Source organism: Stenotrophomonas sp. 21LCFQ19 (genome assembly GCF_056861425.1).
Genome location: NZ_JBSPUF010000018.1, coordinates 1 through 55,587 on the forward strand (window position 1 = coordinate 1; position 55,587 = coordinate 55,587).

53 protein-coding genes and 5 tRNA genes (1 of these 58 only partly in view) are annotated in these 55,587 nt (G+C 62.7%); 29 read left to right on the top strand and 29 right to left on the bottom strand.

Annotated elements, in window-relative coordinates; translation table 11 throughout:
- Positions 1–96: 96 nt before the first annotated feature.
- From AC13FW_RS17435 to AC13FW_RS17445, 3 genes are all read left to right on the top strand, one after another.
- Positions 97–1,614 carry a fumarate hydratase gene (locus AC13FW_RS17435; protein ID WP_282271569.1) on the top strand — a complete coding sequence of 506 codons (1,518 nt, stop codon included), beginning with the start codon at positions 97–99 and terminating at the stop codon, positions 1,612–1,614.
- A gap of 74 nt (positions 1,615–1,688) precedes the next feature.
- Positions 1,689–2,006 carry a hypothetical protein gene (locus AC13FW_RS17440; RefSeq protein WP_482989900.1) on the top strand — a complete coding sequence of 106 codons (318 nt, stop codon included), beginning with the start codon at positions 1,689–1,691 and terminating at the stop codon, positions 2,004–2,006.
- A gap of 290 nt (positions 2,007–2,296) precedes the next feature.
- Positions 2,297–2,932: a glutathione S-transferase family protein gene (locus AC13FW_RS17445; protein WP_482989901.1), complete on the top strand. Its 636-nt coding sequence runs from the start codon at positions 2,297–2,299 to the stop codon at positions 2,930–2,932.
- 87 nt (positions 2,933–3,019) lie between these two features.
- Here AC13FW_RS17445 and AC13FW_RS17450 read toward each other — a convergent pair whose 3' ends face one another.
- On the bottom strand, positions 3,020–4,129 hold the full coding sequence (locus tag AC13FW_RS17450) for a sterol desaturase family protein (RefSeq protein WP_296246561.1): 1,110 nt from the start codon (positions 4,127–4,129) through the stop codon (positions 3,020–3,022).
- A 187-nt stretch (positions 4,130–4,316) separates the two neighbouring features.
- Here AC13FW_RS17450 and AC13FW_RS17455 point away from each other — a divergent pair, with 187 nt between their 5' ends.
- Complete coding sequence (locus AC13FW_RS17455) at positions 4,317–4,850, top strand: DsbA family protein (protein ID WP_482989902.1); 534 nt, start codon at positions 4,317–4,319, stop codon at positions 4,848–4,850.
- 55 nt (positions 4,851–4,905) lie between these two features.
- On the opposite strand, the gene arsC is transcribed toward AC13FW_RS17455, so the two are convergent.
- The 3 genes from arsC to AC13FW_RS17470 all read right to left on the bottom strand — a co-directional run bounded on the left by arsC (position 4,906) and on the right by AC13FW_RS17470 (position 7,008).
- Positions 4,906–5,256: an arsenate reductase (glutaredoxin) gene (gene arsC / locus AC13FW_RS17460; RefSeq protein ID WP_296246558.1), complete on the bottom strand. Its 351-nt coding sequence runs from the start codon at positions 5,254–5,256 to the stop codon at positions 4,906–4,908.
- 3 nt (positions 5,257–5,259) lie between these two features.
- Positions 5,260–6,399: a phospholipase A gene (locus AC13FW_RS17465; RefSeq protein ID WP_482989903.1), complete on the bottom strand. Its 1,140-nt coding sequence runs from the start codon at positions 6,397–6,399 to the stop codon at positions 5,260–5,262.
- 123 nt (positions 6,400–6,522) lie between these two features.
- On the bottom strand, positions 6,523–7,008 hold the full coding sequence (locus AC13FW_RS17470; protein ID WP_282271581.1) for a DUF456 domain-containing protein: 486 nt from the start codon (positions 7,006–7,008) through the stop codon (positions 6,523–6,525).
- A 233-nt stretch (positions 7,009–7,241) separates the two neighbouring features.
- Between AC13FW_RS17470 and AC13FW_RS17475 the strand changes: the two genes are divergently transcribed.
- Entirely contained in the window at positions 7,242–7,451 is a 210-nt protein-coding gene (locus tag AC13FW_RS17475; protein ID WP_282271583.1) for a cold-shock protein, read from the top strand.
- Between the two features lie 72 nt (positions 7,452–7,523).
- On the opposite strand, the gene AC13FW_RS17480 is transcribed toward AC13FW_RS17475, so the two are convergent.
- Positions 7,524–8,021 (bottom strand): glycine zipper 2TM domain-containing protein, encoded by a 498-nt coding sequence (locus AC13FW_RS17480; protein ID WP_282271585.1) that lies wholly within the window; start codon positions 8,019–8,021, stop codon positions 7,524–7,526.
- 111 nt (positions 8,022–8,132) lie between these two features.
- A complete protein-coding gene (locus AC13FW_RS17485) occupies positions 8,133–8,570 on the bottom strand; it encodes a cytochrome c (protein ID WP_296246553.1) in 438 nt (145 codons plus the stop codon).
- A gap of 130 nt (positions 8,571–8,700) precedes the next feature.
- Between AC13FW_RS17485 and AC13FW_RS17490 the strand changes: the two genes are divergently transcribed.
- Entirely contained in the window at positions 8,701–9,492 is a 792-nt protein-coding gene (locus AC13FW_RS17490) for a tRNA threonylcarbamoyladenosine dehydratase (RefSeq protein ID WP_296246551.1), read from the top strand.
- A gap of 128 nt (positions 9,493–9,620) precedes the next feature.
- Here the strand turns inward: AC13FW_RS17490 and AC13FW_RS17495 are convergent, their stop codons facing one another.
- Both AC13FW_RS17495 and AC13FW_RS17500 read right to left on the bottom strand, forming a co-directional pair.
- Positions 9,621–10,382, bottom strand: coding sequence for a TatD family hydrolase (locus AC13FW_RS17495; protein WP_482989904.1), 762 nt, complete (start codon positions 10,380–10,382; stop codon positions 9,621–9,623).
- Between the two features lie 3 nt (positions 10,383–10,385).
- Positions 10,386–10,607, bottom strand: a complete 222-nt coding sequence (locus tag AC13FW_RS17500; protein ID WP_062166057.1) for a DUF6116 family protein — start codon at positions 10,605–10,607, stop codon at positions 10,386–10,388.
- Between the two features lie 175 nt (positions 10,608–10,782).
- On the opposite strand from AC13FW_RS17500, the gene AC13FW_RS17505 reads away from it, so the two are divergent.
- The 4 genes from AC13FW_RS17505 (at position 10,783) to AC13FW_RS17520 (ending at position 15,496) form a co-directional block, all read left to right on the top strand.
- Positions 10,783–11,616 carry a glycine zipper 2TM domain-containing protein gene (locus tag AC13FW_RS17505; RefSeq protein ID WP_482989905.1) on the top strand — a complete coding sequence of 278 codons (834 nt, stop codon included), beginning with the start codon at positions 10,783–10,785 and terminating at the stop codon, positions 11,614–11,616.
- A 281-nt stretch (positions 11,617–11,897) separates the two neighbouring features.
- Positions 11,898–12,434: a GNAT family N-acetyltransferase gene (locus AC13FW_RS17510; protein ID WP_482989906.1), complete on the top strand. Its 537-nt coding sequence runs from the start codon at positions 11,898–11,900 to the stop codon at positions 12,432–12,434.
- 108 nt (positions 12,435–12,542) lie between these two features.
- On the top strand, positions 12,543–13,166 hold the full coding sequence (locus AC13FW_RS17515; RefSeq protein ID WP_482989907.1) for a glutathione S-transferase family protein: 624 nt from the start codon (positions 12,543–12,545) through the stop codon (positions 13,164–13,166).
- A 59-nt stretch (positions 13,167–13,225) separates the two neighbouring features.
- Positions 13,226–15,496, top strand: a complete 2,271-nt coding sequence (locus AC13FW_RS17520) for a thiamine pyrophosphate-dependent enzyme (protein WP_482989908.1) — start codon at positions 13,226–13,228, stop codon at positions 15,494–15,496.
- A gap of 387 nt (positions 15,497–15,883) precedes the next feature.
- Here AC13FW_RS17520 and ppsA read toward each other — a convergent pair whose 3' ends face one another.
- Entirely contained in the window at positions 15,884–18,259 is a 2,376-nt protein-coding gene (gene ppsA, locus AC13FW_RS17525) for a phosphoenolpyruvate synthase (protein WP_482989909.1), read from the bottom strand.
- 197 nt (positions 18,260–18,456) lie between these two features.
- On the opposite strand from ppsA, the gene ppsR reads away from it, so the two are divergent.
- The 10 genes from ppsR to AC13FW_RS17575 all read left to right on the top strand — a co-directional run bounded on the left by ppsR (position 18,457) and on the right by AC13FW_RS17575 (position 27,391).
- On the top strand, positions 18,457–19,278 hold the full coding sequence (ppsR, locus tag AC13FW_RS17530; RefSeq protein WP_482989910.1) for a posphoenolpyruvate synthetase regulatory kinase/phosphorylase PpsR: 822 nt from the start codon (positions 18,457–18,459) through the stop codon (positions 19,276–19,278).
- 283 nt (positions 19,279–19,561) lie between these two features.
- Positions 19,562–20,068, top strand: a complete 507-nt coding sequence (locus tag AC13FW_RS17535; RefSeq protein WP_482989911.1) for a DUF1249 domain-containing protein — start codon at positions 19,562–19,564, stop codon at positions 20,066–20,068.
- Positions 20,069–20,122: 54 nt separating this feature from the next.
- Entirely contained in the window at positions 20,123–20,611 is a 489-nt protein-coding gene (locus AC13FW_RS17540; protein ID WP_282266280.1) for an NUDIX hydrolase, read from the top strand.
- Positions 20,612–20,808: 197 nt separating this feature from the next.
- Positions 20,809–21,423 carry a CDP-alcohol phosphatidyltransferase family protein gene (locus AC13FW_RS17545; RefSeq protein ID WP_296246528.1) on the top strand — a complete coding sequence of 205 codons (615 nt, stop codon included), beginning with the start codon at positions 20,809–20,811 and terminating at the stop codon, positions 21,421–21,423.
- A gap of 54 nt (positions 21,424–21,477) precedes the next feature.
- Positions 21,478–22,635 (top strand): class III poly(R)-hydroxyalkanoic acid synthase subunit PhaE, encoded by a 1,158-nt coding sequence (phaE, locus tag AC13FW_RS17550; RefSeq protein ID WP_482989912.1) that lies wholly within the window; start codon positions 21,478–21,480, stop codon positions 22,633–22,635.
- Entirely contained in the window at positions 22,632–23,699 is a 1,068-nt protein-coding gene (locus AC13FW_RS17555) for a class III poly(R)-hydroxyalkanoic acid synthase subunit PhaC (protein ID WP_482989913.1), read from the top strand. The genes phaE and AC13FW_RS17555 overlap by 4 nt, the downstream gene beginning before the upstream one ends.
- Entirely contained in the window at positions 23,696–24,070 is a 375-nt protein-coding gene (locus AC13FW_RS17560) for a YfeK family protein (protein WP_296246521.1), read from the top strand. Before AC13FW_RS17555 ends, AC13FW_RS17560 begins: the two co-directional genes overlap by 4 nt.
- Positions 24,071–24,113: 43 nt before the next feature.
- Entirely contained in the window at positions 24,114–24,560 is a 447-nt protein-coding gene (locus AC13FW_RS17565; protein ID WP_296246520.1) for a hypothetical protein, read from the top strand.
- Between the two features lie 125 nt (positions 24,561–24,685).
- Complete coding sequence (locus tag AC13FW_RS17570; RefSeq protein WP_282266272.1) at positions 24,686–24,901, top strand: hypothetical protein; 216 nt, start codon at positions 24,686–24,688, stop codon at positions 24,899–24,901.
- Between the two features lie 114 nt (positions 24,902–25,015).
- On the top strand, positions 25,016–27,391 hold the full coding sequence (locus AC13FW_RS17575; RefSeq protein ID WP_482989952.1) for a Tex family protein: 2,376 nt from the start codon (positions 25,016–25,018) through the stop codon (positions 27,389–27,391).
- 138 nt (positions 27,392–27,529) lie between these two features.
- Here AC13FW_RS17575 and AC13FW_RS17580 read toward each other — a convergent pair whose 3' ends face one another.
- Positions 27,530–27,898 carry a response regulator gene (locus AC13FW_RS17580; protein ID WP_296246517.1) on the bottom strand — a complete coding sequence of 123 codons (369 nt, stop codon included), beginning with the start codon at positions 27,896–27,898 and terminating at the stop codon, positions 27,530–27,532.
- A 122-nt stretch (positions 27,899–28,020) separates the two neighbouring features.
- Here AC13FW_RS17580 and AC13FW_RS17585 point away from each other — a divergent pair.
- Positions 28,021–28,107 (top strand) — tRNA-Leu (locus AC13FW_RS17585).
- Between the two features lie 297 nt (positions 28,108–28,404).
- Here AC13FW_RS17585 and AC13FW_RS17590 read toward each other — a convergent pair.
- The 6 genes from AC13FW_RS17590 to AC13FW_RS17615 all read right to left on the bottom strand — a co-directional run bounded on the left by AC13FW_RS17590 (position 28,405) and on the right by AC13FW_RS17615 (position 33,122).
- Entirely contained in the window at positions 28,405–28,680 is a 276-nt protein-coding gene (locus AC13FW_RS17590; RefSeq protein ID WP_296246516.1) for a hypothetical protein, read from the bottom strand.
- A gap of 178 nt (positions 28,681–28,858) precedes the next feature.
- A tRNA-Glu gene (locus AC13FW_RS17595) sits at positions 28,859–28,934 on the bottom strand.
- A gap of 51 nt (positions 28,935–28,985) precedes the next feature.
- Positions 28,986–29,061 (bottom strand) — tRNA-Ala (locus AC13FW_RS17600).
- A gap of 134 nt (positions 29,062–29,195) precedes the next feature.
- Positions 29,196–29,271: transfer RNA gene (locus AC13FW_RS17605), tRNA-Glu, on the bottom strand.
- A 51-nt stretch (positions 29,272–29,322) separates the two neighbouring features.
- Positions 29,323–29,398: transfer RNA gene (locus tag AC13FW_RS17610), tRNA-Ala, on the bottom strand.
- 733 nt (positions 29,399–30,131) lie between these two features.
- Positions 30,132–33,122 (bottom strand): hybrid sensor histidine kinase/response regulator, encoded by a 2,991-nt coding sequence (locus AC13FW_RS17615; RefSeq protein WP_482989914.1) that lies wholly within the window; start codon positions 33,120–33,122, stop codon positions 30,132–30,134.
- A 303-nt stretch (positions 33,123–33,425) separates the two neighbouring features.
- On the opposite strand from AC13FW_RS17615, the gene AC13FW_RS17620 reads away from it, so the two are divergent.
- Together AC13FW_RS17620 and AC13FW_RS17625 are read left to right on the top strand one after the other, a co-directional pair.
- Positions 33,426–34,670, top strand: a complete 1,245-nt coding sequence (locus AC13FW_RS17620) for an EAL domain-containing protein (RefSeq protein WP_482989915.1) — start codon at positions 33,426–33,428, stop codon at positions 34,668–34,670.
- A 560-nt stretch (positions 34,671–35,230) separates the two neighbouring features.
- Positions 35,231–35,911: a response regulator gene (locus AC13FW_RS17625; RefSeq protein WP_296246511.1), complete on the top strand. Its 681-nt coding sequence runs from the start codon at positions 35,231–35,233 to the stop codon at positions 35,909–35,911.
- Between the two features lie 65 nt (positions 35,912–35,976).
- Here AC13FW_RS17625 and AC13FW_RS17630 read toward each other — a convergent pair whose 3' ends face one another.
- A complete protein-coding gene (locus tag AC13FW_RS17630; protein ID WP_296246509.1) occupies positions 35,977–36,153 on the bottom strand; it encodes a hypothetical protein in 177 nt (58 codons plus the stop codon).
- Between the two features lie 272 nt (positions 36,154–36,425).
- Here AC13FW_RS17630 and AC13FW_RS17635 point away from each other — a divergent pair, with 272 nt between their 5' ends.
- Complete coding sequence (locus tag AC13FW_RS17635; protein WP_296246507.1) at positions 36,426–36,731, top strand: hypothetical protein; 306 nt, start codon at positions 36,426–36,428, stop codon at positions 36,729–36,731.
- A 130-nt stretch (positions 36,732–36,861) separates the two neighbouring features.
- On the opposite strand, the gene AC13FW_RS17640 is transcribed toward AC13FW_RS17635, so the two are convergent.
- Complete coding sequence (locus AC13FW_RS17640) at positions 36,862–37,749, bottom strand: LysR family transcriptional regulator (RefSeq protein ID WP_296246505.1); 888 nt, start codon at positions 37,747–37,749, stop codon at positions 36,862–36,864.
- 124 nt (positions 37,750–37,873) lie between these two features.
- Between AC13FW_RS17640 and AC13FW_RS17645 the strand changes: the two genes are divergently transcribed.
- The 3 genes from AC13FW_RS17645 to AC13FW_RS17655 all read left to right on the top strand — a co-directional run bounded on the left by AC13FW_RS17645 (position 37,874) and on the right by AC13FW_RS17655 (position 41,119).
- Positions 37,874–38,923 (top strand): NAD(P)-dependent alcohol dehydrogenase, encoded by a 1,050-nt coding sequence (locus AC13FW_RS17645; protein WP_296246503.1) that lies wholly within the window; start codon positions 37,874–37,876, stop codon positions 38,921–38,923.
- 259 nt (positions 38,924–39,182) lie between these two features.
- Positions 39,183–39,677 carry a (R)-mandelonitrile lyase gene (locus AC13FW_RS17650; protein ID WP_482989916.1) on the top strand — a complete coding sequence of 165 codons (495 nt, stop codon included), beginning with the start codon at positions 39,183–39,185 and terminating at the stop codon, positions 39,675–39,677.
- Positions 39,678–39,907: 230 nt separating this feature from the next.
- Positions 39,908–41,119, top strand: a complete 1,212-nt coding sequence (locus tag AC13FW_RS17655) for an MFS transporter (RefSeq protein ID WP_482989917.1) — start codon at positions 39,908–39,910, stop codon at positions 41,117–41,119.
- A gap of 93 nt (positions 41,120–41,212) precedes the next feature.
- Here AC13FW_RS17655 and AC13FW_RS17660 read toward each other — a convergent pair whose 3' ends face one another.
- Both AC13FW_RS17660 and AC13FW_RS17665 read right to left on the bottom strand, forming a co-directional pair.
- A complete protein-coding gene (locus AC13FW_RS17660; protein WP_482989918.1) occupies positions 41,213–42,280 on the bottom strand; it encodes an LLM class oxidoreductase in 1,068 nt (355 codons plus the stop codon).
- Complete coding sequence (locus AC13FW_RS17665) at positions 42,277–42,912, bottom strand: glutathione S-transferase family protein (protein WP_482989919.1); 636 nt, start codon at positions 42,910–42,912, stop codon at positions 42,277–42,279. The genes AC13FW_RS17660 and AC13FW_RS17665 overlap by 4 nt, the downstream gene beginning before the upstream one ends.
- A 593-nt stretch (positions 42,913–43,505) precedes the next feature.
- Here AC13FW_RS17665 and AC13FW_RS17670 point away from each other — a divergent pair.
- Positions 43,506–44,483: a LysR substrate-binding domain-containing protein gene (locus AC13FW_RS17670; protein WP_482989920.1), complete on the top strand. Its 978-nt coding sequence runs from the start codon at positions 43,506–43,508 to the stop codon at positions 44,481–44,483.
- A gap of 55 nt (positions 44,484–44,538) precedes the next feature.
- Here AC13FW_RS17670 and AC13FW_RS17675 read toward each other — a convergent pair whose 3' ends face one another.
- The 8 genes from AC13FW_RS17675 to AC13FW_RS17710 all read right to left on the bottom strand — a co-directional run bounded on the left by AC13FW_RS17675 (position 44,539) and on the right by AC13FW_RS17710 (position 53,281).
- Positions 44,539–45,147, bottom strand: a complete 609-nt coding sequence (locus tag AC13FW_RS17675) for a DNA-3-methyladenine glycosylase (RefSeq protein ID WP_482989921.1) — start codon at positions 45,145–45,147, stop codon at positions 44,539–44,541.
- Positions 45,148–45,283: 136 nt separating this feature from the next.
- Positions 45,284–46,855: an SDR family NAD(P)-dependent oxidoreductase gene (locus AC13FW_RS17680; protein WP_482989922.1), complete on the bottom strand. Its 1,572-nt coding sequence runs from the start codon at positions 46,853–46,855 to the stop codon at positions 45,284–45,286.
- Between the two features lie 269 nt (positions 46,856–47,124).
- Positions 47,125–47,931 (bottom strand): class I SAM-dependent methyltransferase, encoded by an 807-nt coding sequence (locus AC13FW_RS17685; protein WP_482989923.1) that lies wholly within the window; start codon positions 47,929–47,931, stop codon positions 47,125–47,127.
- Entirely contained in the window at positions 47,931–48,701 is a 771-nt protein-coding gene (locus AC13FW_RS17690; RefSeq protein WP_482989924.1) for an ABC transporter ATP-binding protein, read from the bottom strand. Before AC13FW_RS17690 ends, AC13FW_RS17685 begins: the two co-directional genes overlap by 1 nt.
- 2 nt (positions 48,702–48,703) lie before the next feature.
- On the bottom strand, positions 48,704–49,723 hold the full coding sequence (locus AC13FW_RS17695) for a FecCD family ABC transporter permease (protein WP_482989925.1): 1,020 nt from the start codon (positions 49,721–49,723) through the stop codon (positions 48,704–48,706).
- Positions 49,720–50,757, bottom strand: a complete 1,038-nt coding sequence (locus tag AC13FW_RS17700; RefSeq protein WP_482989926.1) for an ABC transporter substrate-binding protein — start codon at positions 50,755–50,757, stop codon at positions 49,720–49,722. The genes AC13FW_RS17695 and AC13FW_RS17700 overlap by 4 nt, the downstream gene beginning before the upstream one ends.
- The gene (locus AC13FW_RS17705; protein ID WP_482989927.1) at positions 50,754–51,293 is read right to left on the bottom strand and encodes a DUF2478 domain-containing protein; all 540 of its coding nucleotides are present in this window, start codon (positions 51,291–51,293) and stop codon (positions 50,754–50,756) included. Before AC13FW_RS17705 ends, AC13FW_RS17700 begins: the two co-directional genes overlap by 4 nt.
- Positions 51,294–51,295: 2 nt before the next feature.
- Positions 51,296–53,281, bottom strand: coding sequence for a TonB-dependent receptor plug domain-containing protein (locus AC13FW_RS17710; RefSeq protein WP_482989928.1), 1,986 nt, complete (start codon positions 53,279–53,281; stop codon positions 51,296–51,298).
- 180 nt (positions 53,282–53,461) lie between these two features.
- On the opposite strand from AC13FW_RS17710, the gene AC13FW_RS17715 reads away from it, so the two are divergent.
- Entirely contained in the window at positions 53,462–54,268 is an 807-nt protein-coding gene (locus AC13FW_RS17715; protein ID WP_482989929.1) for a TOBE domain-containing protein, read from the top strand.
- 127 nt (positions 54,269–54,395) lie between these two features.
- On the opposite strand, the gene AC13FW_RS17720 is transcribed toward AC13FW_RS17715, so the two are convergent.
- Positions 54,396–55,587 carry the 3' portion of an FdhF/YdeP family oxidoreductase gene (locus AC13FW_RS17720; protein ID WP_482989930.1) on the bottom strand. It continues 1,085 nt past the right edge of the window, so 1,192 of the gene's 2,277 nt are visible here — the last part of the coding sequence; its start codon lies beyond the right edge, outside the window; the stop codon is at positions 54,396–54,398.

Consider the following 55,587-nt stretch of genomic DNA (forward strand, 5'->3'; position numbering starts at 1 on the left):
CCGCTCCCACACGCCCAAAGTCGGGCAGCACTGCGCCGCGGCAAGGCGTAAAATGGTGGGCTGAACCCCCGCCAGCCTTCAGCAAGCGAGCAAGCCGTGACATCGATCAAGCAGGAAGACCTCATCCAGTCCGTCGCCGACGCACTGCAGTACATCTCGTACTACCACCCGGTCGACTACATCAAGAACCTCTCCGCTGCCTATGAGCGCGAAGAGTCGCCGGCGGCCAAAGAGGCCATTGCCCAGATCCTGATCAACTCGCGCATGTGCGCCGAAGGCCATCGGCCGATCTGCCAGGACACCGGCATCGTCACCGTGTTCCTGGAAATCGGCATGAACGTGCGCTGGGACGATGCCACCATGGGTGTCGAGGACATGGCCAACGAGGGCATCCGCCGCGCCTACGCCTACCCGGACAACAAGCTGCGCGCCTCGGTGCTGGCTGACCCGGCCGGCAAGCGCACCAATACCAAGGACAACACCCCGGGCGTGGTCAACGTCAAGGTCGTGCCGGGTAATACGGTCGATGTGATCGTCGCCGCCAAGGGTGGCGGTTCGGAGGCCAAGAGCAAGTTCGCCATGCTCAACCCGTCCGATTCCATCGTTGACTGGGTGCTCAAGACCGTGCCGACCATGGGCGCTGGCTGGTGCCCGCCGGGCATGCTCGGCATCGGCATCGGCGGTACTGCCGAAAAGGCGATGCTGCTGGCCAAGGAATCGCTGATGGAGCCGATCGACATCACCGACCTGCAGGCCCGCGGCGCCTCCAATCGTGCCGAAGAGCTGCGCCTGGAGCTGTACGAGAAGGTCAATGCACTGGGCATCGGCGCGCAGGGCCTGGGTGGCCTGACCACGGTGCTCGACATCAAGGTCAAGGATTTCCCGACCCACGCCGCCAACCTGCCCATCGCGATGATCCCGAACTGCGCCGCTACCCGCCACGCGCATTTCACCCTGGATGGCAGTGGCCCGGTGATGCTGGACCCGCCGTCGCTGGAAGACTGGCCCAAGCTGACCTACGACGCGTCCAAGGGCACCCGCGTCGATCTGGACAACATCACCCCGGAAGAAGTGGCTGCATGGAAGCCGGGCCAGACCCTGCTGCTCAACGGCAAGCTGCTGACCGGCCGCGACGCCGCGCACAAGCGCATGGTCGAAATGCTCAACAAGGGTGAGCAGCTGCCGGTGGACCTGAAGGGCCGCTTCATCTATTACGTCGGCCCGGTCGATCCGGTGCGTGACGAAGTGGTGGGTCCGGCCGGCCCGACCACCGCCACCCGCATGGACAAGTTCACCCGCCAGATCCTGGAACAGACCGGCCTGCTGGGCATGGTCGGCAAGGCCGAGCGCGGCCCGGCGGCGATCGAGGCGATCCGCGACAACAAGTCGGCCTACCTGATGGCGGTTGGTGGCTCGGCCTATCTGGTGTCCAAGGCGATCAAGGCCTCCAAGGTCGTCGGCTTCGCCGACCTTGGCATGGAAGCCATCTATGAGTTCACCGTGCAGGACATGCCGGTGACCGTGGCGGTCGACTCCACCGGCGAGTCGGTGCACAAGACCGGTCCGCGCGAATGGCAGGCCCGCATTGGCAAGATTCCGGTGATCGTCGAGTAATCGATCGCTGTCACTGGTGATGCCACGACGGCCCGGGCTATGCTCGGGCCGTCGTCGTTTCCAGGGATTGTCCGATGCGCAGGTTCACATGGGTGCTTGTTCCGATGGTGTTGTTGCTTGCCGCCTGTGCGAGCGGCGGCGGTTGGGAGGGTGCGCCGCGCAACGATCCCGCAGCCTGCGTGACGTATTGCCAGAACGCCTATCAGCGCTGCAATGCCAACCCGCGCAGTTACGGCGACTGCGGTGAAGCGAACCGCAACAATCAGTGTGACAAGATCGCCAATCCGGAGCTGCGCGGTGCCTGCCAGACTTCACAGGCGTTCTGCCAGAACAGGTCTGCCGCGTCGGTGTGTGGCGAACGCTTGAACAGTTGCATGAACAGCTGCAACTGAACCAGCCGATAGCTGCGACGCACCTGTAGTGCCGAGCCATGCTCGGCAGAGGCTTTCCCGGGAAGCCATCAAATCATCAGCTCCGCAGCCTACGCCGCTGCCACGAAAGCACGGCGGCGCGGCGTCTGCTACCTCCCTTTGCCGCAGGCAAGGGGAGGGTTGGAGAGGGGTGCTTTTGATCTTTGCTGTTGCTGCAGCGGTTGCTTCATCAGCTTCGCGGCTTACGCCGCTCCTACAAGTGCGGTGTCTGGCCTGGTTAGAATGTGTTTTTCCAGCCGGGAACCCAGCGCATGTCGGTTGTTCTGTACGGATCGCAAAGCACTGCTTCGTTGGTGGTGCATTGGCTGCTGATCGAGCTTGGTATCGTGCATGAGTTGCGCCAACTGGATTTTGAGCGTGGCGAACAGAAGTCAGCGGAGTTCCTGGCGATCAATCCTGCCGGCCGCGTGCCTGCGCTGATCTTGGATGGACAGGTACTGACCGAGTCCGCTGCCATTGCCATGCATCTCGCCGATCTGCACCCGCAGGCAGGGCTGGCACCCGCGCCGGGCAGTGCCGCGCGCGGTGACTATTACCGTTGGATGTGTTTCTGCGTGTACACCTTGATGCCAGCCTATCGCGCCTGGTTCTATCCGCAGGAGCCGGCTGGTGAGTTGCATGCGGAGGAAGTGAAGCAGCGGGCCCGGCTGCAGTTGGAGGCAGCCTGGCAGCAGATGGCTGATCATCTGGAAGCACATGGCCCCCATGTTCTGGGCGACCAGCTGAGCGTCGTCGATTTCATGTTGACCATGCTGATGCGCTGGAGCCGCAACATGCCGCGCCCTACCGACAGCTGGCCGGTGCTGGCTGCGCACGCGGCGCGGATGAAGGCGCGGCCGGCGTTTACCGAGGTCTATCGGCTTGAGGGGATCAGTGATTGGTTGTGAGCGTGGTGCTGCGGTGACATTGGTGGCTTCGCGGCTTATGGCCCGAGGCCACCCAGCGCCGCTCGTACAACAGCCGGTGCGGATCGCTCAATCGACGTGGTCCTCGAACTTGCGCCCGCCCTGGAACGGCATCAGGTGCTGTTTGATGATGCCGTTCGGCACCGTCTCCAGCTTCATCACGCCATATTCCTGTGGCCATTGGGCTTGATCGCGCGGTAGCTTGAAGGTGCCCATCAGCATGTCCACCAGTGGCAGGTGGATGGCGTAGTTGACGTCGACGTAGTCCTGCTGCCGGGCGTGGTGCCAGTGATGGTAGCGCGGCAGTACCAGCAGGTATTCCAGCCAGCCGAAGCGGATGCCGAGATTGGCGTGTGCGAGAACCGCCTGCAGGCCGACCAGGATCACGTAGGCATTCACCGCCGGGGTGGAGAAGCCAAGGACCAGCAGCGGCAACAACACCGCACTGCGGGTCAACACGATCTCGACAAAGTGCACGCGTGAGCCGGCCAGCCAGTCCATGTGCCGGCTGGAGTGGTGCACGGCGTGGAAGCGCCAGAGCCAGGGGATGTTGTGATAAGCGCGGTGCAGCAGCGCCTGCGCCATGTCGGCGACAAAGACTGCGATCAGGAATTGTGCCCACACCGGAAGTGACTGGATGGCTGCCTTCAACGAGGGGAAGGCTGCCAGCCCGGCGATGGTCGAGGTGGAAGCGGTCACCAGGATCAGGATGAACTGCACCAGCACGTGGCTCATGAAGAAGTAGGCCACATCGGTGCGCCAGCCGGGGCGCAGCGGCGACAGCTCGCGTTTGCCCAGATAGCGCTCCAGCGGCACGAACACCAGCGCCGAGAAGAACAGCGACAGCACGAACCAATCCAGGCCCAGGGAGTAAGGGGTCTTGCCGATGGCGTCGAACTGCACGTTGGTGCCGCCCAGCAGTACCGCCACGGTTGCCGTGCCCACGCCAAGGGTGGCTACCCGCTTGTTGCGATCACGCAGGATCGCGACAGTTCCCATGATGAATGCAGCGGCCAGCCCGACCAGCAGCATATGGCGGGCAAACTGTTCGTTGTAGACAGCGCGGAACTCGCGGCTGGTCAGCAGTTCGGGGAAGTGGAAGCAGGCGACTGCGAGCAGGCTCAGCACACCGAGCAGGGCGGAGCCGTAGGCAAAGAATGAGCGGCGGGCATGGGCCATTGCGGACTTCCTGTCGTTGGTGAGCGGATTCTGCCTGTGTCTGCTGAACGGCGGAAGTAGGGGGATGCGCTCGGCGGGCCGACTTCACGCCCGCTGCGCGCTTGGGCGAGTAGCGTGGCATGGACCAGACAGCAGTCAGGCCATGCGTTTGCCGGCTGGGCTGGCGGCAATTACCAGGAGTGAATGGATGAGTGGATTGACGGTTCCGGTGAGCACGACGGATCACATCCAGGGCAGCCTGGATGAGCCGGTCGTGCTGGTTGAATATGCCGACTTCCAATGCCCGTCCTGCGGTGAGGCTTTTTCGCTGGTCAAGCGCCTGCAGCAGCGCTTTGGCGAAGGCTTGTGCCTGGTATTTCGCCACTTCCCGCTGGTGCAGGCGCACCCGCAGGCGTTACCTGCGGCGATCACTGCCGAGTATGCCGCTGCCCATGGCAGGTTCTGGGATGCGCATGACGCACTGTTCCGCAACCAGCAGCAGCTGGGCGAGGTGGTCTATCGCGAGTTGATGCGTGAACTGGGCTTGCCGGAAGAAGGCTTGGCCGCAGCGATGGACGGCAGCAGCAATCTGCTGCGGATACAGCATGATATCGAGAGCGGCATGGGCAGCGGTGTCACTGGCACGCCCAGTTTCTTCATCAATGGCGAATTGTTCCAGCCCAGGCAGAGCTTCGAAGAGCTTTACGAAGCCATCGTCCAGGCCGGCGCCAAGCGCAGCTGAGGCTGCCTGGCGCACGCCACGGCGGCGCCACGGCAGGTGTTGCAGATATCGTGGCTCAGCTGATGAGGCTGAGCACAGTTTCTGGTGGGCGGCACAGGGCCGTGCCCTTGGCGGTCCGCACGATCGGGCGATTGATCAGCGTCGGGTGCTGACTCATCGCTTCGACCAGTGCCGCCTCGTCATCGAGTTTGGCGGCCAGCCCAAGCTCGGCGTAGGCGGTCTCCTTGCTGCGCAGCAAGTCGCGGGCAGGCATGCCCATGGCCTCCAGCAGCGTGCGCAGCTGGGCAGCCGTGGGCGGGTTGTCGAGGTAGTTGATGACCTCGACGTCGACACCGGCTTCCTGCAGCAGCGCCAGCGCGCCGCGTGAGTTGGAACAGCGGTTGTTGTGCCAGATGGTCGCTTTCATTGTTCAGAACCACTCCAGCAGGGACACGCCAAGGCCGATGTAGGTGGCGCGGTGGTTGTAGTCGATCATGCTCTCGCCGTAGCCATCGAATACCTGTACATGGCCGCGCAGCAGCTTGTTGATCGGGAAGCCGTAGTCCATCTGCAGCGAGCCATGCGAGCGATCACCGCTGCGCAATGAGTGGCGGCCGGTGATGGCCAGCTCATGGCCGTTGCGGTTGTAGACCAAGGTGGCGTCACCGCGGCCCATGTAGTCCTCGATGTCCGGATTGTTGTCGTCGCGTCGACCTTCCGGAATGCGGTACCAGGGGCGCAGCATGATCGCCCAGTTCTCACGGTCCAGGCCGACGTTCATCACCACCCGGTTCCAGCTGCGCGAAAGTGGATCGCTGCGGCCATTGGATTGATGGTTGAGGCTGAAGCCGGTCATGCGCCCGTTCCAGCCAAACAGCGAGTAGCCGTTGCGGAAGGTCAGCATCACCTCGGGTTCGTAGTTGGTTTCGCGGAACGGTCGCGACAGTTCACTGTTGTAGGCCTGCCAGCGCGAGCTCTGGGTATAGCCAACCCAGATATCGCCGTTGTCGCCGAACAGGTTCTCGGTGACCTTGGTCTTGAAGCTGAGCTGGAACTTCAGCTCGGTGCTGTCCAGCTCCTCGGCCTGGGTGACGGTGTTGTTGGGGTTGGGCGAGTGCGGCATCTCATTGGGCTTGCTGCTCCAGAAGGCCGGCAACAGATACACCGGTTTGTAGGCGCGCAGCTGGAACAGGCCCAGCTTGGAGTCCTTGGCCAGCTCCCAGCGGCTGTCCAGCAAGGAGCCGCGGCCGGCATTGGCGGCTGCCGAATCCAGTTCGTCATGCGCGAACAGCTCGTTGCGGCGTGGTAGTGGCTGGTCCAGTTCCTTGGCAGTAGCCTTGGCCTCCTTGCGCGCCTGCTGTGCAGCGGCGGCCGCGGCATCGGCTGCACGGGTGTCGGTGGGGGTGCGGCCGAGTGCGCTGTCGTAGCAGGCCAGGCGGGTGGCATCGGTCTCAAGCGCGAAGCAGGCCTGCGGCGAGGCGGGGGTTGGCATCGATTCCTGCGCGAGAGCCGAAGTGCTGGCACCGCTCAGGATGAGCAGCAGGGCATGGCGAAGAGCGTGTGTTTGCATGGGTTCCATCCGGTCGCTGTGGGGTGGCCGGGCCGGGGCAATCGGGGGAAATTGCACGCCGGCATCAGTGGCAAGTTGAGGATTGTCGGTGATTACCCTGTCCACGTGGAGTCAGGGTGGCGTTCAGAAGAACCAGGCAATGGCGAACACGCCGACCATGGCGACTGCCAGGCCCAGCTTGAGTGCGACCCCGAGGACGATGCCCAGCCAGGTGCCGAGCCCGACCTTGGTGGCCTGGCCGAGCTGGCGGCCGTGCAGGTACTCACCGCCGAGAGCGCCGAGGAACGGACCTACGAACAGACCGATCGGCATGAAGAACAGGCCGACCACCGTACCTATCGCCGAGCCGATCAGGGCCAGCTTGCTGGCGCCCACCTTCTTGGCGCCAGCGACGGTGCAGATCACATCCACGATGATCGAGATGACCGTCAATACGCCCAGTACCACCAGGGGCAGCCAGCCGACCCGGTTGAAGCCGTCGCCCCAGGCGGCCAGCAGCAAGCCGACGAACACCAGCGGCACCCCCGGCAGCGCGGGCAGGATGATGCCGGCGATGCCGACCAGGACCAGCAGGGCGCCAACCAGATAGAAGATGAATGAATAGTCCATGTGTGCTCTGAAGGGGGTCGTATAGGGGTTGACTTTAATGCATGTGCCGGTGTTGCAATTTATTTAGCCCCGAGTTAAGTTGCAGCCGCTGAGCTTGGCAAGGTCACCGTGAATCGTGGCCTGATGGGTAGATCCAAGGATTTGCTGCATCGCTGCACCTCGCTTCCTCCTTGCAACCAGCCGCCTCACCGGGCGTAACCATCAAACGAAAGAGCTACAGGGAGTAAGTCGAGATGTCTGATCGCGAAACCGGTACCGTCAAGTGGTTCAACGACGCCAAGGGCTTCGGCTTCATCAGCCGCGAAAATGGTGAGGACGTGTTCGTGCACTTCCGCGCCATCCAGACCGATGGCTTCAAAAGCCTGAAGGAAGGCCAGAAGGTCACCTTTACCGTTGTGCAGGGCCAGAAGGGCCTGCAGGCTGACGCCGTACAGCCGGCCTGATCCGGCGGTCGTGCAGTCAAAAGAAAGGCCCGCGCAAGCGGGCCTTTCTCCGTCAGCGGTGACGGGAACGGCTCAGCGGAGTACCACGCGGCCGTTGACCACGCGCACATAGGTGTTCTCGCGGATACCGCCCAGGTCCTTCTGGTTGACCACGATCACGCGGCCATCGTCCATGCGCACCTGGATGTCATAGGAGTTGCCGGTGACGTTCTGCTGGATCTTGTTACCGGCCATGGCGCCACCAACCGCGCCTGCGACGGCGGCGATGTTCTGGTTGCCCTTGCTGCCGCCGGTCTTGTCGGAGATCTCGTGGCCGGCGACTGCGCCGACGATGCCGCCCAGAATGGCGCCGGTTGCGCTGGGCGCGGTGCGGCCGGAGGCGACGGTATCGATGCGGGTGACGATGCCGCAGTCGGTGCAACGGTTCTGGTTGTAGCCGTTGTTGTTGCCGTAGTTACCACCATTGTTGTAGCCGCCGTTGTTGTAGCCACCACCGTAACCGGGGGAGGTAGCGCAACCGGCCAGCGCCAGACTGGCAATTGCGCCTGCAGCGATCAGTTGGATCTTCATGGTGTTTCTCCTTGCCAGATTGAAAGTGGGTACAACTGAGTGACCCGCGGCGAAGATCCTGCGGTTTTGCATGTGAATGGAGGGCCAATCACATGTGAAAACGCAGTTTGCTTACTTGAAGTCCTGATGGCACGACTTGCAGTCGCTGCCGATTTTTTGCACCGCAGCAGCCAACGCTGCGCAGTCTGCAGGCGGCTTGGCCAATGCATCGTTCAAGGTGGCGCGATAGCGGCTGGCGTGTTGCTGGAAGCGCTCGTCATCACGCAGACCCGGGAAGGCGGTCTCCAGGTCGTTGGCCAGTGCCCGCAGCGTCTGCAGGCGTGGTGTGCTGTCGGTGACGCTGCAGCGGTTCTGCTTCCGGCTCTCATCCAGCAACTGGGCCTGCTTGGCCATGACCGTCATCAGACTGTCCGGGAAGTGATCCTGGCGGGCCTGGATGGCGCGCATGCCCATCACGGTGGCGATCACGCCGATCAGCAGGCCGGCGAGCAGCACGAAGAGGTATCGCGAGGCTTTGGATGGGGGGCGGACGGGTGCAGGGTCGGACATTGCGTTGGCTCCAGGCTACGTGGCAAAGGGGTTCGACTGCCGGGCATTATGCAGCGGCACAAGCGAAGCCCGTGTCATCGTGCTGCTACCCGACTCGCCGCAGGTCCGGGGCAGGCCTTAAAATGGGCCGATGAAAGAAGAATTGCGTGAGCGCTTTGCCGGCATCGACCGGCTGTACGGGGCAGGCACCATCACCCATCTGAGCGGCTGCAAGGTCGCCGTGGTTGGCATGGGTGGGGTCGGCTCGTGGATCGTTGAAGCGCTGGTGCGCTCGGCGGTGGGTCACTTGAGCCTGATCGACGCCGACGATATCTGCGTGTCCAACACCAATCGCCAGCTGCCGGCGATGGCTGGGCAATACGGTCGCAACAAGTCTGTGGCGATGGCTGAACGCTGCCGTGCGATCAACCCGGATGTCCAGGTCGAGGCGGTGGAGTCGTTCCTGACCCCAGCCAACATGGCTGAGTTGCTGGACCGTGGGTTTGATCTGGTGATCGACGCCTGTGACAGCTTCCGGGTGAAGGTGGAGACCATCGCCTGGTGCCGCCGACGCAAGCTGCCGATGATCACCATTGGCGCGGCTGGCGGGCGTACCGATCCAACCCTGGTACGGGTGCGCGACGTATCGCGTACCGAGCATGACGCGATGATGGCGCTGATCCGCAAGAAGCTGCGCAGCGAGTTCAACTTCCCCAAGAGCGCAAAGCGCTACTTCGGCGTGCCGGCGGTGTATTCGCTGGAAAACGTGAAATACCCGCAGGCTGATGGCAGCGTCTGTGGCATCCGCCCGAACCTGGGCCCGGATGAGGCCTTGAAGCTGGATTGCGGTGGCGGCCTGGGCGCGGCAACGCACATCACCGGTGCGTTCGCATTCGTGGCGGTGGGCAAGGCGCTGGAGATGCTGCTGAAGAACCGCGTGTAAAAGTAGGCGGGCGGCTGTGGTTTGTGGGAGCGGCGTCAGCCGCGAAGCTGGCATTGCTGAAAATGCCAGGGTGTTCGTGATCTGGCTGACCTGTGGCTTCGCGGCTTACGCCGCTCCCACAATCACACCTATAACCCGAATAGCCGCTCTGCATTTGCCGTGGTCTGCGCGGCAATATCCGCCGCCGGTTGCTGGCGCAGTTCAGCAACGGTATCGAGAATCTGCCGCAGCCGCGAAGGCTCGTTGCGTTGGCCGCGGATGTCGGCATCCGGTTGATCCGGCGCATCGGTTTCCAGCAGCAGGAACTCCAGCGGCATCTGCGTCACCAGGCCGCGCAGACGGTTGGCGCGGGTGTAGGTGATGGGGCCGCCAAGGCCGATCATGAAGCCCAGGTCCCATAGCTGCCTGGCCTGCTCCGGACTGCCGGAGAAACTATGCACCACGCCGCTGAGTCCGCCAACGCGGCGGATGCGCAGGATCACTTCATCCAGGGCGCGGCGCGCATGCACGATCAGTGGCAGCTGGGCGTCCCGCGCCAATTCCAGTTGGCCCTGGAAATACAGGCGCTGTGCTTCCGGGTCGAGGTCATCGACGAAGAAATCCAGCCCGCATTCACCGATGGCACAGGGTGACTCGCGTTCCACCCAGCCGCGCAGCTGCTGCAGGTGTTCGGGACGGTGCTCAGGCAGGAACATCGGGTGCAGGCCGTAGGCCGGATGCAGGCCTGCATCAGCTGCGCACACCTCGCGCAGTTTGGGCCAACTGGCTGCGGTCACCGCCGGCACGATCTGCACACCCACGCCGCTTGCACGGGCGCGGGCGATCACCGCCTTGCGGTCAATGTCGAATTCAGCTGCATCCAGATGGCAGTGGCTGTCGATCAGCTGCACGGCTCAGCGCTTGCCCGGCAGTATCGGCGGCTCGGCCGGGTCCTTGCGTCGCTTCCAGTTGGCGAGCAGCAAGGTGCTCAGGCCAAACAGGATCTCATCGACAAACGGAATCGGGTCGGGCAGCAGCATGCTGATGACGAACAGCGCACCGGTCAGCTTGAACAGGGTGGGGTAGCGCAGTTTGCGTGCCCATTCCAGAAACGGCGACAACATCATGCTCGACATGGCGTATCCAGATGAAAAGGGTTCAGACTGTCCCGTAGATCAGGCCCAGCAGCCTGAATATTGCGATGAGTTGAATGATTTCGATAGGGAGCTGACAGAAATACTGGCCTCTGTTCAGCTTATCCATGCTGGAATCCTCCCAACACACACGCGGGCAGCCGCACGGAGACAGATCATGAAGAGCACAACCACGACCGTTTTGGTTGCCGCCGGCGCGTTGCTGGTAGGTGGCATCGCCACCGCCGCCTTCATGCAGGGCCGCGACAAGGCCAGCACCGCCCCGCTGGTCGAGGAAGCACGCCCGGTGCTGGACAACTCGCCTTTGGTGGACGATGCCGCCGTTACCGGCAAGGTAGAGACTCCGGCCGAGCCGCAGCTGCAGTACGCCGACGTGCTCAAGGTCGCTCCGGTGACCCAGAAGGAACGCGTCTACGGCACGGTCACCGGCAGCGACCCGATCCGCGAAACCTCCACCACCAGCACCCCGCACGAAGTCTGCGAGGACGTGGTGGTGCAGGAGCGCCTGCCCGAGCGTGACGGCAATGTTGGCGGTACGGTCGCCGGTGCGCTGATCGGCGGCCTGCTCGGCAACCAGGTTGGCGGCGGTAACGGCAAGAAGGCAGCTACCGCGGCAGGTGCCGTGGCGGGTGGCGTGATCGGCAACCAGGTCGACAAGCGCCACGTTGGTGGCCGTGTGGTCAACCGCACCGAGCGCCAGTGCCACACCGAACAGCGCACTGCCGAGTCCAGCCGTATCACCGGCTACAACGTCAGCTACCGCAAGCCCGATGGCAGCACCGGCACGATGCGCATGGACAGCCGTCCGGGTGAGCGTGTGTCGCTGGGCAACGCCAACCAGACCATCGGTTACGACGTGACCTATCGCTATGAGGGCGCGGAAAAGACCGTGCGCATGCAGGACAAGCCGGCCAGTGATCGCCTGCCGGTGATCGACGGTCAGCTGGTCACGCAGACCGCGGCGATGGCACCGACGGACAGCCGCCAGTAAGCGTCGCAAGCCGTAAACCTGCTTTCTTCAGCAGTTGAGTCAACCGGAATCCGATGCCAGACCTCTGGCATCGGATTTTTTATTGTTTTGTGGGAGCGGCGTAAGCCGCGAAGCCTGCACGCTATCGGGCGGCGCGAAAACCCCTTCACCGAGCGAACGGTGTCAGCTTCGCGGCTTACGCCGCTCCCACAAACGAGCGCCAGCAAGGCAGCGCCTGTTTGACCAGTTGGGGTGGCAGGCGCAAGCTCGGCGTCCTTGTTTACCTGCACACTGGAACCGCGATGAGTGTTTTCGACCTGCGACTGGAAACCGAGCGCCTGCTGCTGCGACCACCGGCCGCCGAAGACTTCGACGCCTTCTCTGCGTTCTGCGCCGATCCCCAGACCATGCTGCATCTTGGCGGCGTGCAGGTGCCTTCGGTGGCGTGGCGCAGCTTGGCGGCGCTGACTGGCAGCTGGCAGCTGCTCGGGTATTCGATGTTCTCGGTGATCGAAAAGAGCAGCGGACGCTGGATCGGGCGGGTCGGGCCTTGGCAGCCGCATGGCTGGCCGGGCACCGAAGTGGGCTGGGGCATCGCTTCGGAATTCTGGGGCCGTGGTTATGCGCCGGAAGCAGCGCGGGCGAGCATCGACTGGGCGTTCGATACGCTGGGTTGGCAGGAAGTGATCCATACCATCGTGCCGGCCAACACCAGTTCGGTGGTGGTGGCGCAAAAGCTGGGCGCGACCTTGCTGCGGCAGGCGCGCTTGCCGGCACCGGCCGATATCGCGGTGGATGTGTGGGGCCAATCCCGCCAGCAGTGGATGTCGCAACGCTGAGAGCACACGTTGAGAGCGCACTTTGCTGCGGTCGCAGCTTTACCGCGATGCCTGTGATCCGTTCAGATGGAGGCTGTCGTCTGCCATTCGGTAGCAGGGAGCGGATCAGTGAGTTTTTCGGGTGCTGGGTTGCGGGTGTATGGCATGTCCACGTCGGGCAACTGCCACAAGGTGCGGCTGCTGCTGGAGCAGATGGGGACGCGCTATGAATGGGTCGAGGTCAACAGCGCCGAAGGCCAGACCCGTACCCCGGAGTTCCTCGCCCTCAATCCCAACGGGAAGGTGCCGTTGGTGCAGCGCGCCGATGGGCGGGTGCTGACCGAATCCAATGCCATCCTGTTCTGGCTGGCCGAAGGCACGCCTTATCTGCCAAGTGATGGATGGCAGCGGGCGCAGGCCTTGTCGTGGATGTTCTTTGAGCAATACAGCCATGAGCCGTACATCGCCGTTGCGCGTTTCATCAGCATCTGGACGCCCACCGATTCGCCGCGCCGCGCTGAACTACCGCGCCTGCGCGAGCGCGGCCATGATGCGCTGGCAGTGATGGAGCGCCACCTGCAGGGCAATCCCTGGTTTACCGGCCCCGACTACGGCGTGGCCGATATCGCGCTGTTTGCGTATACCGCTGTCGCCGAGGATGGTGGCATTGGCCTGTCCTCGTATCCCGCGATCCAGCGCTGGTTGCAGGCGGTGCAGGCCCAGCCCGGCTTCATGCCGATACTGGCTGGCTGAGCGCTCCTTGTTGATGCTTGATTCCGTTGTCTCACCTGTTTGCTGTGGAGTCTGTCTGCATGTTTGCTCGTGTACCGAATCCCATCCCGGCCCGCATGAAGGGCTTGAACCGCGCTGAGATCTGCGACACCAATTTCATCGAATTCGTCGGCGCGCTGCCACCTGGTCCGCAACAAGGGCCGCAACCGGCCGCACCCATACTGCCAGGCAGCACGCTGGATGCGCAGAGCTTCCGTGAGCTGTTCGAGTCGCAGTTGATCAGTCGCCATCTGGACCTGATGGCACGCGTGCTGCGCGTGCAGAACAAGGTCTTCTACACGATTGGCTCCTCCGGCCACGAAGGCAATGCGATGGTGGCGCGCGCCGCCAGGCACACCGATCCGGCCTTCCTGCATTACCGTTCCGGCGGCTTCATGGCCGAGCGCTTTCGCAAGCTGCCGGGCATGGACCCGGTGATGGATTCGGCGCTGTCGTTTGCAGCCAGCAAGGACGACCCGGCCAGCGGTGGTCGGCACAAGGTGTGGGGCAGTAAACCCTTGTGGGTGCTGCCACAGACCTCGACCATCGCTTCGCACCTGCCCAAGGCATTGGGCACGGCAATGGCGATCGAAGCCGGCAAGCGACTGGGGCAAGGCCTGCCGATTCCCGATGACAGCATCACCATCTGTTCGTTCGGCGACGCCTCGGCCAATCACGCCACCGCCCAGACGGCGTTCAATGCAGCGGCGTGGAGCAGCTTCCAGAAGCTGCCAGCGCCGGTGCTGTTTGTCTGCGAAGACAATGGCATCGGCATCTCGGTGAAGACTCCGGAAGGCTGGATCGCCGAGGGCTTCCGCCATCGCCCGGGGCTGGATTACTTCCATGCCGATGGTCTGGATCTGGTCAACGGTTACGCCGACGTGGAGCGTGCGGTCGAGCACTGCCGGCGCACGCGGCGGCCAACTTTCCTGCACCTGCGCACCACCCGCCTTATGGGCCATGCCGGTACCGACTTCGAGATCGAGTGGCGGGCGCTGGAGGAGCTGTGTGCAGTTGAAGCGGGCGATCCGCTACTACGCTCGGCACAGGTTGCGGTGGAATCGGGGCTGATGGACAAGGCCGAAGTGCTGGCCTTGTACGAACACACCCGCCAGCGCTGTTTCGCTGCCGCCGAAGATGCCGACAAACGCCCACGCCTGACCGCGCTGCAGGATGTGATCGCGCCGCTGGCGCCGTATACGCCGGACAAGGTGCAGGCCGAGGCGACGCGCGCCGATTACAGCGAACGACGCCTGCAGGTGTTCGGCAGCGAGGCTGGCTTGCCGGAGAACCAGCCGGCCAAGCATCTGGCAGTGCAGATCAACCAGGCGCTGCACGATCTGTTCGCCAAGTACCCGGAGACTTTGCTGTTCGGCGAGGACGTGGCGCAGAAGGGCGGCGTCTATACCGTTACCAAGGGACTGCAGAAGGCATTCGGCCCGCGCCGGGTGTTCAATACCCTGCTCGACGAAACCATGATCCTGGGCATGGCCCAGGGCTTCGCCAACATGGGCATGCTGCCGCTGCCGGAAATCCAGTACCTGGCCTATCTGCACAACGCCGCCGACCAGGTGCGCGGTGAGGCCTGCTCGCTGCAGTTCTTCTCCAATGACCAGTACCGCAACCCGATGCTGATCCGCATCGCCGGGCTGGGCTATCAGAAAGGCTTTGGCGGGCACTTCCACAACGACAACTCGATCGCTGCCATCCGCGACATCCCGGGACTGGTGGTTGGTTGCCCATCGCGCGGCGATGACGCCGCGGCAATGCTGCGCACGCTTGCGGCCCTGGCCAAGGTCGACGGGCGGGTCTGCGTGTTCCTGGAGCCGATCGCGCTGTACATGACCAAGGATCTGCATGCCGCTGGCGATGGCCAATGGCTGTTCCCGTATCCGGCGCCGGATCAGGCACTGACGCTTGGCGAGGGCAGGGTTTACGGCGAAGGCAATGATGACCTGCTGATCATCAGCTACGGCAACGGCGTACCAATGGCATTGCGCGCTGCCAGGACCATCGAGCAGCAGCATGGCTGGAAGGTACGGGTGATCGATCTGCGTTGGTTGGTGCCGCTCAATGCCGGCTATATCGCCGGGCAGGCCAAAGGCGCGAAGCGCATCATCGTGCTCGACGAAGGTCGCCAGAGTGCCGGCGTCGGCGAGGGCGTGATCACCGCCCTGGTTGAAGCCGGCCATGGGCAGGTGCCGCTGCGCCGGGTGACCGGTGTGGATACCTATACACCGTTGGCTGGTGCGGCCTTGCTGGTGCTGCCCGGCGATGCCGATGTGGTGGCTGCGGCGGCGGAGTTGGTGTGAGCCGCTAGCAGCCCGTGTTTGTGGGAGTGGTGTAAACCGCGAAGCTGGCAATGCTGAAATTACCAACACACCTGCGACCCGACTGATCCGTGGCTTCGCGGCTGACGCCGCTCCTACAGCTCTGCTCCCTCCCTTTGGCGTAGCCAAGGGGAGGGTTGGGGAGGGGGGGGCTTTTGGGGGTGTCGGGAGCTGCGAGCCTCGCGGCTCTGCTCCCTCCCTTTGGCGTAGCCAAGGGGAGGGTTGGGGAGGGGTGGGCTTTTAGGGGTGTCGGGAGCTGCGAGCCTCGCGGCTTACATCGCTCCCACAACCATCTGAAGCTGTCGCCACTTCGCAGACAAACAAAACCCCGCCAAGGCGGGGCTTTGCTTTCATGCAGCAACAGCCAGATCAGCTATTGGCTTTCAGCTTGGCCAGGCGCAGCCAGGTGTCGACCACGGTATCCGGGTTCAACGACACCGACTCGATGCCTTCCTGCATCAGCCACTCGGCCAGATCCGGGTGATCGGACGGGCCCTGACCGCAGATGCCGACGTACTTGCCCTTGGCACGTGCGCTCTTGATCGCCATCGACAGCAGTTTCTTGACCGCGAGGTTACGCTCGTCGAACAGGTGCGCGACGATCGAGGAATCGCGGTCCAGGCCCAGGGTCAGCTGGGTCAGGTCGTTGGAACCGATCGAGAAGCCGTCGAAGATTTCCAGGAACTCGTCGGCCAACAGTGCGTTGGACGGTACTTCGCACATCATGATGATCTTCAGGCCGTTCTCGCCCTGCTTCAGGCCATTGGCGGCGAGCACTTCCACCACCTTGCGGCCTTCTTCCAGGGTGCGAACGAATGGGATCATCACCCACAGGTTCTCCAGGCCCATCTCGTTGCGCACGCGCAACACAGCCTGGCATTCCAGTGCGAAGGCCTTGGAGAAGCTCGGGTCGACGTAGCGGCTGGCGCCGCGGAAGCCGATCATCGGGTTCTCTTCGTGCGGTTCGTAGTTGTTGCCGCCGATCAGGTTGGCGTACTCGTTGGACTTGAAGTCCGACAGACGCACGATCACCGGGTTCGGTGCGACCGAGGCGGTCAGGGTGGCGATGCCCTCGGCCAGGCGGTCGACATAGAAGCTCACCGGATCCTTGTAGCCGGCAATCTTGTCGTCGATCTTCTTCTTGGTGGCAGCGTCCTGGCGGTCGTATTCCAGCAGCGCATTCGGGTGGATGCCGATGTGGCTGGCGATGATCATTTCCAGGCGGGCCAGGCCGATGCCGGCATTCGGCAGCTGGCCGAAGTCGAAGGCACGTTCCGGGTTGGCCACGTTCATCATGATCTTCAACGGTGCCGGCGGCATGTTGCCCAGATCGGTGGTGGTGCGGTCGAAGGCCAGCTTGCCGGCGTAGATGAAGCCGGTGTCGCCTTCGGCGCAGCTGACGGTCACTTCCTGGCCGTCCTGGATCAGCTGGGTCGCATTGCCCGAGCCAACCACGGCCGGCACGCCCAGCTCACGCGCGATGATCGCGGCGTGGCAGGTACGGCCACCACGGTTGGTGACGATGGCCGACGCGCGCTTCATCACCGGCTCCCAGTCGGGGTCGGTCATGTCGGCGATCAACACGTCGCCCGGCTGCACGCGGGCCATGTCGTCCAGCGACTTGACCACGCGGGCCACGCCAGCGCCGATCTTGGCGCCAACGGCGCGGCCTTCGGCAATGACTTCACCCTTTTCCTGCAGCGCATAGCGCTCGATCTGGGTGGCCTTGGCGCGCGACTTCACGGTTTCCGGGCGCGCCTGGACGATGAACAGCTTGCCGCTGACGCCGTCCTTGGCCCACTCGATATCCATCGGGCGGCCGTAATGCTTTTCGATGACCAGCGCCTGCTTGGACAGTTCCTGCACGTCCTCATCGCTGATCGAGAAGGTGTTGCGCACCTCGACCGGGGTGTCCTCGATCTTGACGCGCTCGCCCGGAACGTCCGAATAGACCATGCGGATCGCCTTGGAACCCAGCGAGCGGCGCAGGATCGCCGGCTTGCCGGCATGCAGGCTGGGCTTGTAGACGTAGAACTCGTCCGGGTTGACCGCGCCCTGCACGACCATTTCGCCCAGGCCAACCGAAGAGGTGACGAACACCACATCGCGGAAGCCGGACTCGGTGTCCAGGGTGAACAGCACGCCGGAGGAGCCGACGCCCGAGCGCACCATCAGTTGCACGCCCGCGGACAGGAACACGTCTTCGTGCTTGAAGCCGTGGTGGACGCGGTAGGCGATGGCGCGGTCGTTGTACAGCGAGGCGAACACTTCCTTGACCTTGTGCACGACGTCGTCGGCACCGGTCACGTTGAGGAAGGTTTCCTGCTGGCCGGCAAACGAAGCGTCCGGCAGATCTTCGGCGGTTGCCGAGGAGCGCACGGCAACGGCGATGTCACCGCCGCCATTTTCGGCGCTCAGCTTGGCGTAGGCGTCACGGATGTCCTTGTCCAGCTGCGGCTGCAGCGGGGCATCGATCACCCAGCCGCGGATTTCCTTGCCGGCAACGGTCAGGGCGGCGACATCTTCCACGTCCAGCGTGGCCAGCTTGTCGAAAATGCGCTTGGACAGGTCGTTGTGGGCAATGAAGTCCTTGAACGCTTCGGACGTGGTTGCGTAACCACCGGGGACGGAGACCCCCAGACCGGCCAGATTGCCGATCATCTCCCCAAGCGAGGAGTTTTTGCCACCTACGCGGGCCAGGTCGGCCAAGCGCAGCTCATGCAACCACAGGATATTCTCGTTCAAGCGCGATGCTCCGTTGAGGCCATCGCCCGTGGCGGGCTTGGGATGGCCACGTCCGTAGGAAGAAGCCAATATGATGCAGTGCACACCGAAGCCGCACAAGCTTGTGACAATACTTTGTCTTGTGCTTGTCTTTTTCGGGACAGGCCAGGCCATCACGCTTGACCCGAGGTCAGGATCACACTCTGAAGGGAGCTTTCATGACGGCAATCCGGCCGGTTTTCTATGTTTCCGATGGCACCGGCATTACTGCCGAGACCGTTGGCCACAGCCTGTTGACTCAGTTCAATGGCTTCAGTTTCGTTACTGATCGCATGTCGTTCGTCGACGATGCCGACAAGGCGCTCGAGGCGGCGGCGCGTATCCGGGCCGCCGGGGAGCGCTACCAGGTGCGCCCGATCGTGATCAGTTCCTGCGTGGATTCCAGCCTCGGCTTGATCCTGGAAGAGAGCGGGGCCCTGGTCCTGGATGTCTTCGCCCCATTCATCGGGCCGCTGGAGCAGGAGCTGAGCGCAGCCAGGCACTCCAAGGTGGGCCAGGCGCACGGCATGGTGGATTTCGATACCTACCATCGCCGCATCAACGCGATGAATTTTGCGCTGAGCCACGACGATGGCATCGCGGTGAATTACGACGAGGCCGACGTGGTGCTGGTCGCCGTATCGCGTGCCGGCAAGACCCCGACCTGCATCTACCTGGCTTTGCATTACGGTATTCGTGCGGCCAATTACCCCTTGACCGAGGAAGACCTGGAGCAGGATCGCCTGCCGCCACGCCTGCGTCCGTACCGCAACAAGCTGTTCGGGCTGACCATCGACCCCGAGCGACTGCAGCAGATCCGCCAGGAGCGCCGTCCCAATTCGCGCTATGCCAGCTTCGAGACCTGCAAGCGTGAAGTCACCGCAGCCGAGACCATGTTCCGCATGGAGCGGATCCCGACCCTGAGCACCACCCACACCTCGATCGAAGAGATCTCCAGCAAGGTACTGAGCACCCTGAGCCTGCAGCGCGTGATGTTCTAAGCCAAGGGCTGCTGGAAAAAACCACCGGTAGTGCCGAGCCATGCTCGGCAGAGGCTCTACCGGTAAACCTTGATTGACCTTGGTTTGTCTTGTGGGAGCGGCGTGAGCCGCGAAGCTGGTGGTTTACCAGAGTCGCGGGTATTGCCGTGGCTTCATTGAAGCCAGCTTCGCGGCTGACGCCGTTCCCACAATACTTCGGGGCTACCGGTGTAACGCCTCTGCCGAGCATGGCCCGGCACTACCGGTGATGCCACTTGCACGCCTCGGCGTGTAGGATCGGCCCATGGCAGGCGCACTTTCCCGCATTGATCGCATCCCCAGACTCAGCCGTCTCGGCTGGCTGATGGGCTTGTATGCGGAAAACCACGATCACCTGATGCGCCTGTTCGCGCCGGATCGGTTGCACGTGGGCAGCCACCTTTCCAGCATCGGCGATGGTCTGGACCTGCGTCTGGATGTGATCGAATGCCACCGCTACACGGTGGAACTGCGGATGACCTACGACCTGTGCGATCCGGTCACCGGCGAGCCGGATCCATCGGCATTCGTACGGCTGTACCGCGATGCGCGTCAGGCCGAAACCACGCATTGCTACGTAGGCCGACGCTGGCAGGACGTGATGGGCATGTATCCGCCGCCGGAAGCGCTGATCAGCCACCGCATGCGCATGAACACCTTCCTTGGGAAATGGCTGGAATATCTGGCCGAGCGCGGCCACAGCGTGGCCACCTTGCGGCGTGTCGATGAAACCGTCGTGCCAATCCGACGCATGGATGTAATGCCCGGCTGAGGCGCGAGCGGTTCATCGGTCATACTGCACGCCCCCTTGGTTCCGGTTGTCGCTATGCCGTATACCCCGATTATGGCCACGCTTGGCTATGTGCTGTCTGCCGATGGCAGCAAGGCCTTGATGATCCACCGCAACACCCGGCCCGGTGACATGCACCTGGGCAAGTACAACGGGCTGGGCGGCAAGATGGAGGCCGATGAGGACATCCTTGCCTGCATGCACCGCGAGATCCGCGAGGAAGCGGGCATTGAATGCGGCACGACGCGCCTGCGCGGCAGCATCAGCTGGCCGGGCTTCGGCAAGAATGGCGAAGACTGGTTTGCCTTCATCTTCGTCATCGACGACTACACCGGAACGCCGATGGAGGTTAATCGGGAGGGCACGCTGGAGTGGGTTGCGGTCGACCAGCTGGAATCGCTGCCGCTGTGGGAGGGCGACCGCCACTTCCTGCCATTGGTGTTCGACGCGGACCCGCGCCCGTTCCATGGCGTGATGCCGTACCGCGACGGGCGTATGCAGTCCTGGAGTTACACGCGTCTGTAATGGCTTGCTGCAGTGGTGTCATGTAGGCCGCTCCGGCGAGCAGTACTGGCTTCGAGGCCGATGGAGTGATCCGGACACGAACGTGTCCGGGTCCAGCGCTGGTGTGTCGCACACCGGGCAAACTGGCCAGGTGCGGGTACTGTCCACTGTTCAGGTGCTCGCGGTACCCTGTTGCGGTCCATGCACCGTGAGTTCCCATGAAACGCCATTTCTCGATGCTCCGTGAGTTCCAGCTCGCGGATTGGTTCACCCTCGGCAACGCGTTCTGCGGCACCGGCGCGGTGTTCGCGGCGATGCGCTTCCTGCAGGACGGCGAGCGCGGCTTCCTGATGTTCGGCATGGCCTTGATCCCGCTGGCGTTTATCTTCGATGCGCTGGATGGCAGGGTTGCGCGCTGGCGCCAGTCCTCGTCCACGCTGGGGCGCGAGCTGGATTCGCTGGCCGACATCATTTCCTTTGGTGTGGCGCCGGCTGCATTGGCCTATGCCTGCGGCATGCAGGGCGGTTGGGACTGGCTGATCCTGAGCTACTTCGTCTGCTGCGGCGTCAGCCGGCTGGCGCGTTACAACGTCACCGCCGAGGAGATCGCCGGTGAGTCCGACAAGGTGCCGTACTTCGAAGGCACGCCGATTCCGACCAGTCTGGCGCTGGTCATCGTCTTGGCCTTGGCGGCCCACTTCAATGCGATCGGCCCGGCGCTGTGGGGCGGCAGCTGGCAGCTGGGGCCGTGGCAGCTGCATCCGCTGGTGCTGCTGTTTGCACTGTCCGGCTCGCTGATGATCAGCAAGACGCTGCGGATTCCCAAGCCCTGACGCCGATAGGGCAATCGCATTGCTATCATCACCGGGCATCCCGGGAGCAAGGCAATGGCGGCGGCAGGCAACAACGACAACGCGGATTTCGAGGCCAGCATGCGCGCTGCCTGGGAGGCATGGTCACAGGCCATGCAGGGCCAGGGTGCAGCCGCAGGCGGCGATTTTCCATGGGCTGAGAGCATTGCCCAATGGACCCGCCTGGTCAGTACCGATACGCCCCCGGAAGTACAGGCGCTGGGCGCTCGTTTCCAGCATCAGGCCGGCGATTGGCTGGGCATGATGCAGCAGGTGGCCGCACGCTTTGCCGGTCGTGACACTTCGGCGGCGGAGGTGGCCGGGGCGTGGCGCGAGGCCGTGCAGGCGGGGCAGGGCGATGATCTGCTGCAGTGGATGCTGGGCGCCGCACGCGGTGGCAATGCCCTGAACGATCAACCCTGGCTGCGTGAATTCGCCAAGGCCGCACAAAGTGGCTTTGGTGGCGGCGATTGGTTGAATGCACCGGCATTCGGTCCAGCCCGTGAGCATCAGGCGCGGTGGCAGGCCTTGCTCAAGATCCAGCAGGACTACCAGGCGCGTGCCGAAGCCTATGTGGATACGATCCGCAGCGTCCTGGACGATGCCTTCAAACGTTTCGAGGCCAAGCTGGCCGAGCATGAAGTGCCCGGTAGCCAGCTGACCAGTGCGCGGGCGATGTTCGATCTGTGGATTGATGCCGCCGAAGAAGCGTATGCCAAGGTGGCGCTTTCCGAAGATTTCCAGCGCATCTATGGTGAGCTGGCCAATGCCCAGATGCGTCTGCGCGCAGCGTCGCAGAGTGAACTGGAACGTGCCTGCGACGCGATGGGCGTGCCTACCCGCACGGAGATGGATGCGGCGCATCGGCGCATCGCCGAGTTGGAACGGCAGGTGCGGCGCTTGATGGCGGCAGCCCAGCAGACCAGCACACCAGCGCAGTCCGCGTCGGCGGATAAATCGGCAAGGTCATCGGCAGGAAGAACAGCTGCCAGGCCAGCGAAGCCGGCGCCGCAACGTGCGGCGAAGAAAGCGGCGAAGAAAGCCACCAGGAAGGCTGTGAAAGAAATCGTGCAGAAGGCTGCGCCGAAGAAAGTCACGGCGAACAAGCCGGCCGCCAGGAAGCCGGCAGCCAAGAAGGCAGTGGTTGCCAGCAAACCGAAGTCCGCACCGGCCCGTCGCAGGAGTGCCAAATGAAGGGCCCGCTGGGTTTTGGCAACGATGACCTGTTGCAGGAAACCCTGCAGTGGCAACGCAAGCTGGTCGAGGGCCTGAAGCTGCTGCCCGGTGTCGAAGACGTGGATTATGGCGTCACCGAGCGCCAGGAAGTATGGAGTGACGGCAAGGTCAAGTTGTATCGCTTCGTCAGCGATCAAGCCGATGCCGGCAAGCCGCCGTTGTTGATCGTCTATGCGCTGGTCAACCGGCCCTACATGGTGGACCTGCAGGACGGTCGTTCGCTGGTACAGAAGCTGCTGGCGCTTGGCCAGGATGTCTACGTGCTGGACTGGGGCTACCCGGATCGCTCCGAGCGCTTCCTGACCCTGGAAGACTATCTGCTGCGCTACATCGACGGTGCGGTGGACCATCTGCGCGCACAGCACGGTGGTGCGCCGGTCAACCTGCTCGGCATCTGCCAGGGCGGCGTATTCGCGCTGTGCTACAGCGCGCTGCGCCCGCACAAGGTGCAGAACCTGATCAGCATGGTGACGCCGGTCGACTTCCACACCGCGGACAACATGCTCTCGCATTGGGCGCGGCACGTGGACGTGGACTTGTTCGTCGATACCCTGGGCAATATCCCGGCCGACTTGATGAATGCCAGCTACCTCATGCTCAAGCCGTTCCGCTTGAACGTGCAGAAATACGTGGGCTTGATGGACATCCTCGACGACAAGCAGGCCCTGGAAGACTTCCTGCGCATGGAGAAGTGGATCTTCGATTCCCCCGATCTGGCAGGCGAAACCTTCCGGCAGTTCGTCAAACAGTTCTATCAGGCCAATGGCCTGATGAACGGCAGCATTCGCATCGGCGAGGAAACGGTCGATCTGGCCCAGGTACAGATGCCTATCCTCAACATCTACGCCGAGCAGGACCACCTTGTGCCGCCGGCTGCATCCAAGGCCATGCAGGGCCAAGTCGGCAGCACGGACTACACCGAGCTCGGTTTCCGCGGCGGCCACATCGGTATCTATGTTTCCGGGCGCGCGCAGCGCGAAGTGCCCGGTGCCATCAACGACTGGTTGAGTAAACGCGAATGAAGCTGATCTGCAGATTTTTGTTCGCTGCCAGCGTGGTGCTGATCGCCTTGCCGGCAAGTGCGGCCCCCAGTGCGGCAACCCAACGCGAAATCAACGGTTTGATGCAGGCGCTGGAAACCTCTGGTTGCCGCTTCCAGCGCAATGGCAGCTGGTATGACGCAGTGGCGGCGCGTGGCCATCTGCAGCGCAAATACGACTACCTGCTCAAGCGTGACATGGTCGACAGCAGTGAGCAGTTCATCGAGCGGGCCGCCAGCCGCAGCAGCATGAGCGGCAAGGCGTACAAGGTCTCCTGCAGCGGCGCGCAAGAGCAGGATGCCTCGGCGTGGTTCCTCCAGCAGCTGCGTCAACTGCGTACCCCGGCGCGCTGATGTCCGTGCTGGCTGCCAGATCAGCAGTACAGGCCTGAGTCTCATGCGACTCGAAATGGCGCCGATGTGGTTGCGCATCCTGGGCGGGATCTGGACCTCGCCCAATACCTTGGTTGGCCTGATCGCGGGTGCGCTCGGTAGCGTCGCTGGCGCACGCCTGTACTGGAGTCGCCGGGAAAGCGCACTGGTATTCCGGCGCTGGCCGTGGGGGCCGGGAGGGGCGATCACCTTTGGCATGGTGATCCTGCACACCGGCGACGACCTGGATGGTTTGTGCCAGACCTATGAGCATCGCGCTGGCCGCTGCGAACACCCGCGCGTGCGCCTGGGCGACCACGAGCGTGCGCATGTTTTCCAATACCTGGTGCTGGGGCCGCTGTTCCTGCCGGTCTACCTGTTGTGCGGCGGTGTGAGCGTACGTAACCCGTTCGAGCGTGCGGCGGATTACTACGCAATGCATGGTCGCGGTTGGTGGCCTGGCCGTACCTGAAATGCAGTCATCGAAGCCGGCGCGCTGAGTGCTGACATCAAACGACAACCTTTTATGTACATCTCTGTAACGTCACCCCGCGTATCGTTGCACCTGTTACAGATCCAACAGGAGCACGAACCACCATGGCAATTGTTCTTTATATCGGTGGCAGCAAGGATGGCGATAAGGGTGTGTTGCCGTACGGCTTCAGCAAAACCCGCGCAGATACCGAGCATGGCCCGGAAATTTACGTAGAACGGACGATGAACGTCTCCGGCAGGGGCTCGATGCGGGTCATGGTGCTGGAAGACCTGCGTGACGACGTCGCCAGCCAACGGCTGTATCAACATCTGGCCTGAGTATTCAGGCACGCGCGCCGGGCGGCAGCTCCGGCGCGTGCTGTCAACGGCTTTCCCCCGGGCGCGCGCATTGCCAGAATGGCAGCTTCCGTCACCGTGGCTACCGCACCGGCAATGCAAGACATCAAGCTCGCGCAACAGATCGCGCAGACAATCGCCGACGAGATCGGCGCACAAGCCACTCAGACCAAGGCGGCCATCGCGCTGCTGGATGAGGGCGCCAGCGTGCCGTTCATCGCCCGCTACCGCAAGGAAGTGACTGGCGGCCTGGACGATACCCAGCTGCGTAATCTCGAAAGTCGTTTGACCTACCTGCGCGAACTCGAAGATCGTCGCCGCGCCGTGCTGTCCAGCATCGACGAACAAGGCAAGCTGACCGATGTGCTGCGTGAGCAGATCATGGGCGCCGATACCAAGTCGCGTCTGGAGGATCTGTATCTGCCCTATAAGCAGAAGCGCCGCACCCGCGCGCAGATTGCCCGCGAGGCGGGACTGGAGCCGCTGGCCGATGGCCTGCTCGGCGATCCCATGTTGGACCCACAGGTCTTTGCCGTCGGTTTTGTGAATGCCGAAAAGGGCATCGCTGATACCAAGGCCGCACTGGAAGGTGCGCGCGCCATCTTGATGGAGCGGTGGGGCGAAGACGCTGCGCTGGTTGGCGAATTGCGCAACTGGCTGGCAGGGAACGGCATCATCCGTGCCCGCGTTGCCGAGGGCAAGGAGGCCGAAGGCGCCAAGTATCGTGACTATTTCGATCATGCCGAGGCATTGGCGAAGATTCCTTCGCACCGCCTGCTGGCCTTGTTCCGTGCGCGCCGCGAAGAGTTCATCTTCCTCGAACTGGACCCGGGCAGCGACGCCGAAGCCGGCCACCAGTATGCGGAAGGTCGGGTAGCGCTCAACGCAGGCATCGCCAACAAGGAGCGCCCGGCGGATCGCTGGTTGTTGGACGCCTGCCGCCTGACCTGGCGCGCCAAACTGCATATGCACCTGCTGCTGGACCTGTTCAACCAGGCCCGCGAAAAAGCCGAGGCTGAGGCGATTGCGGTGTTTGGCGACAATCTGAAGGACTTGATGCTGGCAGCGCCAGCCGGTCCCAAGGCAGTGCTCGGATTGGATCCGGGCATCCGCACCGGCTGCAAGATCGCCGTCGTCGATGCCACCGGCAAGCTGCTGGCCACCGATACGGTGTACCCGCATGAGCCGCGGCGGCAGTGGGAGCAGTCCCTGCAGACGATCAAACAGCTGTGCATCAAGCACAATGTCGAGCTGATCGCGATCGGCAACGGCACTGCAAGCCGCGAGACCGACAAGCTGGCAGGCGAGGCAATCGCCGCCTGTGCCAATCCCAAGCTGCAGAAGGTGGTGGTCAGCGAGGCCGGTGCCTCGGTGTATTCGGCCTCCGAGTTTGCCGCCAAGGAATTCCCGGACCTGGATGTGTCGCTGCGTGGTGCGGTGTCGATTGCGCGCCGCCTGCAGGATCCACTGGCCGAACTGGTCAAGATCGAGCCCAAGGCGATTGGTGTTGGCCAGTACCAGCACGACGTCGACCAGTTCCGCCTGGCCAAGGCACTGGATGCGCGTGTCGAGGACTGCGTCAATGCCGTCGGCGTGTTCGTCAACACCGCCTCGGCCGCACTGTTGACGCGTGTATCGGGTTTGTCATCGACGGTGGCCGAGAATATTGTCCGTCACCGCGATGAGAACGGCCCGTTCAAGCGCCGCAAGGACCTGCTGAAAGTGCCGCGCCTGGGCGACAAGACCTTTGAACAATGCGCCGGCTTCCTGCGGATTGCTGATGGCGACGAGCCGCTTGATGCCTCGGCGGTTCACCCTGAGGCGTATCCCGTGGTCGAGCGCATCGTCGCTGCCGCTGCAAAGCCGATCAAGGCGCTGCTGGGCGACGGCAGCTACCTGCGCAGCCTGAAGGCCGAGCAGTTCACCGACGACAAGTTCGGCGTGCCGACCGTGCGCGACATCCTCAAGGAGATGGAAAAGCCAGGCCGCGATCCGCGTCCCGAGTTCAAGGCCGCGCGTTTTGCCGATGGCATCGAGGACATCAAAGACCTGCGCGAAGGCATGATCCTGGAAGGCGTCGTCAGCAACGTTGCCGCGTTCGGTGCATTCGTCGATATCGGTGTGCACCAGGACGGCCTGATCCATATCTCCGCCTTGTCCGATACCTTCGTCAAAGATCCGCGCGATGTGGTCAAAGCGGGCGACATCGTCAAGGTCAAGGTGCTGGAGGTGGACGTGCCGCGCAAGCGCATCGCATTGACCCGGCGCCTGGAAGACTCACCTGCGCCGGCCAAAAAGCCAGAGCGTGACGAGCGTGGTGCAGGGCAGGGGCGTGCTGCTGGCGGCGGGCGCGACCGGGATCAGCGCGGTCAGCGCAATCCCGGCAATGGCGGTGGCCGACCGGCAGTGTCTGCGGCGCCGGCCAACAATGCGCTGGCCGATGCATTCGCAAGGGCAAAACGCGGCAGCTGAGTCAGCTGCCGCAGAGCTCCATCAATTTCGTGGGAGCGGCGTAAGCCGCGAAGCTGGCAATGCGGAAGTTCAGTGCATCAGTGCCGATCGATGATCCATCTGCTTCGCGGCTTACGCCGCTCCCACATACCTGGAATCTCAAGCCGGAGCAAGCGCGCGTTGCAGTGCCTGGCTGAGATCGGCGCCGGTGTAAGGCTTGGACAACTTCACGCCGGCATCGAACACTGCAGGCAGCTGATCGATTTCCATCCCGGTGGCTACCAGGAACGGGATGCCGCGCTGCCTCAGGCGTTCGGCAACCGGGCTGCTGTTCTCATTGCATGCCAGCCAATAGTCCAGGAACACAAGCTGGGGCTGCAGCTCATCGATCATCTGCAGGGCAGCACTGACCGTGGCAGCTACGCCGCCCACCAGCATGCCTTCCATCTCCAGCTGCATCTGCAGCAGCATGGCATTCAACTCGTCGTTCTCCACGACCAGCACCCTCGTACCTTCGAGCGAGCCCATCGTTCTCCCCTGTATCTGGATCGGTCGAAGTATAGCCAGTCGCCGAAACAGGCATTACACAAATATTTTCAGCCAAGGCCTGCCCAAGTAGACAAAGCTCCGCTATAATTCCGCTCCTGCCAGCCGAAGTGGCGGAATCGGTAGACGCAGCGGATTCAAAATCCGCCGCCCTTAAAAGCGTGGGGGTTCGAGTCCCCCCTTCGGCACCAGAGAAAACAGGCACCCTTGGGTGCCTTTTTCTTTGCCCGGAGTTTGTCAGGCACCTGCAGGTTTGCGAATCGCATTGCTCCCCTGCAGCGGCCGGGCGTGCAGTACCGAGCCATGCTCGGCAGGAGTTGTCCCGCAGCACTTCAAGCTTCAGCTGCAATGCGGAAACAGCGAAGGTGGCGAAGCTTGCAGCACAAAGGGGCAGCGGACGTGATGTCACTCATCTGCAGAAGCCTGGGTTACGCGGCTTGCGCTGCTCGCGCAAAAGGGCGGTGTTGCCCGCGTTGGCGCTGCCAATCTCAGGGCTGTGCGCGGTTCCGCTTCAGGGCACCGCCTTTTGCGCCCAGAAGGAACAATAGAATCCCGGCGCCAAGGATCGACCAGTGTTGAAGTTGATCGCTGCGGGTGATGTAAACCGTGCGATCCGATCCTTTCACCTTGAACGCGATGATCTCACCCTTGGCCTGGTCGGGCACTTGCGAGCGCTCGGCAAAGAGATGGTTGGCGTGTAGTGTGGTGCCGGCGAAGGTCAGGAGCGCTCCAGCCAGCAGGATGGCAAGTGCTTTCATGTTCATTGAATTCTCCTCGCCGCTGGCTGGCAGCCTCCAGCATCTCAGTATGCTGACCAGCTTGGCTGGCTGTCGATGACGGTTTGATTGGCTGCTCACTGCTTTCCAGCCAGCGAGGGCAGGGCTGCATTGCCGTAAATACCACACAAGAAAAAAGCCCCGATTGCTCGGAGCTTTTTAGAAATGGCGTCCCCACGGGGATTCGAACCCCGGTCGCCACCGTGAAAGGGTGATGTCCTAGGCCTCTAGACGATGGGGACGCGTATTCTTCAAATCTCAAGTTGTAGATTCAGGCGGCCTAAGGCCTGAATTGGTGGAGCCAAGCGGGATCGAACCGCTGACCTCCTGCATGCCATGCAGGCGCTCTCCCAGCTGAGCTATGGCCCCACGTTGTTGCTAGCCCGTCATAATAACGGTTTTTTATCAAATTGGAAGCTTTTTCTTCTTCCGTGCAATCTCTTGGGAAGATTGCTTCGATAAAAAAAGACCCGATACGGCTGGGTCCGTTTTTACCTGATGAATGGCGTCCCCACGGGGATTCGAACCCCGGTCGCCACCGTGAAAGGGTGATGTCCTAGGCCTCTAGACGATGGGGACGCGTTATACTCATCAAATTGTCGACAATCCAGACGGCCTAATGTCCGGATTTGGTGGAGCCAAGCGGGATCGAACCGCTGACCTCCTGCATGCCATGCAGGCGCTCTCCCAGCTGAGCTATGGCCCCGGTGGAACGTTGTTACGTCGTTGCCGAGAAAGAAATAATAGCGGGGCTTCACATTTCCCGCAAGCGATTTGTGAAGAAATTTCTTCATCCAATGAGATTGGGCCGAAGGCCCCACGCTCATCTCTGTGCGGACTCGTGGACAAGCCCGACACAAGGCTTTGTTGTATGCCTGCATCGCAGGTAGTGGCGAACTGCCAGGCTGGCCGCCGGTAAGGTCAATTGGAGTGCCAGCCGTGGCATCTCTTGCTTGCTTGGTGTTGAGCTGCCTGCTCGGCAGCACGGGTGATGAGTCAGGATCGCTGGTATACAAGTGCCAGACAGCCGGGGGCCACTCCTATCAATCGCTACCTTGTGAAGAACTTGAGCTGAAGCGCTGGAGCATTGTTGATGCTCCCACCGACCAGGATGCGCGCAAACGGCTGGCGGCAATCGAGCTCCAACTGCAACTGCAGCGGGACCGGCTATCGACGAAATCCGGCGTTCGCCCGGGGCGACGACGCTCTGCCCCCGCGCCGAAGGCCAATGCTTGCGAGAACGCGCGGCGAGGGCGCGATCGGGCGTATGCCAACGCTGGTCTGAAGCGCGACTTCGCCCTCTCGAGCTTCTGGGACAACAAGGTCCATCAGGCATGCAGGTAGTCAGCGCGGAATGATGCTCCTGGCTCCAGTGGTTGCGCAGTGGTCCAGCGATCAGCCGTTGTGAGGTACTGGTCACCGGGGAGCTGCTGCGTTGCTCACTGACGCCTGCGGCTCAGAACAGCGTGGGCGGCGGACTCGAATTCAAGCAGCGATTTGCGCAGCTGACTCCTGTCTCCCTGTTCAAGCAATCGTTCCATTGCCTCGCAGCGCTCGGCGATGGCGGTTTCGTGGATGAAGGCGAATGCGCCGCGCAGGGAGTGAAGATGTCTGCCGATAACGTCAGTGCCGAACTCATGGGTGGTTGCTGGCGCGTCGTTTGCTGAATCGGGTTGCAGCTGCAGCGTTTGCTTGATTGCGATAAGTGATTGTTCCAGGGAGCCAAGCAGGGGGCCATGTACCTCTGGTGGCAGCGCTCCCGTGGCGATATCCACTTGTCCCCGAACGCTGCGCAGGGGAGGGGCGGCGCTGGCTGGTTCAGCCAACCTTGCACGCAGTGCCTCCAGTAGAACCGGTTTGATGAGGATGCTGTTGATACCAGCTTCCTCGCCGCGGCTCCTGTCACGGTCCGAGGCGTGTGCGGTCACTGCGATGATGGGTGCCGTCACTCCGCGCCCACGCAGGTAGCGGGAGAAGGCGAAGCCATCCATGCCGGGCATGTTCAGATCGGTCAGGATCAGATCGTAGTTCTGGCTGCTGAAGGAGGCGATGGCCGCGGCACAGTCTTCGAATGCACTTGCGGTGCAGCCCAGTGTCTCCAGCTGCAATTGCAGCAGTTTCCGATTGGCAGGGTGGTCATCGACGACCAGGACACGCTGCGCAGCACCCTGAGCAGGGTCCGGCCTGGCGGCTGTCTTGTCCTGATGCGGTAAGGTGGCATCGGCATCGGCATCGGCGGCTGGCTGCAGCGGCAAGGTCACCATGAAGGTGCTGCCCTTGCGTGGTGTGCTTATCACCCGGATGTCACCTTGCATCAGCTCCGCGAGACGCTTGCAAAGTGCAAGCCCAAGCCCGGTCCCTCCGTAGCGCCTGGCGATGCTGGAGTCAGCTTGGGAAAAGGTCGTGAACAGCGTTGCTTGCTGGGCGGCGCTCATACCGATGCCAGTGTCGCTCACACCGAGCACGATCGCCGAATCGTCGACGTCCTCATCCTGCAGGTAGACCTCGACCAGCACATCTCCCGCCTCGGTGAATTTGATCGCATTGCTGACCAGATTGAAGATGATCTGGCGAATCCGTGTTGGGTCGCCGAGGTAGCGTGGCTGCAGGCCATCGCTGACAACAAGGTTTATTTCCAGTCCTTTTGCCTGAGCCATTGGCAGGAACATCTCGATGCATTGCAGTGCGACCTGCTTCAGATCGAACGGTATCGATTCAATCGTCATCTGCCCGGACTCGACCTTGGAGAAGTCGAGAATGTCATTGATGATATCCAGCAAGGCAGAGGACGAAGAGGTGACTGCCTGTAGCCGATTGGTTTGCTCCGACGTCAACGTGGTGCGCTCCAACAGCTCAAGGTTGCCGAGGATCGCGTTCAAGGGCGTGCGGATTTCGTGGCTCATGATTGCCAGGAAGGTCGATTTTGCTTCGTTCGCGGCCTGCGATGCTGCGCGGGCGGTCTCCAGCTCCTGCTCCACCTTCTTGCGCAACGTGATGTCGATGAAGTTGCACAGCAGTACATCACTTCCCTGGTACTTGCTTGGAACGATGCTGACCAGCAGGGAGCAGTCGGCACCATCATGGGTCTGTATGCTCAGCTCGACGCCCGGTGACGCGATTGTCTGGACGTCATGCACCCGGAACGCGCGAAGGAACTCGAGGTGCAAGGCGCGCTGTGAATCAATCCTTGCGTCCGCATAAGAGGCCATGACCGAATTTTGGAGAAGGATTTCGCCATTCGCGGACGAAATCAGCACCTGGCCGAATGGAGCGGTTTCCACCATTGTCCGGTTGAGGTTCTCGCTTTCGATGATGCGTTCCGAACGTACATAGCCAGGGCGGAAAACCTTTCTCTCAATCAGCAACAGCACTGTCCATACGAAGCCTATCGCCAGCAGCATCGCTGCAATGTAGGCGAGCAGGGTAGGCCATAAGGCAGTGATGATGGTTCGCCAGGAGAAGGAGTGGATCAGGTACCAGCCGGTGTTGGCAGTGGATATCGGATCTGCGGCGACGAAGCGCCCGTCGATCTTTTCGAACCTGTCACGCTTTTCCGATGGTGTGACGGCTGCCCAGTGATGTATCGGGAACCGTGCGAGCGCGTCGGCGTTTGGCTGCTGCGCGCCGAGGAATAGTTCGCCGCGAGGGCTGGCAACCAACCAGAATTCGTCATTCTGTGTCGAGTTCAGCGATGGAGTTACGAGGTCGACGGGATAGGACGCGATGAACACCGCAAAGGGGTGTTCGTCGGCAATAGCCAGCTGGCGCAGAAGCAGTGAAGGCCTGCCGGTCAACGGGTCGTTTGCGACCGGTAACCACGCTGGTCCGCCAAGGGCTGGTGGTGGGCTGCCGTTGGCCGTTGGCGACGGTTGATCCGGCATGAACCGTTGAATGAGAGTGGCGGTTGACTCGTTCGCATGTTTGGCCAGCAGGTTGCTGTCGGGAAGGGGGCCTGCGCCCAGAAAGGTCCGGTCAGGGTTGGAGAAATAGATCGATGCTGTGAGTGCGCGGGCAAAGGTGCCGGCCTGATGGCTGACTTCATCGGCCAATTCAAGGTACGGTGCGAAGCTTTCCAGCGAACCTCCTCGAACCGTGTCGGCAAGGATCAGCACGTGCGGCGAATTGGCCGAGCGCTGCATCGTCATTCGGCCCTTGTTCTGGCTGAACCTGTCGACCAGCTCAGTGGCGGGTTTCTGGCGAGACTCCCAGGCGTACTCCTCCTGCGCGGTGGTGACACGCATCGCGCCCTCACGCACCGCGAAGGCCGCTTGCAATGCGATCCGGCGGCTGGTCTGGTCTGCATGCCGTTCGGCGATGTAGTCCTTGATCTGCGAATGGATGACAACTGCAGTCACCGCAGCGAGGATCAGCGTGGTTACGATGCCGCCCACATGGAGCAGGCTGCGCTGGTGTCGGCTCAGCAGCTTCAAGGGATTTGTGCGGGCAGGGGGCCGGGAGTTTCGCGCATCCCCTGCAGTGTCTGTCTCTGAGACCATTTGAGATTCCACTCAGGTTTGGCTGCTGCCCGCTGATGGGGTGAAAAGCCCGGTTTCACGGCGTTCCTTGAGAGGGACAGGACGAATATTCGGACTAGGCCGATGTAGGCGTGATTACTGCGCTGGAACAATGGCGGCATTGAAAGCAGCCAGTTCCCTGATACCGCCGCTCTTGGCGTGGAGACAACACCCATGAACGCTCTCGCACAACTTGTGTCGCCACCACCGGAGACCCGGATGATCCAGAACGCGCTGGTGGTTGATGGCAATGAACTGCAGCATCTTCCGATGGTCAAGATGCTGCGTCAATCAGGGGTGTCCGAAGTGACTTCAGTGCTGGACGGGGCCCGGGCAGTGACGGCGTTGCGAGATCGTAGCTGGGATCTGGTGATCCTTGATCTGGACCTCACCGGCCTCACCAGCCTGACCGGCCTCACAGGTCTCACCGGTCTCACTGGCCTGCAGGTGATCGACCTGCTGGCCGAACGTTGCCGCAATGCGCGTCTGGCGATCATCAGCAGCCAGCCCAGCCGGATTCTGAACGCCGCATCGGCGTATGCGTCGCATCTCGGCTTCACTGTGGTTGCAGCACTGCGCAAACCGCTGAAGGCGGAGCAGATCCGCAATATCGTTGCTGCGTCCGCCGAACGGGCAGCAGCAGACGAAAGCTTGGGGGTGGTCAAGCCTGGTGGGCAGAGGTTTTCACGTGAGGAGTTGCGTGGAGCGTTGCTGGGTCAGCAGATCCAGGCGTACTTCCAGCCTCAGCACTGCGCCACCACGGGTGTGTTGCGTGGTGCCGAGGTGCTGGCACGTTGGCATCGGCCTGATGGTTCTGTGCTGGCGCCGGCTGAGTTCCTTCCGGCAATCGAGCGTGAAGGGCTGCTGGAGTCCCTCACGGACTACATGTTGTCCTGTGCGTTCGACTGCATTGCGGCCGAAGAGAGGGAATCAACGCTCTTGATGGCAGTCAATGTTCCCGCACGCGTTGCAACCGGCGTGCACTGGGCGCAATCCGTGGCGGACCATGCCTACCACGCAGGGGTTGACCCGGGCCGCGTGGTGATCGAGATCACCGAGGACGGTGGCGAACTGTGCAACCCGGCACTGGCTGGTGCTGTCGCCCAGCTGCGGCTCCGGGGTTTCAACTGCGCCATTGACGACTTTGGCAGCGGCGACTCTTCACTCGACCGGCTGCTGCAGGTGCCGTTCAACGAGTTGAAGATCAACCGCAGCATGCTGGTGGAAGCCCGTGCACATGCCCATGCCCGCTGCCTGCTTGCCAGTACGATTGCAATGGCGAGACAGATGGTCGCCACTGTCGTTGTTGAAGGTGTCGAGACTTATATGGATCTGGATATGGTTCGCAGTCTGGGCTGCCACAACACCCAAGGCTACCTGCACAGTCGAGCGATGCCCAAGGCCGAGTATGTGAAGTACATCGCACAGCAGAACTTGGCCGGTCTGGGGATGAGAACCGGTTGATGCGCCAGCCGAGGTTGAGTGCGAAGCCAAGACCTGCCATTCAAGGAACTGGACCACTCTCGGCCGGCTGCTTGGCCGGCCCGCTTGCTTCAAGGCCGAGGCTGGCGGCCTGGGGCGTACGCAGGACGACGGCCAGCGTTGGCGAGGTCAAGGCATTGATGGGGGGGGGGCTGGTTCGCGATTGTGCGGGTTCGGACCGAAAGCCTGCGCCATGTAGATATGCAAGATGCGGAATACTCGGCAAGCGTCGCCGCTGGTTGGTGGTTTTTGCTGCTTTCCTGGAGCTGCGGGACAAGATGGGGCGCATGGCTGCGACGGCGGTTGCTGGTGCCGCTGTGTACTTCAATTGTTATAAGGATTTTCCTGTATTTGGAGCAAGCCGGAGGCTCGGCGATGAGCTGCCAGGTTCTTGTTCGATGAATGCCCTGCTTTTTACGCATAAGTCTTTGTCTTTGTGCGTGATGTGACATAAATTCTGTCCCGATGTGCCTCGCAGGGCAGGGGATGCCCCCTCAGCCTGGATTGGCCAGCTGCCAGCGCACTTCACGGAGAGCTTTGTCATGAGTGGTTTCAAGATCAGAGTGGTCTTGGCCGACGATCATCCGGGCATGATCGCAGGGGTGAAGTACGAATTGTCATCAGTTACTACCCTCGACCTTGTCGGGACCGCTGCCGATTCAACTGAGCTCATGGCGCTGCTGGGCAGCGTGGCATGCGACGTGGTGATCTCGGACTACGCGATGCCGGCAGGCGACTTTGGCGATGGGATCGCCTTGTTCGGCATGATTGCCCGGCGTTACCCGCAGGTGAGGCTGGTGGTGCTCACGATGCTTGATAACCCGGCGGTGTTGCATACGCTGCTTACCCAGGGGGTGACGTGCATCGTCAGCAAGTCGGATGCGTTGACGCATCTGGTACCAGCGGTTCACGCAGCCCAAAGCGGGGGCAAGTATTACTCACCCACCATCGACAAGGTGGTTCAGGGGATCGAGCTGAACCGACGAAGCCGCAACCCCGCGGGCGTGTTGAGCATCCGCGAATCGGAAGTGGTGCGGTTGTATGCCTCTGGCCTCACAGTCAATGAGATTGCCGAACGCCTGCATCGCAGCAAGAAGACCATCAGCACGCAGAAGGCCAGTGCGATGGAGAAGCTGTCCATCGAGAAGGATGTCGATCTGTTGCGCTATGCCATGGAGAATGGACTGGTGACCTCTTCAGGCGGCACACCAGCCACATCTTGAACGGGCTGAATCCTATGCGCCATGATGTCGGGTCCGTGCGCCTTCCTGCTTTGATGCAGGCGTGATCAATCCGCATCCAGTCCCGTTTTCCCCGACTCCCACCGCAGCATGATCTTGCGCCTGCGTTGTGGCGAGGCGTACATGAAAAGGTTGAGTGTCTCCAAAAACAGATTCTTCTGGAGGTTGGATAGGCGGGCGAAATCGATAAGCAGCCGTCTGACGTCTGCGGTTTTCTTGTCCATCTTTGTATGTTCCCAGCCGCAGCTCCAAAGCAAAATACACGTGCGACACCTATCTGGCATCGCACAAGAATCTGCTCATGGTGTGATAAGCGGTCCGGTGCGGCCATAGGACACGTCCCAAGAATGGAGCCTGATCTTGCCTTTTGGTTGCTGGGTGGTTCTCGGATCCGGTGGCTTCCGATCGCGCCGCGGCTGAAGCCTATTTCAGGGATTCCTGCACACGAAGTGATGTGCCACTTTATTATTGGGCGGATTCTGATAGAGAAACGACAATGGCTGATGATCACAGCGCTGTGGATGACCCCGCGGCTGAAGCTTCTCCCCCTGCAAAGCGACGAGGTCGGCCGCGACTCTACGATACGCCGCTATCGCAGGCTGAGCGCGCCAAACGCTATCGCAAGGCCCGGCAATGGGACGAAAGCAGCCTGGGTGACTGCCGCGACCCGGTGCTGATGGATCGACTGAGTTGGGCCTTGAAGCACAAGGACACCTCCGAGGACGCGCGAGGCGCGTTGGATATCTACCTGGAAGAACTCGTACGCCGGCATCACAGCAAAGGAAGCCAGCTTTTCAAGTAATTCTGGTAGGCGGCAGTATCGCGCTGCGCTCGGGCTGATGTCCCGCGCAACGCAGCCAGCGGATGCGCTGGCGATTGCTTGCGCTGGGTTGTGGCAGCCTGGGTGAGCAGTTGCTTCACAACTGCAGGCCTCAGATCCGCAGTGCATCCACCACCAATGCGAATGCAGCCGAATGCTGGCGGCGGCTGGGGTAATACAGGTGATAGCCGGGGAAGGGCGGGCACCAGTTCTGCAGTACACGCACCAGCCTGCCTTGCTCGATGTGATCACCGAACTCTTCCTCCGGCAGGAAGGTGATACCAAGACCATCCAGCGCCGCCTGCACCATCGGCGGCGAGGTGTTGAACACCGCCTGGCTTTCGACGCGTACGTTCACCTGCCTGCCGTTGCGCTCGAATTCCCATACGTACAAGCCGCCCGAGGTGGCGAAGCGGATGTTGATGCAACTGTGCCGCGTCAGGTCTGCAGGGACCTTGGGGATCGGGTGCTTTTCGAAATAGGCCGGTGAAGCGGCTGCGGCCATGCGCACCTTGGGGCTGATCGGCAGGGCGATCATGTCCTTGTCGATGCTTTCGCCCAACCGCACACCCGCGTCGAAGCGATCGGCGACGATGTCGCGCAGCGCATAGCTGACGTCGAACTCGATGCGGATGTCGGGATAGCGGTGCATCAACGGCAGCAGCTTGGGTAGCAGGATGGTCTGCAACGAGTGATCACCGCAGGTCAGGCGCAGGGAGCCGGCAGGCTTGTCGCGCAGCTCGGTGAGTGCATCCAGCTCCGCTTCGATCTCGTCAAAGCGGTTGCCAATGGCCAGCAACAGGCGCTCGCCTGCCGGAGTGGGCGAGACGCTGCGGGTGGTGCGGGTGAGCAGGCGGATCTGCAGCCGCTCTTCCAGTGCTTTGATGGCCTGGCTGAGCGCGGACTGCGAGACGCCCAGCAGCGCACCCGCGCGGGTGAAATTCCCTTCACGCGCCACGGTGACAAAGGCCAGTAGATCATTGAGGTTGCGTCGTGCCATGGCCGCAGTGTGGCACGGCTGATTGATTAGTTCAGCTAATAGTGGCTAGAAGCATTGATTACCTTATCAGCCGAGTCATCGCGGTGGACAATGGCCACCTTCCCCAAACACCGCCGGAGTTCCCATGTCTGTCAAAGCCTATGGCGCCTATGCCGCCGACAAGCCGCTGGAGTCTATGGACATCAGCCGCCGCGCGCCGGGGCCGCACGATGTGCAGATCGACATCGCCTATTGCGGCATCTGCCACTCCGACCTGCACCAGGTGCGTGCCGAATGGGCGGGTACCCAGTTCCCCTGCGTGCCGGGCCATGAGATCGTCGGCCGCGTAGCCGCAGTCGGCGCGCACGTGAGTGGCTTCAAGCCCGGCGATCTGGTGGGTATCGGCTGCATCGTCGACAGCTGCAAGCAGTGCGAAGACTGCGATGCCGGGCTGGAAAACTATTGTGACGGCATGGTCGGCACCTACAACGGTGCTACGCCGGATGCGCCGGGTTGGACGCTGGGCGGCTATTCGCAGGAAATCGTGGTTCATGAGCGTTATGTGCTGCGCATCGGCCACCCCGAAGACCAGCTGGCTGCGGTAGCGCCGCTGCTGTGCGCCGGCATCACCACCTATTCGCCGCTCAAGCACTGGAATGCCGGTCCTGGCAAGACGGTAGGCGTGGTCGGCATTGGCGGTCTGGGCCATATGGGCATCAAGCTGGCCCATGCGATGGGCGCACATGTCATCGCCTTCACCACGTCAGAGTCCAAGCGCGAGGCCGCCCTGGCACTGGGTGCGGATGAAGTGGTGGTGTCGCGTGACGCTGCAGCGATGGCAGCACAGGGCAAGCGCTTCGACCTGATCGTCAACACGGTTGCCGCGCCGCACGACCTGGATGCTTTCCTTGCACTGCTCAAGCGTGACGGTGCGATGGTGCTGGTTGGGGCGCCGGCGACGCCACACCCGTCGCCGAATGTGTTCAACATGATCACCAAGCGCCGCACCCTGGCCGGTTCGATGATTGGTGGCATTCCGGAAACCCAGGAGATGCTGGATTTCTGCGCGAAGCACCAGATCGTGGCGGATATCGAGTTGATCCGTGCCGAGGAGATCAACGAAGCCTACGAGCGCATGCTCAAGGGCGACATCAAGTATCGCTTCGTGATCGACAACGCCACCATGGGCGGCTGAGGCGGCTTGCCGAGTCGATAGTTGCCTGCAGCGTTGGCCCTGACGGCCAGCGCTGCAGTGAAGGCGCCGCATGGCCTGCTGGCGGCTTTCACTGCTGTTGCCGCCATGCCATGTCGCCCGGCAGGTAGTGCTGATCAAGCGGATCAGCTCAGGGCGCCCGTATCTTCCATGGAATCCAGCCAGCCCATCGTCCTGATGGTTGCTGGGCGCTTCCCGACCGTCCAACGCCTTGGCGGGCCCCGTCTTTCAAGGAACACCTATGCAGGACTCACTGAAGAGCCTTGGGCTCATTGCGGTGGCTGTGCCGATGGCCGCGATCACGGAAGTGCCGGTGTCCGCAGCTTCAACAACGCAGCATGTTTCGGAAGCTGGCAGCCGGCCATCGCTCGCAGGCAGTGCGGAGCATTTCACCGGGCGCGTACGCATCGACCCGGTGTGGTCGGCCGATCCAGCGCTCACCGTCTCCGGCGCCTGGGTGACCTTCGAGCCTGGCGCGCGTTCGGCCTGGCATACACACCCTGCAGGACAGCGTCTGGTGGTGATGTCCGGGATGGGGCTTACCCAGGAATGGGGCAAGCCTGTGCAGCAGATCCGGCCGGGCGATGTGATCACCTGCCCGGCGGGTGTCAAACACTGGCATGGTGCCGGGCCGAGAACCGCCATGACCCATCTGGCGGTCACCGGTGTACTCGATGGCAACAATGTCGAGTGGATGGAGCAGGTGAGTGATGAGCAGTATGACGCCGCTCAATAGGCACACCCCGTTCATGTCTTCGCATCTTGCTGGGGAAGGTCCATAGCGCGCACGAAGGCTGCACGCGTCTTTGTGACCACGTGGCAGTAGTCGGCTGCGTACAGGGGTTGGTTCTCGCGACACGGTGATGCTCCCGCCGTAGCTCTGGACGCAACGAGTCCGCTTCTGTGTCGGCACCGCGGCAGCACCGCGCTGCTGATCAATACAAACATCATGTAAAGAGGTTTCTTATGTCGACTCCCGTCGTCGGCACGCCCGTGCGTGCCTGTGCGGAGCTGGGCGAGGCTGCATCTCACTGGAGTGGCGTGTTCGCCATGACCCTGTGCGTGTTCGCCTTGATCGCCTCCGAATTCCTGCCTGTCAGCCTGCTCACGCCGATGGCTGCCGATCTGGGTGTCAGCGAAGGTCTGGTGGGGCAGGGCATCGCCATCTCGGGCGCGTTCGCGGTGGTGACCAGCCTGTGCATAGCGCGATTGGCAGGCAATGCTGATCGCAGGACCTTGCTGCTCGCATTGACCGCGTTGATGGCCGTGTCCGGCAGCGTGGTGGCACTGGCACCAAACTACCCTGTCTATCTGGTCGGGCGCGCACTTATCGGCGTGGTTGTCGGCGGATTCTGGTCGATGTCCGCGGCCACCGCCATGCGGCTGGTGCCTTCCGCGCAGGTGCCCCGCGCCCTGGCCATCTTCAACAGCGGCAATGCATTGGCGACCGTGATTGCGGCGCCGCTCGGCAGCTATCTCGGCGCCGTCATGGGCTGGCGCAGTGCCTTCTTCTGCCTGGTTCCGATCGCACTGATAGCGCTGGTGTGGCAGTGGTGCAGCCTGCCGTCGATGAAGGCTTTGCGTGTTGATGCGGCCAGCGGCGTGCTTCGTCTGCTCAGTCGCAGGGCCGTGGCGCTTGGCATGGCGGCCTGCGCGGCATTCTTCATGGGTCAGTTTGCACTGTTCACCTACGTGCGACCTTTTCTGGAGACGGTGACGCAGCTCGACGTGTCTGCACTGTCCTGGGTGTTGCTGGGGATTGGTCTGAGTGGATTCATCGGCACTGCCTTGATTGGTGGCGTACTCAAGCAAGGTCTGTATCCGGTGCTGATTCTCATACCGGTACTGATGGCAGTGATCGCGCTTGCGCTGATACCGATGGGGCGCTCGCTGACAGCCGTCGCCGTGCTGCTTGGGTTGTGGGGGCTGCTTGCCACCGCTGCGCCGGTGGGCTGGTGGAGCTGGATTGCGCAGACCCTGCCCGGAGAGGCGGAAGCAGGCGGCGGCCTGATGGTTGCGGTGATCCAGTTGGCTATCGCGCTGGGGTCTACGCTTGGAGGGTTGTTGTTTGACCACAGCGGCTACCAGAGCACCTTCGTCATGAGTGCAGTAGTACTTGCATCGGCTGCGCTGCTTTCCATGGTGATTTCACGATTGCCTGCTGAGCTCAGTCCGTAGGCATTCCTCCATGTTTCGCGCCTCCCGCCAGGATGTGTTCCTGGCGGGACACGCCGGCAAGCGTCGCCGTGACCTGGCAACTCGATGACAGGGCTACCAACGAATCGCTGGCGGTACCGGCGAATCGTGCGAAGGGAACAGGGGAAGCACGTACTCCGACAGCTCCTGCAGGACGTCCTGTGCCGGACGCTGGCTGAACTGGATTCCCAGGGCCGCATGGTTGACGCCCGCACGCTGCCATTCACCGAGCAGATCGATCAGGCCGTTGCGGCCCGTGCGTAAGGTGTAGCCGCCATCGACAGCCGTTCTGGGATGGTTGGGGGCTTCCACCAGGTCGATCCACTCGTTGGTGACGTGCGGGCGGAAGCCACCATCCCCGATCAGTCCGCGCCACGCGCGTATCTTCTCGGCCAGGCGCTTGGGGCCAGCGGCGTGGTCGGTGGCATCCGGGTAGGTCAGCCAACCATCGGCATGTTCGGCAACCCATTGCAGCGATTGCCGCGAGGTCCCGGTCACCAACAGCGGCACCGCACCGGCCACCGGCTTGGGCAGCAGCTCAACGCCTTGCGCACGTCCCAGCGGCGAGTTGATGTTCAGCGTGCCGGGCTGCATCAACTCGCGGACGTAGCTGACCGTATCTGCGAAGCGTTCGGCACGTTGTGCGTGTTCGATGCCATACGCCGGAAACTCAACCGGCCTGTCGCCAGAAGCGATACCCATCACCAGCCGGCCACCAGACAGCTGGTCAATGGTGGCTGCCGATTTGGCCAGGTCGATGGGGTGCCGCAGCGAGAAAATGGCGCTGCCAGTGGCCAAGGCAATGTGCTCGGTCTGTGCAGCAAGGAATGCCAGGTAGGTAAATGGGTCGAAGACCTGCCCGGCATCACCGAACAAAGGATCGAACAAGGGAACGTCGCGTACCCAGACTGCAGCAAATCCAGCGCGATCCAGTTGAGCAACCAGCGCGGACTGCCCGGCCAGGATTCGCATGTCGCCGCGATAGAAGCGCAATGGCAGGAAGATTCCAAGGCTCAGTGCGTCTTGGCGGAACATCCGCTGGTAGCCACAGTGGTGCGCAAACGCGGGAGCAGATGCTCCCTTGAGCGCTGTCTGCATATCGATGCTGTTGTTCAATGCGCTAACTTTTTGGTTCTCGATCATGGGCCGGTCGCCGGTTCGGGGACAAGTACGCCGCGCTGTACGGCGGGTCGTTCGGCGACACGGGCGTGCCAATCGCTCAAGTTCGGATAGGCGCTGAAGTCCAGGTCGATGACACGGGCGATATGCGTCCAGCCAAAACCGGCGATGTCGGCGATGGAGTATTCGTCTCCGGCCAGCCAAGGCCGGTCAGCCAGACGTTGATCCAGGGTCGCGAAGAACTCGTTGCTCAAGCGCCGGTAGCGCTCAATCGCGACCGGGAGTACTTCGTCGGCAAACATCTCGAAGTGAACGCGCTGGCCAAGGATCGGTCCTACGCTGGCGGCATGGAACATCAGCCAGGTGATCGCTTCCCATCGTGCCGTGGCGTGCCGGGGCAGAAGACGGCCGCTCTTTTCAGCCAGGTACAACAGGATGGCAGCCGACTCGAAGACAGTGATGCCAGCAGATTCGTCCACAAGCACGGGAATGCGCGCGTGAGGGTGCAGTTTCAGGAAGTCCGCCTGCCGGTGCTCGCCTTCGGCGATGCGCACGTGATGCAGCTGATAGGGGAGTTCAAGTTCTTCCAGCGCAATGCTTATCTTGAAGCCGTTTGGTGAGCTGTCGGTATGGAGATGAAGTGTTGGGCTGAGCACGAAGTAGTCCTTTCGTTGGGATGCAGTTCACCGAACCCACCTGGGGGCGAGACCCGGTGCGCTGCTGGCGAAAGTGAGAAGCAGGTGTTGGACCTGCGTGTTGCTGCAGGCCGCCATGAGAGGTCGCATGGTGTTGAGCTCGATTGCCCCGCTCCCACCTGTAACTGGCGGGCGCAGTTGTTGCGCTCGATCTGAAACCGGCGTGCTTGAACTCGCGCTGCACGTTCTCTTGCCAGTGCAATGTCACTTTGCGCTACGAGGTTTTGATGGCGTGTCGGGGTAGCGCAAGCAGATCGCCTGCTGTTGGAAGCCGGGCTCCTGTCGACCGGGAATGGTTGCAGTCTATGGGGCGCCATCAGCCCTGGAAAACGATCTTATCTGCTCGGTAACGTCAGATTATCTAATGTTTGTTCACGCCGGCTTCTAGGCGATTGCGGAAAGCAAGGGGGCACTATCCTCACGCCCCTCGGCGGCATGGGTGTTGGGGTTCATTGTAGGAATGCATAGGGTGATCAGCGCTTGTCATTCAGACCGCAGATCGCTGGCTGCCGTGCGTTGATGAATTCAGCTTTCCTCATTTGATGAAATGATCCATGCTGGCCCGAGTTGATGGGCGCAAGCGCAGCAGACACCCATCATTTCCACGTGCGAAAGATCGGGAAATTGAATCAATGGGTGCTGTCCTACCGTTGTTGGCGTTGCGTGCATTCGTGGAGACCGGTCGTCACGGCAGCCTCAAGGCCGCTGCCGAGGTCATGGGGGTTACGCCGGGTGCAGTGAGCCAGCAACTCAAACTGTTGAGTGACCGTACCGGCGTCACGCTCTTCATCCGCAATCGGCATGGTGTCGCGCTCAGTCCAGCAGGCGCGCAAGTCTATCCAGCCTTGCTTCGCGCCTTCGATACCATCCAGGACACCATGGCTGTTCTGGAGGCGATCAACGGGCGGCAGACACTGACGATCAGCACAGTTCCCGGTTTTGCCGCGTCCTGGTTGGTGCCTCGACTGGGCCGCTTCACCGAAAAGCATCCGGACATCGAGGTGCGCGTTGAAGCTTCATCGGCCCTGGTTGATCTGCGCCGCGACCGCATCGATATAGCGATTCGTCACGGGCTGGGCGAGTACCCGGGCTTGGTCTCGCGTCACCTTGCTTCGCCGGTGTTCCTGCCAGTAGCGAGTCCTGGTTTGCTGGCCAAGGGCAAACCGATCCGTAAGCCAATCGATTGCCTCAAGTACCCACTTCTGCAGGACTCCGATCGCAGTGATTGGCGACTTTGGTACAAGGCACTGGGAGTGGCGGACGATCCCCGTATCGAGCGAGGTGTCGCGTTCGATGATGATGTGTTGTTGATCCGCGCTGCCGAGGCAGGGCAGGGGATTGCGTTGGTGCGCGATGTGTACGTGCAGGCGGAAGTCGCCAGTGGTCGATTGGTGGTCGCGTTGGATCAGCCGTGGCCCACCCAGTTCGCCTACTACGCCGTGACCCTTCCGGGGGCGGACGGCAAGCCCGCCATTGCCTCATTCCTCGGCTGGCTGCAGGGCGAGGCCAAAGGCGAGAATGCCCTGCCTTGACCGGAATAGATAGGATCCTTGCCAAAGCTGTCGGTGGACATGCCCCGCGAGCGTCTCAGCGTTGTTTTTTTCCAGAGACACACGGGTTGCCGGCGACCCACCATCGCCATGGCAGGTCCACGGCTTTGGATATGCCAACGCGCGGTCCTTGGCCGGGAACGAGCGGAGGTGGCACTCCATCGGAGACAATCCGAATGCCGCGATCACCGTTTACCAGGTCAGCGCCGTCATGCGCACGGTTCAATCCAAATGCCTGGGACAACTTGCCGGGGCCGTTGGCCAGGTCGATGGTGCGCTTTGCAGCTGGCCTGAGCGCATGCATCAGATCCAAACCCTGCAATGGCTGTGCCGCCCTGAGCAGCACGCCTACGCCTTCATCGGGCTCTCCGCAGACCGCATTGCTGCCCCAATGCATGCCATAGGTGAAGTAGACATAGAGATGACCTGGAGGGCCGAACATGGTGGCGTTGCGCGCGGTTTTGCCTCTGAACGAATGCGCGGCGGGGTCGTCACCACCGGCATAGGCCTCCACTTCGACGATGCGTGCGCAGCGGCCATCGTTGTGAACCAGCAATTTGTTGAGCAGCTCCGGCGCAACCACAGTGGGATGCCTGCGATAGAAATCGCGTGGGAGCACCATCGAGTCTGCAGGAAGGGGCCTCATGTGCCGATCCTAGCCGTAGCCTGCGGTGACGTGCCAGTAAGTCTGCTTGGTGGATCGCTCCATACGCTTTCTGTACGGCGATGGATCTGACCCGGTCAGCGGGGCAGAACCATCGTCTCAATCAGTGTCCGCGCGCTCACCAATCGGTAGGTGCATAGTCCTTCAGGAACTGGCCCCAGACGTGTTCGCCGGTGTTGAAGCCGTGGATGATCGGGTCGACGATGCGGGCGGCGCCGTCGACGATATCCAGCGGCGGATGGAAGCGCTCTTCCTGCACCTTGCGCTCTGCCAGGCCTGCCGGGTCTTCGTCGGTCACCCAGCCGGTATCCACGCTGTTCATGTGGATGCCGTCGTTCTGGTAATCGGCCGCCGAGGTGCGCGTCATCATGTTTAGCGCGGCCTTGGCCATATTGGTATGCGGATGGCGGGTGGTCTTGAAGTTGCGGTAGAACTGGCCTTCCATCGCCGACACATTGACGATGTGCTTGTCGCGCTCAGGCGTGGCCAGCATCAACGGCTTCAGGCGGGCATTGATGATGAACGGTGCGATGGCATTGACCAGCTGCGTTTCCAGCAGCTCCACCGACGGCACCTCGGCCATGCGCAGGCGCCAGGAGTTGCTGTCGCGCAGATCCACCTGCTGCAGGTCCTGGTCCAGGCGGCCATCCGGGAACAGATGGTGCTGGCCCAGTAGTTCATCAGCCAGCAGCGGCACCTGCGACAACTCGGCAGCGCGGGTCAAACCGTCGGTACCGACAGCTTGCGGCGACGGCAGCGCGGCCGCCGCGACCGGCAGCAGGTCGGCGCTGCGCAGGCCTTCGTAATTGCCTATCAGCTTGCGGATGGTTTCCGGCAGGCTCTGCACGGCAGCGGTTTCGCCGGCCATCATGTGCGCATAGAACTGCGGCGGACGACGCACGGTCTGGCAGGCGTTGTTGATGATGAAGTCCAGGCGCGTGCGCGTGGCCAACAGCTCGCTGCAGAAAGCCTCGACGCTGGGAGTGTGGCGCAGGTCCAGGCCGTAGACCTGCAGGCGGTGGCCCCACACGGCGAAATCGGGTTCTTCGGCATAGCGGGCGGCCGAGTCGCGCGGGAAGCGCGTGGTCACGATCAGCTCGGCGCCGGCACGCAGTAGCTTCAGGCCTGCCTGGTAGCCGATTTTGACGCGGCCACCGGTCAGCAACGCCACGCGCCCACGCAGATCGGCGGTCTCGGTGCGCTTGATGTAATTCAGATCGGCGCAGGCCGGGCACATCTGGTCGTAGAAGTGGTGCAGCTGGGTGAACTTCTGCTTGCACACGTAGCAGTGACGCAGCTCGGGCGAATGCACTGGTTCTTCGATTGCGGCAGTGCCTTCCCCATTGCTGGCATCGTGCAACCCGGCTGCATGCGGCGGGAAGTAGTTCGGTGTGCTGAACACCGGCTTGCGACGCAGGGCGCGGATGCCGGTTTGCTCAAGCAGTGCCTCGGACTTGCGCACCTTTTCCTGGTGACGCTCACGGGCCTGCTTCTTGAGCATCTGCCGGCGCGCCTTCGGTTCGGGATGGAAAACCTTGGCCACGACCTGATGCAGGCGCACGCGGTCGGCTTCGGGCAGCGCGTCGAGCATGCCGCGATCGGCTTCAATGGCCTCAAGCAGATCCAGCGCGTCGCGCAGGCGATCCGCCAAGGGCAGGGCAGGGTCAACAGGGGTATCGATGGCGTTCAAATGACGATCCGGGAAGAGCGGCGGCAAGCCGTGAATGGACAGCAGAGCGATGACCGCCTCGATGCGGGTCCATGCTGTAGCGGGCCGGAAGCGTCCGGCCAGCGGCAATTGTCCCAGATATCAGGGGCTTGGCGCCAATGTCGGGATAATGGACGGGCGGCGGCGCCTGCACGGCCGCCTTCCCGGACCGATCTCACCGGAGCTGATGCAGCTTGAACGGCGCCAAGGACCGGTCTCGCCGACTTGGGCCATCAGCGCAATGCGCCATCTCAGCGAGTTTGAGCCGTGGTTTCCCAGGAGATGAAGGCCCAACGCCTGGTAGGTGCCAATCCGAGCCGATTCAGGGGCGAATGCCCGTGCCACTCCGCGATCCTGCTGCGCTCGTTCATCTGCAGCTCGCCGAACAACTGTTCTGCCTGGCGGATAAGTTCTTCCGCAGTCTGCGCTTGGTCCAATGCCGAAACCGGCAGGTAGTCGAGCCGTGGCTCCCGTCCCAAGTCCCAAAGCAGCTCCATCACATAGCGATGGTCCGGCATGGGAATCCATTGCCGACCCAGCAGCGCCGCAAGCTCCAAGACGCCAGTACGCGGCTGCGTGGTACAGGTCACGTAGACGCGCTGCGCTGCGTGCGCGTCGAGTTTCATCAGCGCCCGTTCCAGCTCAGGGACCATCAGTGAACGCGAGGCGATGGCGACATCGCAGACGGGCAGCTTGCTCCAGTCGTCCTCCCATGACAGATGGTGTGGCTCGATGTTGTCGACCTGTTGAGCGCGGATGGCGGCATGCAGGCCATCAAGCATGCCCCGGCTGTAGTCCAGGGCATGGACCTGTTGCACCTGCGCGGCGATTGGCAAGCTGAGCAGGCCGGGCCCGCAACCAACGTCCAGCACGCTGTTCACACCGCTCAGGTCGAGCCGTGCCAGGAATGCCTCGCTGTAGTCGTCGTGCCGACGCTTCCAACTGGACTGCGCCGCACGCGCATCCCACGCGCTGGCTGGCTTGGCCTGGAAACCGCAGGCCAGCAGGTGCTGGCGGTAGCGGGCCATGTGATCGATGGGGGCTGGAAGTGTGGTCATCAGGACAGTGACTGCAGGTCAGGAAGGGCAATGGCTATGCGCGAGGCATCGACGTTGTAGAGCTGGGCCAACCGTTCGGGCGTGGCGACCTCGCGGGCGGGGCCGAGCGCGTGCAGGCTTCCGTTGGCCATCAAGGCAATGCGGTCTGCCACCTGCAGCGCATGCTGCGGTTGGTGTGTGGACAGCAACACGCCGATGCCGCGATCGGCGAGGCTGCGCACGGTGTCGAGAATGCGCAGCTGGTTGCCGAAATCGAGGCTGGCGGTAGGTTCATCCATGATCAGGATCCGTGCACGTTGCGCGAGTGCGCGCGCTATCAACACCAGTTGGCGTTCACCGCCACTGAGGGTGCTGACCACGCGTTGCGCCAATGTGGCGATGCCGAGCTGATACAGGCAGTCAAGGGCAATTTTTTTGTCCGCACGCGTGGGCGTGGCCAACAAACCAAGATGGGCCGCGCGGCCCATGGCAACGACTTCCAGCACCCGCCAGGCAAAGGCGAACGGCGCCGACTGTGGAACATACGCCAGCTGCCGGGCGCGTTGGTTGCGGCCAAGCAGATGCAGCGGCTGCCCCTGCAACGCAATCTCGCCAGAAATGGCGGGGAGCAGGCCAAGCAGCGTGCGGAACAGCGTGGTCTTGCCGCAGCCATTCGGGCCGAGCAGGCACAGCACTTCGCCTGCATGAAGGTGCAGGTCCGAAGGCTCGCCCAGGGGCTGCTGGCGATGGCCTACCGTCAGCCCTCGTGCCTGCAGGAGAACGTCGCCCATGCTCATGCCCGGCTCTCGCTACGTGCCAGCACCAACAGGAAGCAGGGGACGCCAACGAAGGCAGTGAGAATGCCGAGCGGCAGTTCTATCGGCGCCAAGGTCCGCGCCAGTGTGTCGGCGGCGAGCAGGAAGCTGGCACCCAGCAGCAGGCTGGCCGGCAACAGCCGACGGAAATCGGCGCCCACCAGCAAGCGCGCGATGTGTGGCACCACCAGCCCGACCCAGCCGATGATGCCGGCCAGTGACACAGCAGCGGCTGTGCATAGTGTTGCCGCGGCAATCAGCGTCCAGCGTAGCGGTGTGACCGCTACTCCCAATGCGCTGGCTTCCTCATCACCGAGGCTGAGCAGGTTGATGCGCCAGCGCAGCAACAGCAGCGGCAACAATCCGACCAGCAGCAGCGGTGCGGTGACCCGCAGATCATCAAGGACAACGGCATTCAATCCGCCAAGCAGCCAGAACGTGATTGAAGGAAGTTGGGTGTAAGGGTCTGCAAGCAGCTTCAATAGCGAAATGCCGGCGCCCAACAGTGCCGACACCGCAACGCCGGCCAGCACCAGCACCAGTATCGGTTCATGCCGACGCACCAGCGCTGCCACCAGACAGACCAGACCGACCGCAGTCAACCCGCCGGCGAAGGCGAAGCCCTGCACCAGCAACAATGGCAGACCGAGGAACAATGCCAGCGACGCACCTAGCCCGGCACCCGCGGAGACACCAAGAATGTCGGGCGAGACCAGAGGATTGCGGAACATCGCTTGATACGCCGCCCCGGCAGCGGACAGCACCGCACCAATCAGCACCGCCGCGATCACGCGCGGCAGGCGGATGTTCCATAGCGCCGCATGCACAGCGGGCGGACTGGGCTCGCCAATGCCAAACAGCTGCCAGCCTATCGCCTGCGCCACGCGTGTCGGCGATACAGGGAACTGGCCAACCGAGAATGCCAACAGGATCATTGCCGCCAGCAGCACCCAGCCACCGGCATGCCACGCCCAGCGCGGCATCGGGCGCACCCTCATTGGCGACCATCCAGGCTGCGCGCGATGTCCGCTGGTAGCGGCTCACCCCAAAGCAGTTGATGCAGCGCGTTGATGCGCGTGCGCAGTGCTGCCGGTGCAAGCGCCGGCGATGCACCGGGATGCAGCCGCGACAGCAGCCACGGCAAGCCTGGTAGGCGATTGACGCCGGGCGGGCCATCCAGCCAACCGAACGGTAGTGACGGTGCGCAGTGCAAGCGCCCTTCGCGCACTGCACGCAGGCTGCGCCAACGTGCGTCCTGTGCCGCGCTTGCGGCAAATGCGGCGTCCTGGGTAAGGATCACGTCCGGGTCCCAGGCCAGCAGCTGCTCCAGCGAGACACGTGCCAGCCCGCCTTTGCCAGCCGCGGCAGCAACATTGCGGCCACCGCAGAACTCGATGACCTCTGTATTGATCGAACCGGACAGGCCACTTTCCAGCCCATCGCTGCCGCGCCCGTAGTAGACAGTCGGACGCGAGGCCGCAGTGCGGGTGGCAAGCACCTCGCGCACCAACGCCAGCTGTGCTTCCGCTGCCTGCGCCAGCGCCTCGCCACGCGCAGTCACACCAAGCAGCTTGCCGACATGGCGTAGCTGAGCGGGATGATCGGGCAAGCGTCCTGCAACCAGCTCGACCGGAATTCCGGTCTGCTGCCACACCCGCTCGGCGGAGTCACGGTAGCTCGCGTCGAAATCACCGGCATCCAGCACCAGATCCGGCTGCAGCTCAAGCAGGCGTTCCAGGCTGACGGTGCTGCCGCGTCCGGCAAGACGGCCGACCATCGGCAGGCCGCTGAGTGCCGTGGGCAGCAGCGCCAGCGCGCTTGGTGAAACCCGCATGGGCCAGCCCAGCAATCGCTGCGGTGCGATCGCCGCAACCAGCACCGCTGCCGGGGCGCCGGCGGCGAACACGCGCTGCGGTGTGCCTTTGGGTTCGCCCAGGCGCAGCACGCGTTGTGCGGGCATTGCCAATAGTCGGCCTCCTGCAAACAGCAGCGGAGCCAGCGCGAAGGCCTGCAACAGGGCGCGACGTTTCATGTCGCCTCCTGATCTTGCTGACGGCAGCCATCCCACCAGTGCTGCAGGGCCGCGTCGGTGGCAGGAAGCTCAACCGCCATGCCACCGGTGAACGCGCGCCAGGCTTCCAGATAGGGAAGCTTCACTGCGGTGAGCAGCGGGATGCCAGCCAGCATCAGCGCCAACAGTTCGTCGGCCATGCCGCCGCCTTGCGACTCGAGCGTGCCGAACCGATTGGCGATCGCCAACGCCGCCGGTTCCTGCGCGGCACGACGTAGTACGACACTGGCATCGGCAATGCCGCGCGGATCGAGATTGCAGCCGCAGGCAGCAGCGCCCAGTGCCTGGCTGATGGGGTAGCGGGACTGCGGATCGGTTACGTCCATCAGCACCATGCGCTTGCCCGTGGCTGTTGGCGCATGAGGCAGGTGCACCAGCCCGCGGACGCGGTGCCCGGCTGCGAGCTGGCGGGCAGCGAAAGCCGCCAGCAGTCCATCGGGCTCACCGTTGGCGTCGTGCACGATGGCGGCGATGCGTGCGGGCTGCGCGCTGCTCATGCTCAGTACCTCCAGTTGGCATTGGCGAACCAGGTGCGGCCGGGCATGGGGTAGCCATCGGCCAGCTCATACCATTTGTCGCCGATATTGCGCACGCCCAGGTCAAAGCCAACGTTGCCGCGCGGTGACCAGCTCGCCTTCAGCCCACCGATGCCGAAGCCAGGCAGGGCCCGCACCGGACGAGTGGTATCGGCATAGCTGACCTTGCGACCTTGTTCGGCTTCCAGGCTGGCCTGCAGACGCAACTGCGGCAGCAGCTGCCAGCCAACGGCCATGAACAAGCGCTGGCGCGGGCTGTCGAGCAGGGCCACATCGCGGTTCTCGAGGTTGGTGCGCCGCAACCAGGTGTAGCTTCCCTGCAGGTCCCAGTCGTCGCCGATGCGCTGCTGCAAGCCAAGCTCCATGCCGACGTTGCGGGCCCGGCCAATGTTCTGCGCCTGATTGCAGGTGCGACCGCCGCACTCAGGCGAGGCAACGACGGCGGTCTGGATCAGGTCATCAATGCGGCTGTGGAACACCGCTGCCTGCAGTTGGCTGCCTCGCCACCAGCTACCGCGCAGGCCCAGTTCGAGATGGGTGGCATGCTCGGGGGCGAGGTCAGGGTTGGGCAGTGCGGCACCCATGCGTGCCGAGTAGCGATCCTTGATGGTGGGGAAGCGCGTGCGACGTGCGGCGCTGGCATACCACTGCTGCTCCGGTGCCAATTGCTGCACGTACTCCAGAACGGCATTGGTGGCATCGGCACTGCCGGTCGGCCAGTAGTAGACACGCTTGGCCTCGCGACGGTCATGGCCGAGGCCTGCGCGCAGGTGCGCGGTGTCAGTCAGTGCGATACGGTCTTCGATTGCCACCGAGGTGGTGACATCGCGGAAGTCCTTGGTCGGCGAGTGCGGGTTGCGCTCGCTGTGCTGGTCTTCCTTGTAATGCAATGCAAGCTGCAGCTGCTGGCGGGGCAGGGCGTTGCTGGCCAAGGTCAGCGAGCCGCCGATTGTCTTGTCGTCGTAGATGCTGGGGAAACTGGTGTTGTCCAGCGCGGTTTGATAGCTGCCGTCGGTGTAGGCCTCCAGTCCGTTGCCGTAGGTGTCGCGGTACAGGCGGGTGCGCAAGGTCGTGTGCTGACCGAGCTGGGTATTGCCGATGAAGTACAGGCTGTCCTTGTCCCACCATGGCCAGCGCCAGTAACGGATGCCGCTGCGTGCGGTTCCCGTGTACACCGGGTTGCCCTTCTCGCCATCCTGGCGCGCGTAGCCGATGGCATATTCATCGCCCTCACGCGGCATATAGCCGAGCTTGAATGACAGACGGCGATCTTCGCGGTCGGCATTGCGGCGGTCATCACCGGTGTCGGTAGGTACGCGCTTGTAGTCGACGAACCCATCCGGGAGTGGGAACTCATCCGCCTTCAGGATTGACCAGCCGAGCTGGTAGTACCAATCACCCTGGCGACCGCCGAGGTTGACCGCCGCCTTGCGCTCGCCGCCATCGGCGACGCCCAGCCGCAGGTCAGCCTCGAATGGACGCTCCGGCCGCCGGCTGATCAGGTTGATCGCCCCGCCCAGGATGTTGGGCCCATAGAGCAGTGAAGCAGCGCCACTGGCGACGTCGATCCGGGCCAGGTCGAAGGTGGTGAACCGACCGAAGTCGACATAGCCGTCGTAAGGCACGTACAGCGGGACGCCGTCGAGGAATACCGGCACCTGGCGGGGATCGAAGCCACGCAGGTAGACCATGTCCTCGTTGCGCGAATTGCGTGCCAGGCTGACGCCTGGCAGCACGCTGACTGCGTCTCCGACAGTGTTGCGGTCCAGCTGCTGGATGCGTTCCGCGTCCAGATTGCGCTCGGCGACAGTGGGAGAGGTGCCGCGCTCGGCATGGACATCGACACTGCCCAAGGTGAAAACCGGCGGAGCAGTCGCCGTATCGGCAGCTGCGGCCGACAGGGGGAGCAGAAGGGCTGACAGCGGCAGAACGAAACGGCAGGTGCGCATACTCGCAATCCTCGGGTTCGCTATATCCAAGATGATATAACGGTGTGGTGAGGTCAACTTCGTGACCGATGCGGGGATTCTCAGGGGGGAGCACCGGAGCGTCCTTGATCGATATCAAGCCGGGTGGAGATGGCGCGCGGCTTACACTGGGCACTGCTTCCGCAGCAGGGACCAGACCAGATGAGCGAGACCGACCCCATGCTTGAGCTGCAAGGCAGCCTATGGCTGAACGTTGCGGGGCAAAGTCTGGGTGGCCGTGGCCGCTTCGCCTTGCTGGGGTTCATCGATGCCTGCGGTTCGATCAGTCAGGCCGCCAAGCGGATGGGCATGACCTACAAGAACGCCTGGGACGCCGTGGATGCCATGAACACGGCAGCCGGCGAACCCTTGGTGGCACGCAGCGTTGGCGGGCGTGGCGGCGGCGGTGCCCAGTTGACCGAGCGCGGACGCCAACTGGTTGCGCGCTTCGAGCAGCTTGAACGTGCGCACCGCACCTTCCTGCAGTCCCAGCAGGTTCCCGCCGGATTGGATGAGGACATGGCTTTGATACGGAGGATCGGCATGATCACGAGTGCGCGCAATCAGTTCCACGGCCGGATCAGCGCCGTGGCCGCCGGTGCAGTGAACGATGAAGTGCAGATCGAAGTCGCGCCTGGGCTCACGGTCGTGGCGACCATCACCCACGGCAGCATGGAATCGTTGGGGTTGGAGGTTGGCATGCCGGCCTATGCCTTGATCAAGGCATCGTCGGTGCTGCTGGCGCAGGGCCAAGGTACGCGGTGTTCGGCACGCAACCAGTTCAGCGGCACGGTGGCGCGCATCACCGAAGGCGCCGTCAACGACGAAGTGGTGGTGGATATCGGCCACGGCTGTAGTGTGGTTGCCGTCATCACCCGGGCCGGGACAGCCGCATTGGAGCTGGAGGAAGGCGGCCCGGTGGTGGTGCTGTTCAATGCATCCAGCGTGATCGTCGGCGTATCGATGTGATGCAACAACAAGGTCGTAAGCGGGCCTGCCTTGTCGCGCCGACCAAGGAACCCGAACCTGCCCGCGGTGGCAGGTGCAACCTTGGGCATCCACTGGCTGCGCAGGAGCACGTCGAGTAGGACCAGCACTACGCCCGGCTGATGTGCACCGGCACTGATTTGTAGGAAGGCGTGCCACTGGCAGGGTCGATGTAGCTCAATGGGATAAGGCAGTTCCCTTCCGGGTAATACGTCGCTACCGAGCCACGGGAAATCTGGTAGCTGACCGCAATGACGTTCTCTAGAACCCTGTCGTCCTCGTTGTCCAGCGCTGTCCTGATACGGATCCGATCCCCCTGCTGGATTCCGCGCTCGCTCATGTCCGCTTCGTTCATGAACACCACATCGCGGCGACCGAAGACGCCACGGTAGCGATCATCCAGGCTGTAGATCGTGGTGTTGTACTGGTCGTGGCTGCGGATGGTGGCCAGCCTCAGTACTGCGTTGTCGACGGGTTTCGGGTCTTCAGCCAGTCCCGGGAAGCGGAGGAACTCGGCCTTGCCCGATGCAGTGCGCCAGATGCGCTCGGTAGGCGGCAGCGGCAGGCGGAAGCCACCGGGAATCCGGATCCTTGCGTTGTAGTCCGAAAAATCGGGGAACACTGCTTCGATGGCTTCGCGTATCAGGTCATAGTCGGCCACCATTTCCATCCACTGCACGCGACTCGATGGCAGGGTTGCACTGGCGATGCCGGCAACGATTGCCGGCTCTGAACGCAACTGCTCAGAGGCGGGTTTCAGCTTGCCCCGCGATGCATGCACCATCGACATCGAATCTTCCACGGTGACCGCCTGCGGCCCGGTGGCTTGAATGTCCAGCTCGGTTCGGCCGAGGCAGGGCAGGATGAAGGTGTTCTTGCAGACCAGCAGATGACTGCGATTGAGCTTGGTCGCAACGTGTACCGACATCTCCAGGCTACGCATGCCGGCGAAACAGGCGTCGCCATCAGGTAGCGCGACTGCCAGATTTCCGCCGAGGCAGATCAGTACGGTCGAGCGGCCTTCAATGATGGCCTGCATGGCAGCAACGGCATCGTGGCCATGCTCGCCTGGCGCGCGGAACCCGAACCGCTTTTCGATGCGATCGATCATCGCGACGCTGGGTTTTTCGGTGATGCCGACGCTGCGGTCCCCCTGCACATTGGAGTGCCCGCGTAATGGGCAGATACCTGCCCCTGGCTTGCCGAAGTTGCCACGCAGGAGCAGCAGGTTGGCAATCTGCTGGACATTCCTGGTGCCTGTGCTGTGCTGGGTGATCCCCATGCCGTAGGTGATGATGGTC

Coding starts and splice junctions, on each gene's coding strand:
- AC13FW_RS17485 (WP_296246553.1), bottom strand. CDS start 8,570: ATGTCCGACCCTGCACCCGTCCGCCCCCCATCCAAAGCCTCGCGATAC.
- AC13FW_RS17660 (WP_482989918.1), bottom strand. CDS start 42,280: ATGATCGAGAACCAAAAAGTTAGCGCATTGAACAACAGCATCGATATG.
- AC13FW_RS17570 (WP_282266272.1), top strand. CDS start 24,686: ATGGCAATTGTTCTTTATATCGGTGGCAGCAAGGATGGCGATAAGGGT.
- AC13FW_RS17560 (WP_296246521.1), top strand. CDS start 23,696: ATGAAGCTGATCTGCAGATTTTTGTTCGCTGCCAGCGTGGTGCTGATC.
- AC13FW_RS17670 (WP_482989920.1), top strand. CDS start 43,506: ATGCTGGCCCGAGTTGATGGGCGCAAGCGCAGCAGACACCCATCATTT.
- AC13FW_RS17505 (WP_482989905.1), top strand. CDS start 10,783: ATGAAGAGCACAACCACGACCGTTTTGGTTGCCGCCGGCGCGTTGCTG.
- AC13FW_RS17705 (WP_482989927.1), bottom strand. CDS start 51,293: ATGAGCAGCGCGCAGCCCGCACGCATCGCCGCCATCGTGCACGACGCC.
- AC13FW_RS17520 (WP_482989908.1), top strand. CDS start 13,226: ATGTTTGCTCGTGTACCGAATCCCATCCCGGCCCGCATGAAGGGCTTG.
- AC13FW_RS17475 (WP_282271583.1), top strand. CDS start 7,242: ATGTCTGATCGCGAAACCGGTACCGTCAAGTGGTTCAACGACGCCAAG.
- AC13FW_RS17690 (WP_482989924.1), bottom strand. CDS start 48,701: ATGGGCGACGTTCTCCTGCAGGCACGAGGGCTGACGGTAGGCCATCGC.
- AC13FW_RS17500 (WP_062166057.1), bottom strand. CDS start 10,607: ATGTCGAGCATGATGTTGTCGCCGTTTCTGGAATGGGCACGCAAACTG.
- AC13FW_RS17470 (WP_282271581.1), bottom strand. CDS start 7,008: ATGGACTATTCATTCATCTTCTATCTGGTTGGCGCCCTGCTGGTCCTG.
- AC13FW_RS17700 (WP_482989926.1), bottom strand. CDS start 50,757: ATGAAACGTCGCGCCCTGTTGCAGGCCTTCGCGCTGGCTCCGCTGCTG.
- AC13FW_RS17455 (WP_482989902.1), top strand. CDS start 4,317: ATGAGTGGATTGACGGTTCCGGTGAGCACGACGGATCACATCCAGGGC.
- AC13FW_RS17715 (WP_482989929.1), top strand. CDS start 53,462: ATGAGCGAGACCGACCCCATGCTTGAGCTGCAAGGCAGCCTATGGCTG.
- AC13FW_RS17590 (WP_296246516.1), bottom strand. CDS start 28,680: ATGAACATGAAAGCACTTGCCATCCTGCTGGCTGGAGCGCTCCTGACC.
- AC13FW_RS17440 (WP_482989900.1), top strand. CDS start 1,689: ATGCGCAGGTTCACATGGGTGCTTGTTCCGATGGTGTTGTTGCTTGCC.
- AC13FW_RS17675 (WP_482989921.1), bottom strand. CDS start 45,147: ATGAGGCCCCTTCCTGCAGACTCGATGGTGCTCCCACGCGATTTCTAT.
- AC13FW_RS17685 (WP_482989923.1), bottom strand. CDS start 47,931: ATGACCACACTTCCAGCCCCCATCGATCACATGGCCCGCTACCGCCAG.
- arsC (WP_296246558.1), bottom strand. CDS start 5,256: ATGAAAGCGACCATCTGGCACAACAACCGCTGTTCCAACTCACGCGGC.
- AC13FW_RS17640 (WP_296246505.1), bottom strand. CDS start 37,749: ATGGCACGACGCAACCTCAATGATCTACTGGCCTTTGTCACCGTGGCG.
- phaE (WP_482989912.1), top strand. CDS start 21,478: ATGGCGGCGGCAGGCAACAACGACAACGCGGATTTCGAGGCCAGCATG.
- AC13FW_RS17710 (WP_482989928.1), bottom strand. CDS start 53,281: ATGCGCACCTGCCGTTTCGTTCTGCCGCTGTCAGCCCTTCTGCTCCCC.
- AC13FW_RS17490 (WP_296246551.1), top strand. CDS start 8,701: ATGAAAGAAGAATTGCGTGAGCGCTTTGCCGGCATCGACCGGCTGTAC.
- AC13FW_RS17480 (WP_282271585.1), bottom strand. CDS start 8,021: ATGAAGATCCAACTGATCGCTGCAGGCGCAATTGCCAGTCTGGCGCTG.
- AC13FW_RS17555 (WP_482989913.1), top strand. CDS start 22,632: ATGAAGGGCCCGCTGGGTTTTGGCAACGATGACCTGTTGCAGGAAACC.
- AC13FW_RS17695 (WP_482989925.1), bottom strand. CDS start 49,723: ATGAGGGTGCGCCCGATGCCGCGCTGGGCGTGGCATGCCGGTGGCTGG.
- AC13FW_RS17445 (WP_482989901.1), top strand. CDS start 2,297: ATGTCGGTTGTTCTGTACGGATCGCAAAGCACTGCTTCGTTGGTGGTG.
- AC13FW_RS17575 (WP_482989952.1), top strand. CDS start 25,016: ATGCAAGACATCAAGCTCGCGCAACAGATCGCGCAGACAATCGCCGAC.
- AC13FW_RS17630 (WP_296246509.1), bottom strand. CDS start 36,153: ATGGACAAGAAAACCGCAGACGTCAGACGGCTGCTTATCGATTTCGCC.
- AC13FW_RS17545 (WP_296246528.1), top strand. CDS start 20,809: ATGAAACGCCATTTCTCGATGCTCCGTGAGTTCCAGCTCGCGGATTGG.
- AC13FW_RS17620 (WP_482989915.1), top strand. CDS start 33,426: ATGATCCAGAACGCGCTGGTGGTTGATGGCAATGAACTGCAGCATCTT.
- AC13FW_RS17510 (WP_482989906.1), top strand. CDS start 11,898: ATGAGTGTTTTCGACCTGCGACTGGAAACCGAGCGCCTGCTGCTGCGA.
- AC13FW_RS17645 (WP_296246503.1), top strand. CDS start 37,874: ATGTCTGTCAAAGCCTATGGCGCCTATGCCGCCGACAAGCCGCTGGAG.
- AC13FW_RS17580 (WP_296246517.1), bottom strand. CDS start 27,898: ATGGGCTCGCTCGAAGGTACGAGGGTGCTGGTCGTGGAGAACGACGAG.
- AC13FW_RS17650 (WP_482989916.1), top strand. CDS start 39,183: ATGCAGGACTCACTGAAGAGCCTTGGGCTCATTGCGGTGGCTGTGCCG.
- ppsR (WP_482989910.1), top strand. CDS start 18,457: ATGACGGCAATCCGGCCGGTTTTCTATGTTTCCGATGGCACCGGCATT.
- AC13FW_RS17465 (WP_482989903.1), bottom strand. CDS start 6,399: ATGCAAACACACGCTCTTCGCCATGCCCTGCTGCTCATCCTGAGCGGT.
- AC13FW_RS17655 (WP_482989917.1), top strand. CDS start 39,908: ATGTCGACTCCCGTCGTCGGCACGCCCGTGCGTGCCTGTGCGGAGCTG.
- AC13FW_RS17535 (WP_482989911.1), top strand. CDS start 19,562: ATGGCAGGCGCACTTTCCCGCATTGATCGCATCCCCAGACTCAGCCGT.
- AC13FW_RS17540 (WP_282266280.1), top strand. CDS start 20,123: ATGCCGTATACCCCGATTATGGCCACGCTTGGCTATGTGCTGTCTGCC.
- AC13FW_RS17635 (WP_296246507.1), top strand. CDS start 36,426: ATGGCTGATGATCACAGCGCTGTGGATGACCCCGCGGCTGAAGCTTCT.
- AC13FW_RS17450 (WP_296246561.1), bottom strand. CDS start 4,129: ATGGCCCATGCCCGCCGCTCATTCTTTGCCTACGGCTCCGCCCTGCTC.
- AC13FW_RS17565 (WP_296246520.1), top strand. CDS start 24,114: ATGCGACTCGAAATGGCGCCGATGTGGTTGCGCATCCTGGGCGGGATC.
- AC13FW_RS17625 (WP_296246511.1), top strand. CDS start 35,231: ATGAGTGGTTTCAAGATCAGAGTGGTCTTGGCCGACGATCATCCGGGC.